Origin of the sequence: Streptomyces sp. NPDC048473, from assembly GCF_043200155.1 — a bacterium.
GTDB lineage: Bacteria > Actinomycetota > Actinomycetes > Streptomycetales > Streptomycetaceae > Streptomyces.
Genome location: NZ_JBICXE010000011.1, coordinates 1 through 57,406 on the forward strand (window position 1 = coordinate 1; position 57,406 = coordinate 57,406).

Annotated in this window: 46 protein-coding genes and 4 pseudogenes; 35 read left to right on the top strand and 15 right to left on the bottom strand. The window is 69.4% G+C overall.

The features are described 5' to 3' along the window. From ACGFU7_RS19670 to ACGFU7_RS19680, 3 genes and pseudogenes are all read left to right on the top strand, one after another. A pseudogene (locus ACGFU7_RS19670) lies at window positions 1–324 on the top strand (ketol-acid reductoisomerase); the annotation flags it as partial. Between the two features lie 274 nt (window positions 325–598). Next, on the top strand, window positions 599–2,191 hold the full coding sequence (gene serA / locus ACGFU7_RS19675) for a phosphoglycerate dehydrogenase (protein ID WP_393697289.1): 1,593 nt from the start codon (window positions 599–601) through the stop codon (window positions 2,189–2,191). Between the two features lie 77 nt (window positions 2,192–2,268). Beyond that, complete coding sequence (locus ACGFU7_RS19680) at window positions 2,269–2,856, top strand: TetR/AcrR family transcriptional regulator (protein WP_393697290.1); 588 nt, start codon at window positions 2,269–2,271, stop codon at window positions 2,854–2,856. 78 nt (window positions 2,857–2,934) lie between these two features. Here ACGFU7_RS19680 and ACGFU7_RS19685 read toward each other — a convergent pair whose 3' ends face one another. Beyond that, complete coding sequence (locus tag ACGFU7_RS19685; protein ID WP_393697291.1) at window positions 2,935–4,077, bottom strand: PucR family transcriptional regulator; 1,143 nt, start codon at window positions 4,075–4,077, stop codon at window positions 2,935–2,937. A gap of 179 nt (window positions 4,078–4,256) precedes the next feature. On the opposite strand from ACGFU7_RS19685, the gene ACGFU7_RS19690 reads away from it, so the two are divergent. After that, complete coding sequence (locus ACGFU7_RS19690; protein WP_393697292.1) at window positions 4,257–5,183, top strand: proline dehydrogenase family protein; 927 nt, start codon at window positions 4,257–4,259, stop codon at window positions 5,181–5,183. 47 nt (window positions 5,184–5,230) lie between these two features. After that, entirely contained in the window at window positions 5,231–6,862 is a 1,632-nt protein-coding gene (pruA, locus tag ACGFU7_RS19695; protein WP_393697293.1) for an L-glutamate gamma-semialdehyde dehydrogenase, read from the top strand. A 334-nt stretch (window positions 6,863–7,196) separates the two neighbouring features. Here the strand turns inward: pruA and ACGFU7_RS19700 are convergent, their stop codons facing one another. The 4 genes from ACGFU7_RS19700 to ACGFU7_RS19715 all read right to left on the bottom strand — a co-directional run bounded on the left by ACGFU7_RS19700 (window position 7,197) and on the right by ACGFU7_RS19715 (window position 11,903). Continuing rightward, on the bottom strand, window positions 7,197–9,101 hold the full coding sequence (locus tag ACGFU7_RS19700; RefSeq protein WP_393697294.1) for a glycoside hydrolase family 97 catalytic domain-containing protein: 1,905 nt from the start codon (window positions 9,099–9,101) through the stop codon (window positions 7,197–7,199). A 167-nt stretch (window positions 9,102–9,268) separates the two neighbouring features. After that, window positions 9,269–10,477, bottom strand: coding sequence for a lysophospholipid acyltransferase family protein (locus ACGFU7_RS19705; RefSeq protein WP_393697295.1), 1,209 nt, complete (start codon window positions 10,475–10,477; stop codon window positions 9,269–9,271). Continuing rightward, window positions 10,474–11,334 (bottom strand): phosphatidate cytidylyltransferase, encoded by an 861-nt coding sequence (locus ACGFU7_RS19710; RefSeq protein ID WP_393697296.1) that lies wholly within the window; start codon window positions 11,332–11,334, stop codon window positions 10,474–10,476. Before ACGFU7_RS19710 ends, ACGFU7_RS19705 begins: the two co-directional genes overlap by 4 nt. Next, complete coding sequence (locus tag ACGFU7_RS19715; protein ID WP_393697297.1) at window positions 11,331–11,903, bottom strand: CDP-alcohol phosphatidyltransferase family protein; 573 nt, start codon at window positions 11,901–11,903, stop codon at window positions 11,331–11,333. The genes ACGFU7_RS19710 and ACGFU7_RS19715 overlap by 4 nt, the downstream gene beginning before the upstream one ends. Before the next feature lie 100 nt (window positions 11,904–12,003). Here ACGFU7_RS19715 and ACGFU7_RS19720 point away from each other — a divergent pair, with 100 nt between their 5' ends. The 3 genes from ACGFU7_RS19720 (at window position 12,004) to ACGFU7_RS19730 (ending at window position 13,754) form a co-directional block, all read left to right on the top strand. Then, the gene (locus tag ACGFU7_RS19720) at window positions 12,004–12,549 is read left to right on the top strand and encodes a GNAT family N-acetyltransferase (protein ID WP_393697298.1); all 546 of its coding nucleotides are present in this window, start codon (window positions 12,004–12,006) and stop codon (window positions 12,547–12,549) included. A 25-nt stretch (window positions 12,550–12,574) separates the two neighbouring features. After that, entirely contained in the window at window positions 12,575–13,441 is an 867-nt protein-coding gene (locus tag ACGFU7_RS19725) for a LysR family transcriptional regulator (RefSeq protein ID WP_393697299.1), read from the top strand. Window positions 13,442–13,625: 184 nt separating this feature from the next. Further along, window positions 13,626–13,754: a hypothetical protein gene (locus ACGFU7_RS19730; protein WP_383924246.1), complete on the top strand. Its 129-nt coding sequence runs from the start codon at window positions 13,626–13,628 to the stop codon at window positions 13,752–13,754. A gap of 99 nt (window positions 13,755–13,853) precedes the next feature. Here the strand turns inward: ACGFU7_RS19730 and ACGFU7_RS19735 are convergent, their stop codons facing one another. After that, a complete protein-coding gene (locus ACGFU7_RS19735) occupies window positions 13,854–15,428 on the bottom strand; it encodes a purple acid phosphatase family protein (protein WP_393697300.1) in 1,575 nt (524 codons plus the stop codon). A 129-nt stretch (window positions 15,429–15,557) separates the two neighbouring features. Between ACGFU7_RS19735 and ACGFU7_RS19740 the strand changes: the two genes are divergently transcribed. Next, entirely contained in the window at window positions 15,558–16,601 is a 1,044-nt protein-coding gene (locus tag ACGFU7_RS19740; protein WP_393697301.1) for a 3-isopropylmalate dehydrogenase, read from the top strand. Window positions 16,602–16,841: 240 nt separating this feature from the next. Next, a complete protein-coding gene (locus ACGFU7_RS19745) occupies window positions 16,842–17,930 on the top strand; it encodes a branched-chain amino acid aminotransferase (RefSeq protein ID WP_393697302.1) in 1,089 nt (362 codons plus the stop codon). A gap of 258 nt (window positions 17,931–18,188) precedes the next feature. On the opposite strand, the gene ACGFU7_RS19750 is transcribed toward ACGFU7_RS19745, so the two are convergent. Further along, window positions 18,189–19,670 (bottom strand): cytosine permease, encoded by a 1,482-nt coding sequence (locus tag ACGFU7_RS19750; protein ID WP_393697303.1) that lies wholly within the window; start codon window positions 19,668–19,670, stop codon window positions 18,189–18,191. Between the two features lie 127 nt (window positions 19,671–19,797). Between ACGFU7_RS19750 and ureA the strand changes: the two genes are divergently transcribed. The 6 genes from ureA (at window position 19,798) to cimA (ending at window position 27,195) form a co-directional block, all read left to right on the top strand. After that, window positions 19,798–20,493, top strand: coding sequence for an urease subunit gamma (ureA, locus tag ACGFU7_RS19755; RefSeq protein ID WP_393697304.1), 696 nt, complete (start codon window positions 19,798–19,800; stop codon window positions 20,491–20,493). Beyond that, a complete protein-coding gene (locus ACGFU7_RS19760) occupies window positions 20,493–22,175 on the top strand; it encodes an urease subunit alpha (protein ID WP_393697305.1) in 1,683 nt (560 codons plus the stop codon). Before ureA ends, ACGFU7_RS19760 begins: the two co-directional genes overlap by 1 nt. A gap of 27 nt (window positions 22,176–22,202) precedes the next feature. Beyond that, window positions 22,203–23,228 carry an agmatine/peptidylarginine deiminase gene (locus ACGFU7_RS19765; protein WP_393697306.1) on the top strand — a complete coding sequence of 342 codons (1,026 nt, stop codon included), beginning with the start codon at window positions 22,203–22,205 and terminating at the stop codon, window positions 23,226–23,228. Window positions 23,229–23,285: 57 nt separating this feature from the next. Next, complete coding sequence (locus ACGFU7_RS19770) at window positions 23,286–23,891, top strand: TetR/AcrR family transcriptional regulator (RefSeq protein WP_393697307.1); 606 nt, start codon at window positions 23,286–23,288, stop codon at window positions 23,889–23,891. 81 nt (window positions 23,892–23,972) lie between these two features. Further along, window positions 23,973–25,307 carry an MFS transporter gene (locus tag ACGFU7_RS19775; protein WP_393697308.1) on the top strand — a complete coding sequence of 445 codons (1,335 nt, stop codon included), beginning with the start codon at window positions 23,973–23,975 and terminating at the stop codon, window positions 25,305–25,307. A 280-nt stretch (window positions 25,308–25,587) separates the two neighbouring features. Continuing rightward, the gene (gene cimA, locus ACGFU7_RS19780; RefSeq protein ID WP_393697309.1) at window positions 25,588–27,195 is read left to right on the top strand and encodes a citramalate synthase; all 1,608 of its coding nucleotides are present in this window, start codon (window positions 25,588–25,590) and stop codon (window positions 27,193–27,195) included. A gap of 68 nt (window positions 27,196–27,263) precedes the next feature. Here the strand turns inward: cimA and ACGFU7_RS19785 are convergent, their stop codons facing one another. Beyond that, entirely contained in the window at window positions 27,264–29,132 is a 1,869-nt protein-coding gene (locus ACGFU7_RS19785) for a ricin-type beta-trefoil lectin domain protein (protein ID WP_393697310.1), read from the bottom strand. Window positions 29,133–29,411: 279 nt separating this feature from the next. Here ACGFU7_RS19785 and ACGFU7_RS19790 point away from each other — a divergent pair, with 279 nt between their 5' ends. From ACGFU7_RS19790 to ACGFU7_RS19845, 12 genes and pseudogenes are all read left to right on the top strand, one after another. Next, window positions 29,412–30,386, top strand: coding sequence for a LacI family DNA-binding transcriptional regulator (locus ACGFU7_RS19790; RefSeq protein WP_393697311.1), 975 nt, complete (start codon window positions 29,412–29,414; stop codon window positions 30,384–30,386). 142 nt (window positions 30,387–30,528) lie between these two features. Further along, window positions 30,529–32,202 (top strand): ABC transporter substrate-binding protein, encoded by a 1,674-nt coding sequence (locus tag ACGFU7_RS19795; RefSeq protein WP_393697312.1) that lies wholly within the window; start codon window positions 30,529–30,531, stop codon window positions 32,200–32,202. A 20-nt stretch (window positions 32,203–32,222) separates the two neighbouring features. Further along, window positions 32,223–33,269 carry an ABC transporter ATP-binding protein gene (locus ACGFU7_RS19800; protein ID WP_393697313.1) on the top strand — a complete coding sequence of 349 codons (1,047 nt, stop codon included), beginning with the start codon at window positions 32,223–32,225 and terminating at the stop codon, window positions 33,267–33,269. Then, window positions 33,266–34,246: an ABC transporter permease gene (locus tag ACGFU7_RS19805; protein WP_329160610.1), complete on the top strand. Its 981-nt coding sequence runs from the start codon at window positions 33,266–33,268 to the stop codon at window positions 34,244–34,246. The genes ACGFU7_RS19800 and ACGFU7_RS19805 overlap by 4 nt, the downstream gene beginning before the upstream one ends. 3 nt (window positions 34,247–34,249) lie before the next feature. Next, on the top strand, window positions 34,250–35,224 hold the full coding sequence (locus tag ACGFU7_RS19810; RefSeq protein WP_393697314.1) for an ABC transporter permease: 975 nt from the start codon (window positions 34,250–34,252) through the stop codon (window positions 35,222–35,224). Then, the gene (locus tag ACGFU7_RS19815) at window positions 35,221–36,237 is read left to right on the top strand and encodes an ABC transporter ATP-binding protein (RefSeq protein ID WP_393697315.1); all 1,017 of its coding nucleotides are present in this window, start codon (window positions 35,221–35,223) and stop codon (window positions 36,235–36,237) included. The genes ACGFU7_RS19810 and ACGFU7_RS19815 overlap by 4 nt, the downstream gene beginning before the upstream one ends. A gap of 28 nt (window positions 36,238–36,265) precedes the next feature. Continuing rightward, a complete protein-coding gene (locus ACGFU7_RS19820) occupies window positions 36,266–37,684 on the top strand; it encodes a GH1 family beta-glucosidase (RefSeq protein WP_393697316.1) in 1,419 nt (472 codons plus the stop codon). Window positions 37,685–37,721: 37 nt separating this feature from the next. Further along, window positions 37,722–40,811, top strand: a complete 3,090-nt coding sequence (locus ACGFU7_RS19825) for a glycoside hydrolase family 3 N-terminal domain-containing protein (protein WP_393697317.1) — start codon at window positions 37,722–37,724, stop codon at window positions 40,809–40,811. 84 nt (window positions 40,812–40,895) lie between these two features. Further along, on the top strand, window positions 40,896–42,269 hold the full coding sequence (locus ACGFU7_RS19830) for a hypothetical protein (RefSeq protein ID WP_393697318.1): 1,374 nt from the start codon (window positions 40,896–40,898) through the stop codon (window positions 42,267–42,269). Between the two features lie 164 nt (window positions 42,270–42,433). Continuing rightward, the gene (locus ACGFU7_RS19835) at window positions 42,434–45,118 is read left to right on the top strand and encodes a SpoIIE family protein phosphatase (protein ID WP_393697319.1); all 2,685 of its coding nucleotides are present in this window, start codon (window positions 42,434–42,436) and stop codon (window positions 45,116–45,118) included. Between the two features lie 138 nt (window positions 45,119–45,256). Continuing rightward, entirely contained in the window at window positions 45,257–45,703 is a 447-nt protein-coding gene (locus tag ACGFU7_RS19840) for a hypothetical protein (protein WP_393697320.1), read from the top strand. Window positions 45,704–45,985: 282 nt separating this feature from the next. Further along, window positions 45,986–46,942: pseudogene (locus ACGFU7_RS19845) on the top strand (NAD(P)/FAD-dependent oxidoreductase); the annotation flags it as partial. Window positions 46,943–47,165: 223 nt separating this feature from the next. Here the strand turns inward: ACGFU7_RS19845 and ACGFU7_RS19850 are convergent. Continuing rightward, window positions 47,166–47,795, bottom strand: coding sequence for a YceI family protein (locus tag ACGFU7_RS19850; protein WP_393697321.1), 630 nt, complete (start codon window positions 47,793–47,795; stop codon window positions 47,166–47,168). A 227-nt stretch (window positions 47,796–48,022) separates the two neighbouring features. Between ACGFU7_RS19850 and ACGFU7_RS19855 the strand changes: the two genes are divergently transcribed. After that, a complete protein-coding gene (locus tag ACGFU7_RS19855) occupies window positions 48,023–48,547 on the top strand; it encodes a hypothetical protein (protein WP_266357621.1) in 525 nt (174 codons plus the stop codon). Between the two features lie 91 nt (window positions 48,548–48,638). Here the strand turns inward: ACGFU7_RS19855 and ACGFU7_RS19860 are convergent, their stop codons facing one another. From ACGFU7_RS19860 to ACGFU7_RS19870, 3 genes are all read right to left on the bottom strand, one after another. Next, window positions 48,639–49,049, bottom strand: a complete 411-nt coding sequence (locus ACGFU7_RS19860; RefSeq protein ID WP_393697322.1) for a VOC family protein — start codon at window positions 49,047–49,049, stop codon at window positions 48,639–48,641. A gap of 82 nt (window positions 49,050–49,131) precedes the next feature. Continuing rightward, window positions 49,132–49,524, bottom strand: coding sequence for a helix-turn-helix domain-containing protein (locus ACGFU7_RS19865; protein ID WP_393697323.1), 393 nt, complete (start codon window positions 49,522–49,524; stop codon window positions 49,132–49,134). Between the two features lie 225 nt (window positions 49,525–49,749). After that, on the bottom strand, window positions 49,750–50,262 hold the full coding sequence (locus tag ACGFU7_RS19870) for a hypothetical protein (protein WP_393697324.1): 513 nt from the start codon (window positions 50,260–50,262) through the stop codon (window positions 49,750–49,752). A gap of 289 nt (window positions 50,263–50,551) precedes the next feature. On the opposite strand from ACGFU7_RS19870, the gene ACGFU7_RS19875 reads away from it, so the two are divergent. Both ACGFU7_RS19875 and ACGFU7_RS19880 read left to right on the top strand, forming a co-directional pair. Continuing rightward, window positions 50,552–51,652 (top strand): DUF4185 domain-containing protein, encoded by a 1,101-nt coding sequence (locus ACGFU7_RS19875; protein WP_393697451.1) that lies wholly within the window; start codon window positions 50,552–50,554, stop codon window positions 51,650–51,652. A 378-nt stretch (window positions 51,653–52,030) separates the two neighbouring features. After that, window positions 52,031–52,357, top strand: coding sequence for a nuclear transport factor 2 family protein (locus ACGFU7_RS19880; protein ID WP_393697325.1), 327 nt, complete (start codon window positions 52,031–52,033; stop codon window positions 52,355–52,357). 86 nt (window positions 52,358–52,443) lie between these two features. Here ACGFU7_RS19880 and ACGFU7_RS19885 read toward each other — a convergent pair whose 3' ends face one another. After that, window positions 52,444–52,611 carry a hypothetical protein gene (locus tag ACGFU7_RS19885; protein WP_393697326.1) on the bottom strand — a complete coding sequence of 56 codons (168 nt, stop codon included), beginning with the start codon at window positions 52,609–52,611 and terminating at the stop codon, window positions 52,444–52,446. Here ACGFU7_RS19885 and ACGFU7_RS19890 point away from each other — a divergent pair. Together ACGFU7_RS19890 and ACGFU7_RS19895 are read left to right on the top strand one after the other, a co-directional pair. Then, window positions 52,601–52,750 (top strand): annotated as a pseudogene (locus tag ACGFU7_RS19890) (transposase); the annotation flags it as partial. The gene ACGFU7_RS19885 and the pseudogene ACGFU7_RS19890 sit on opposite strands and share 11 nt — an antisense overlap. 69 nt (window positions 52,751–52,819) lie before the next feature. Then, a complete protein-coding gene (locus ACGFU7_RS19895; RefSeq protein WP_393697327.1) occupies window positions 52,820–53,404 on the top strand; it encodes a hypothetical protein in 585 nt (194 codons plus the stop codon). 46 nt (window positions 53,405–53,450) lie between these two features. Here ACGFU7_RS19895 and ACGFU7_RS19900 read toward each other — a convergent pair whose 3' ends face one another. Then, entirely contained in the window at window positions 53,451–53,645 is a 195-nt protein-coding gene (locus tag ACGFU7_RS19900) for a 4-fold beta flower protein (protein ID WP_393697328.1), read from the bottom strand. A 296-nt stretch (window positions 53,646–53,941) separates the two neighbouring features. Between ACGFU7_RS19900 and ACGFU7_RS19905 the strand changes: the two genes are divergently transcribed. Then, entirely contained in the window at window positions 53,942–55,306 is a 1,365-nt protein-coding gene (locus tag ACGFU7_RS19905) for a hypothetical protein (protein WP_393697329.1), read from the top strand. Window positions 55,307–55,524: 218 nt separating this feature from the next. Continuing rightward, on the top strand, window positions 55,525–56,370 hold the full coding sequence (locus ACGFU7_RS19910) for an LLM class flavin-dependent oxidoreductase (RefSeq protein WP_393697330.1): 846 nt from the start codon (window positions 55,525–55,527) through the stop codon (window positions 56,368–56,370). 336 nt (window positions 56,371–56,706) lie between these two features. On the opposite strand, the pseudogene ACGFU7_RS19915 reads toward ACGFU7_RS19910, so the two are convergent. Further along, window positions 56,707–57,090: pseudogene (locus tag ACGFU7_RS19915) on the bottom strand (transposase); the annotation flags it as partial. Window positions 57,091–57,406: the final 316 nt, after the last annotated feature.

A 57,406-nucleotide genomic window follows, 5' to 3' on the forward strand; every position in this document is an offset into this window, starting at 1 on the left:
GAGTGCCTGCACGAGCTGAAGCTCATCGTGGACCTCATGTACGAGGGCGGCCTGGAGAAGATGCGCTGGTCCATCTCGGAGACCGCCGAGTGGGGTGACTACATCACCGGCCCGCGGATCATCACGGACGCCACCAAGGCCGAGATGAAGAAGGTCCTCGCGGAGATCCAGGACGGCACCTTCGCCAAGAACTGGATGGCCGAGTACCACAGCGGTCTGCCCAAGTACAACGAGTACAAGAAGGCGGACAGCGACCACCTCCTGGAGACCACCGGCCGTGAGCTGCGCAAGCTCATGAGCTGGGTCAACGACGAGGACGCGTAACTCATTCGCCCCGGGGGCGGGTCTCCTGACCCGCCCCCGCGGCGTTCCCCCTGCTTCACCGCTGGAAGAGGCGGCGTCGTACGTGTGTACAAGTCGTCCACCCCCGTGTGGGTGATCCTTCCATCGGGGCGCAGTATGCGTCCTGGCGCATGACTACACTTCTCCACACATACACGCGTCAGGCCCACAGTGTCGTGCGTCTTCCACGCGGCAAGCCCCTCCACCGCCTGCGGCCGTCGGGACGGCCGTCCGCACTGGACTTGTGAGGACTCACGTGAGCTCGAAACCTGTCGTACTCATCGCTGAAGAGCTGTCGCCTGCCACGGTTGACGCCCTGGGTCCGGATTTCGAAATCCGGCACTGCAACGGCGCGGACCGCGCCGAGCTCCTCCCCGCGATCACCGATGTCGACGCCATCCTGGTGCGCTCCGCCACCAAGGTCGACGCCGAAGCCATCGCCGCCGCGAAGAAGCTGAAGGTCGTCGCCCGCGCGGGCGTCGGTCTGGACAATGTCGACGTCTCCGCCGCCACCAAGGCCGGCGTGATGGTCGTCAACGCACCGACCTCCAACATCGTGACCGCCGCCGAGCTGGCCTGCGGTCTGCTGGTCGCCACCGCGCGCAACATCCCGCAGGCCAACACCGCCCTCAAGAACGGCGAGTGGAAGCGCTCCAAGTACACCGGCGTCGAGCTGAGCGAGAAGACCCTCGGCGTCGTCGGCCTCGGCCGCATCGGCGTCCTGGTCGCGCAGCGCATGTCGGCCTTCGGCATGAAGATCGTCGCGTACGACCCCTACGTGCAGCCCGCGCGCGCCGCCCAGATGGGCGTCAAGCTCCTCACGCTGGACGAACTGCTCGAAGTCGCCGACTTCATCACCGTGCACCTGCCCAAGACCCCCGAGACGCTGGGTCTGATCGGCGACGAGGCGCTGCACAAGGTGAAGCCCTCGGTGCGCATCGTCAACGCCGCGCGCGGTGGCATCGTCGACGAGGAGGCGCTCGCCTCCGCCCTCAAGGAGGGCCGGGTCGCCGGCGCCGGTCTCGACGTGTACACGAAGGAGCCCTGCACGGACTCCCCGCTCTTCGAGTTCGACCAGGTCGTCTGCACCCCGCACCTCGGCGCCTCCACCGACGAGGCCCAGGAGAAGGCGGGCATCGCGGTCGCCAAGTCCGTGCGCCTCGCCCTCGCCGGTGAGCTCGTGCCGGACGCGGTCAACGTCCAGGGCGGCGTCATCGCCGAGGACGTACGTCCGGGCCTGCCGCTCGCCGAGAAGCTCGGCCGTATCTTCACCGCGCTCGCGGGCGAGGTCGCGGCCCGCCTCGACGTCGAGGTGTACGGCGAGATCACCCAGCACGACGTCAAGGTGCTCGAACTCTCCGCGCTCAAGGGCGTCTTCGAGGACGTCGTCGACGAGACGGTGTCCTACGTCAACGCCCCGCTCTTCGCGCAGGAGCGCGGTGTCGAGGTCCGCCTCACCACCAGCTCCGAGTCGCCGGACCACCGCAACGTGGTCACCGTCCGCGGCACGCTCGCGAACGGTGAGGAGGTCGCGGTCTCCGGCACGCTGGCCGGACCCAAGCACCTTCAGAAGATCGTCGCCGTCGGCGAGTACGACGTGGACCTGGCGCTGGCCGACCACATGGTGGTGCTGCGTTACGAGGACCGCCCCGGTGTCGTCGGTACCGTCGGCCAGATCCTCGGCGAGGCCGGTCTGAACATCGCGGGCATGCAGGTCTCGCGGACGGACGCGGGCGGCGAGGCGCTGGTCGTGCTCACCGTCGACGACGACGTCCCGGCGTCGGTGCTCGCCGAGATCTCGACGGAGATCGGTGCCGCATCGGCCCGTACGGTGAACCTGACCGACTGACGGCTTCGAAGCCCCGCGTACCCGGCATCTAGACGTGCGTCTTACACAAACGTCTGCGTGCCGGGTACGCTGCTTTCATGGGACACCGTGAGGATCTGCTCGAAGGCGCCAAGCGCTGCCTGCTGGAGAAGGGATATGCCAGGACGACGGCACGCGACATCGTGGCCGCCTCCGGTACGAACCTCGCCTCCATCGGCTACCACTACGGCTCCAAGGAGGCCCTGCTCAACATCGCCTTCCTCAGGGTGACGGAGGAGTGGGGCGATTTGCTCACTGAGCAGCCGGACAGGGCCGGGGATGACGACGGTGCGCCCCGGTCGCCGCTCGACCAGTTTCGCGACACCTGGGAGCGGGTGATCGACAGCTACGGGCGGACCCGGTCCGTCTGGCAGCTCCAGATGGAGGTCGTCTCCCGGATCGACCAGGACCCGGAGCTGCAGAAGACCCTGGCGGGCCTGCAGCGCGAGGGGCGTGACGGGCTCGCCGAGAACATGCTCGGCATTGACCCGGAGGCGGACCCGGAGAAGGCGCGAGTGGCCGGGCTGTTCTGTCAGGCGCTGCTCGCGGGTGTGATGGTGCAGTGGCTGATGGACAGTGAATCGGCGCCGTCCGCACAGGATCTGATGGAGGGTCTGAAGACGGTGCTCGATGGGCGGGTGCGGTAGGAGGAGGCATGGAGTGCCTGGAGCCGGCGTCCCGGCGCGACGGTTCCGTCCTCGAACGCCGGACGGGCCGATGGGGGCTCAGAGCCGTGCGCCCTTGAGCGCCATGTGCAGCAGCAGCCGGTCCTCGCCGTCGTTCAGATCGAGGCCGGTGAGCTGCTGGACCCGGGAGAGCCGGTAGTAGAGCGTCTGGCGGTGGATGCCGAGTGCGGCGGCCGTCCGGGATGCCTGGCCCGCGGAGTCGAGGAACACCTCGGCGGTGTGGGCCAGATCCTTGTGCAGCGGGGTGAGCAGGGTACGGACCGCGGGGTCCGCGGCCGCCCCCGCGGGGAGCGCGGTCAACAGCCGGTACGGGCCGATCGCCGACCAGTTCGCGACCGGGCCGAAGCGGGACTCGGCCGCTGCCGCGCGGGCCGCGGCCGACGCCTCGCGCCAGGCCTCGGCCAGGTCCGCCAGGCCGCGGCGGGGCACAGCGAACCCGGCGGTGGCGTCCCGGGGCGCGGTGGAACGCAGCCGGTCCGCGGCGGTGAGCGCCGGGTCCAGGACATCGGTGGAGCGCAGCCGGACCAGAGCGGCCAGCGAGGGGGGCCCGGTGGCCCCCGGGGCCGGGACCGAGGTCAGTGCCGATGCCGACGACACCGTACGGACCGACGGCGGATCGTCGGTCCACGGGGTCACGCACACCACCGTGTGCAGGCCCTCCGCGTCCCGGCCCAGTGCCTCGTGCAGCGCGGCCACCGCCATGTCGCGCTGCCAGCCCCGCCCGGCGGTGAGGACCGCACCGAACTCCCGGGACAGATCCGTGCCCGCCCGCGCCTCGTCGTAGAGCAGCCCCCCGATCCGGGCCGCCACCTCCATCGCCGCCTTCAGCTGCTCGTCGGTCGGCCCGGGGTCCGCGTCGAGCAGCCATACGTAACCGAGCGCGACACCCCGATGGCGTACCGGCAGACAGATGCGGCCCCGGAACACCCCGGCCTCCGGGGCGGCCGGAATGCGGACCGGGCCGGTGGCGCGGGTGATGCCGAAGCCCTCGAACCAGGCGCGGACCGCGGGCGTGGAGCGCCTGGTCAGGATCGAACGGGTGCGGACCGGGTCCATCGCCGTGTCGTCGTCGCTGTCGTGGGCGCCGAAGGCGACCAGGCCGAAGTCCCGGTTCTCCAGCGTCGCGGGGGCTCCGAGCAGCCCGGAGATCTCGTCGACCAGCTCCTGGTAATCGCCCTTCACACGGCCATTCTCGCACCCCTTCAGACATATGTCTGAGATCCCGGGAATGGATGCGTGACAGCTGTCGATGGCACACCATCGGAGGGATCCTTAGATTTCACGGTGGTTCTCCGTGCTGTACCGCTCTGTTCCTTATCTGCCGGTACGGCCTTCGTTCGTACTTTCCGTGGAGGTGCCCCGTGCTGGGTCCCGTGATTCTCGCCGCGTCCCGCAGCGACAAGATGCGCCGTTTCATCTCGGCCGCACCTGGCACCAAGCAGGTCGTCGACCGGTTCATCGCCGGTGAGACCGTCGAGCAGGTCGTCCCGATCATCGAGGACGCCGCCGACAAGGGCCTCGAAGTCACCCTCGACGTGGTGGGCGAGGACATCACCACCCCCGAGCAGGCCGCCGCCGCCCGCGACGCCTACCTTGAGCTGACCGAGCGCCTCAAGGACCTGGGCCTGGGCACCAAGGCCGAGATGTCCATCAAGCTCTCCATGTTCGGCCAGGCGCTGGACGGGGGCCATGAGCTGGCGCTCGCCAACGTCCGCCCGGTCGTCGAGGCCGCCGCCGCGATCGGCACCACGGTCACGCTGGACGCCGAGGACCACACCACCCTCGACTCGATGTTCGCCATCCACGAGGAGCTGCGGAAGGACTTCCCGCAGACCGGCTGTGTGATCCAGGCGTACCTGTTCCGCACCGAGGGGGACGCCCGCCGCCTGGCCGACGCCGGCAGCCGCGTCCGCATCGTGAAGGGCGCCTACAAGGAGCCCGCCTCCGTCGCGTACCAGGACAAGGCCGAGATCGACAAGGCGTACGTCCGCATCCTGAAGACCCTGATGGAGGGCGAGGGCTACCCGATGATCGGGTCGCACGACCCGCGTCTGATCGCCATCGCCCAGGAGCTGGCCCGGAAGGCCGGGCGCAAGCTGGACGAGTACGAGTTCCAGATGCTGTACGGCATCCGCAGCGACGAGCACATCCGGCTCGCGGCCGAGGGCCACCGGATGCGCGTGTACACCGCGTACGGCACCGACTGGTACGGCTACTTCATGCGCCGTCTCGCGGAGAAGCCGGCGAACCTGCTGTTCTTCGGCCGCTCCATCCTCACCAAGGGCTGACCTGCCCGGCTGACCCCCACCCCCTGACACAAGGAGACAAGGCACTCATGGACGCTGTTACTCAGGTCCCCGCGCCGGTCAACGAGCCGGTCCACTCCTACGCCCCGGGTTCCCCCGAGCGCGCCCGCCTGGAGGCGAAGCTCAAGGAGCTCAGCCAGAACCCGATCGACCTTCCGATGACCATCGGTGGCGAGAAGCGGATGGGCGGCGGCGAGCGCTTCGACGTCGTACAGCCGCACAACCACAAGGCCGTCATCGGTACGTTCGCCGGCGCCACGCAGCAGGACGCCCAGGACGCGATCGACGCCGCGCTGGCCGCCGCCCCGGCCTGGCGCGCGATGTCCTTCGACGACCGCGCCGCGATCATCCTGCGCGCCGCCGAGCTGCTCTCCGGCCCCTGGCGCGAGACGCTGGCCGCGTCCACGATGCTCGGCCAGTCGAAGACCGCCCAGCAGGCCGAGATCGACACCCCCTGTGAGCTCGTCGACTTCTGGCGCTTCAACGTGCACTACGCGCGCCAGATCCTGGCCGAGCAGCCCCCGGCCAACTCGCCGGGCGTGTGGAACCGCATGGACCACCGCCCGCTGGAGGGCTTCGTCTACGCGATCACGCCGTTCAACTTCACGGCCATCGCGGGCAACCTGCCCACCGCCCCCGCCCTCATGGGCAACGTCGTGGTGTGGAAGCCGTCCCCGACGCAGACCCACGCCGCCGTGCTGCTGATGCAGCTCCTGGAAGAGGCGGGTCTGCCCAAGGGCGTCATCAACCTGGTGACCGGTGACGGCATCGCCGTCTCCGAGGTGGCCCTGAACCACCGCGACCTGGCCGGTATCCACTTCACCGGTTCGACCCCCACCTTCCAGCACCTGTGGAAGACGGTCGGCAACAACATCGCCAACTACCGCACCTACCCGCGGCTCGTCGGCGAGACCGGCGGCAAGGACTTCGTCGTCGCCCACCCGTCGGCCGACCACGCCGTCCTGAAGACCGCGCTGACCCGCGGCTCCTTCGAGTACCAGGGCCAGAAGTGCTCGGCGTCCTCCCGTGCGTACGTCCCGGCCTCCATCTGGAACTCCGGTTTCAAGGAGAAGTTCGCGGCCGAGGTCGACTCCATCACCATGGGTGACGTCACCGACCTGTCGAACTTCATCGGCGCCGTCATCGACGAGCGCTCGTTCGCCAAGAACAAGGCCGCGATCGACCGCGCCAAGTCCGACCCGACCTGCACGATCGTCGCGGGCGGTACGTACGACGACTCGGTGGGCTACTTCGTCCGCCCGACGGTCATCGAGTGCAGCGACCCGGCCAACGAGGTCTTCACGACCGAGTACTTCGGCCCGATCCTCGCCGTGCACGTCTACGAGGACGACAAGTACGACGCCATGCTGGAGCAGATGGAGTCGGCCTCCGACTACGCGCTGACCGGTGCGGTCATCTCCCACGACCGCGCGGCGGCCGCGCACACGATGGAGAAGCTGCGGTACGCCGCGGGCAACTTCTACATCAACGACAAGTCGACCGGTGCCGTCGTCGGCCAGCAGCCCTTCGGTGGCGGCCGTGCCTCGGGTACGAACGACAAGGCGGGCGCCCCGCAGAACCTGCAGCGCTGGACCCTGACCCGGGCCATCAAGGAGACGCTGGTTCCGCCGACCGACTACACCTACCCCCACCAGGGCTGACGCCCCCCGGGGCGCCGCATCCCCGGCGCCCCGCCATGATTTCCGCCTCCCGCCCGGTTCCCCTGCCGGCCGGGAGGCGGATTCCATTCCGGGGCCGCCTCTCAGCACAGGAACCGCCTCACCACCGCGTCGCCCGCTCCTGTGGCCGGCCCGTAGAAGTCCAGCACCTGCCGGTAGTGGTGGGTGAAGACATCGCAGACCTCGGGCTCCGGCCGGCCCCAGTGCGCGCCGACGCCCCCGGCGGCCGCGCGCCACAGCTCGTCGAACGGATGGGTGCGGAGGAACTCCGCCGCGTGAGGCCGTTCGTAAGACGGTCCGGTCCGCGCGGCAGGCTTCAGCGGTCGCAGGACGTGCGGCCCGGGGACCAGCGGCAGGCCACCGCGGCGAAGCCGCCGTCGGAAACCACATCCACCGACAGGGAGTCGCCGCCCTGCACGGTGCGGGCCGTGCGCACCAGCCCCGTCGGCCCGTCCGTCACCGTCTCGACCAGCCACCGTCCGGCCCCGATCCGCAGCGGCACCTCGGCGGTGTGCGCCGTGCCCGCGTACGTACCGCCGATGAACCAGCGGCTGCCGTTGCGGCGGGCCAGGACCGCGCTGCTCCCGGGCTCACCGGCCAGCAGCCGGGTGTCGTCCCAGGCGTCCGGCAGCTGCTCCAGGAAGTGCCGGGCCACCGGGCGGGCTTCGTAGGACTCGGGGGTGCCGGCCAGGTTCTGGACCCCGGACTCGTACAGCACCGACAGGCCCAGCTCACCCGCGTCGGACGCGGCGTTGGGCCGGTTCGGGCGTTGGAAGGCGCCGGGGGTGAAGTCCATGGAGCCGATCACGTTCCGGGTGAACGGGAGCGTGGTCAGATGCTGGGCGGTGTTCGTCTTCTTCTCCTCGCCGTTGACGCCCTCCAGCGACATCACGTGCGGCCAGGTGCGCTGGATGCCCTTGGGGATCGTGGAGCCGTGGAAGTTGACCAGGAGGTGGTGGGCCGCCGTCTCGGGGAGGATCTTGTCGTACCACTGGAACGTCTCCTGCGCCTCCGAGTCCATGAAGTCGATCTTCACCCCCTTGACGCCCCACTTCTCCAGCGTGGGCAGCCACTGGGCGCGCTCCTCGGCGGTGTCCAGGTCGCGGTGATGGATCCAGACCTGGATTCCGACGCCGCGCTCCCTGCCGTAGCGCACCAGTTCCGGAATCCAGCTGTGGGACTGCCAGCCGGGGTCGGTGACGTCCCACTGGTCCGGGTCGAAGTACCAGCCCGCGTCGACGACGGTGTACGGCCAGTGGCGGGCGGCCGCGTAGTCCACGTACCCCTTCTGCATCTCCAGGCTCTGGCCTGCCGGACGCCCGCCCGCCAGCCAGGTCCACAGGGCCCGGCCCGGCTTGATCCAGGAGGTGTCGCGGACCTTGGAGGCCGGGGCGAGATCGTCCGTGAAGGTGGACTCGGTGACGGTTGCCAGATCGCCGGTGACCACGGCGCGCCACGGCGTGGTGAGCGCGCCCTTCACCTGGATCTGCTCGTCCCAGAGCTTGACGCGGTAGGTGGGGGAGCCCGCGTCATGGACCAGACGGGCCCCGGAGTAGCTGCCGGTGAGGTCGGACTCGGCGATCAGGGCGTAGCCGCCTCCGGTACGGAACAGCCCCTGCATCATGTACTCACCGGCCGGGGCGCCCGCGGCCAAGTACGCGTTGAAGAGGTTCTCGTTGTCCTTGCGGTAGTTGCCGAGCCAGGCGGACGCACCCTCGGGCAGGGTGAACGCGGAAGCCTCGCGCAGGACGTTGCCCGTGTCACCGGGCAGGATGTAGCGGTAGGCGACACCGTCGGCGGAGGCCCGGACGAGCAGATCGAGCCGGGCGCCCGCGGCGGTACGGAACCGGAAGCGCGATTCACGCATGTGGACGGTGCGGCTCCGGGTCTTGCCCGCGCTCGTGCGGTAGTGCTCGTCGACCGAACGGTCGCTGCGGCCGAGGAACCCCAGCCCCGAGGTGAGGTCGGCCTGCTCTGTCACGATCCCCACGGGTGACGGGGCGATGACCGTACCGCCTTCGCGGGACACCGTCAGGCTCAGTGATCCGGTCACCCGGTCGAGCCGCAGCTCCGCGCGGGGCCCGTCGGGCTTGTCCCGTACCGTCCAGGCGCTCTCCTCGGCGCGCGCGCCGGCCGCCGTCAGCAGCGTCGACGCGAGCGCGCCGCACAGGACCACCGACAGCGTTCCGATGCGGGTTTTCCATGGCTTGTGCAGTGACACGATTTCTCCCAGTCCGCAGGCTCATCGTTCACAGACCTGACCATTGGTCCGATGACTGGGAGAATGGAGGTGGACTGAGAGGGCGTCAAGGTCTCTGACGGCAAATACATCGGGTCAGTAAAAGGGAGGAGGGGGAAGCCGTCCCGGATCTCCTGCTGTGTCCCCGTTCAGCTCCAGCCGTGCACGATCAGCGAGAGCCCGACCGTGAAGCCGCCGCCCAGCAGGACCAGACAGCGGCCGTAGTGACGGCGGTGACGGCGCATCAGCAGTCCGAAGGCGGCGAAGCCGAGCCCCACCGTGAGCGTCCGGGAGCCGCGCGCCGTCGCCGATGCGGTGAGCCAGTCGAGCGTGGGGACCCCGGCGCGGCCCGCCTCGGCGCCGTACACCTTGAAGGGGATGCCGTTCCACGGCTGGTGACGCACCGCGGACGCGCCCTGAAGGACCAGTTCGCTGCGGACCTCGGCGCGCATCCGGTCCGTGGTCAGCGGTGCGGGCAACTGCACTCCTGCCGAGGCCAGTTGGAGGGCGAGCAGACCGCCGGCCAGACTGCCGGCCAGGGCGCCCAGCGACATCTTCAGCGCCGCCCGCGGCACCGCCACACAGACCGTGCCCAGCAGCAGCTCCGGCATCAACGGCCAGCTCAGCGCCTCCGCCAGCGCCCAGACGAACGCCAGCGGCACGCCCCAGTGCGAGGTGACGACCGACGCCACCCGGCGCCGCGTCGCGGAGTCCCTCAGCGGCTCGGCGACCGTACGCGCGTGCAGCGCCACCACCGCGTCGCGGGCCTCCTGGGGCGTGACCGCCGACGGCAGCGGGTCACCGATCGACACGCGCACCAGCGCCGAGCGCAGCCGGCCGTGCTTGGGCAGCAGCCGGTCCGTGCCCGCGATCCCCACCGGCACGACCGGGACGCCCGCCTGCTCGGCGAGGACCAGCGCGCCCCGGTGGAAGGAGCCCAGCTCGCCGTCCCTGCCCCGGGTGCCCTCCGGGAACAGGACGACGGCGCGGCCGGACCGCAGCTCGTCCGCCATGGACAGCAGGTCGTCCATGCCACCGCCGCTGCGCCGCACCGGGAACCCGGCCGCGAGCCTGCGGCAGATCCGGCGCCGCCACGGCGAGGCGAACCAGTAGTCGGCCGCCGCGCCGATCGCCGGGGTGTGCCGGGCGTCGAGCGCGGCGAGGAGCGCAGCCGTGTCCGCGTGCGAGGAGTGGTTGGCGACGACGACACAGCCGCCACGCGGCAGCCGGCCGCGCCGCTCCACCCCACCGGTGAGGCTGAGGACGCCCCACCACAGTCCGCGCCGGAGCGCGGCGGTGAACCGGGAGCGCACGGGCAGCGCGACCCGGTCACGGATACGCGGGAGTGTGGAGGTCATGTCGTCACCATCGCCAGGAGAAGGGCCACCAGCAGGGAGTCGATCCGGTCGAGGAGGCCGCCGAAGCCGGGCAGCCAACTGCCCGCGTCCTTCACCCCCGACTCGCGCTTGACCATCGATTCGAGCAGGTCGCCGAGGACACAGCCGCCGAGCACCGCAGCCCACAGAGGGAGGGTGAACTCGCCGAGTACGAGCAGGAGCACGGCCGTTGCCGCCGCCGCGCCGAGCACGCCCGCCCAGGTCTTGTTGGGGGAGAGCGGCGACAGCGGCCGGGCGAGCGGGCCGCGGCGGCCAAGTGCCGTACCGCCGCACCAGGCGCCGACATCGCCGAGTGCCACCGCGAGCCCCACCGCGACACCCGTATTGCCGAGCGTCACCAGACCGGTCAGCGCGACCGGGATCCACAGCAGCCCGAAGGCGGTACGGGCGGTGCGGGTGAACCCCGCCCGGTCGTCCCCGGTCAGCACCGGGGGAAGCGCGGCCGCGACCAGCAGCAGCGCCGCCGCCCGTACGTCGAGGACCTGCGGCGCGAGCCACGCCAGCGCCGGGAGTGCGACCGCCGCCACCGCCAGCACCGCGTGATCGCCGCGCTTCAGGCCCGCCATCCGTGCGAACTCGCTCACCGCGATCACCCCGAGCCCCGCGGCCAGCGCGAACGTCCCGCCGCCGCCCAGGAAGTACGCCCCCAGGAAGACCGGTGCGACCAGCGCCCAGGTCCGCCACCGCTTGCGCAGCTCGGCCCGCATCCGGACCTTCGACGGCAGTACGGCGACGGCGACACCGCCCGCCCCCAGCACCCCCGCGACCAGCGGCACGGCCCGTGCCGCCGCCTCCTCGGCGATCAGTACGGCGCTCATGCCAGCTCCCGCCACAGCCCGGCCAGCCGGAGCGCGGCGGTGAGCAGCGAACCGGCGGCGATCACGATCAGGACGGGTACGGCCCAGCCGCTCGCCGCGGCGACCACGACCAGCAGACAGCGCTCGGTCTTGCCGACCGGGCCGCCGTTGCGCCGGGGCGCGCCCGCCGCCGCTCCGGCCAGCGACACCCAGGACGGCAGCGTCGCCGCGAGCCCGGCCGTCGTCACCAGCCACAGCGGCGCGAGCGCCAGGAAGCCGGCCAGCACGACCAGATCCGCGACCCGGTCGCCGAGTTCGTTGAGTACCGCGCCGCGCCTGGTCGTCCGGCCCGTGTCGCGGGCCAGCGCGCCGTCCAGGTTGGCGAAGGCGAGCCGGGCCGAGAGCAGCACGGCGACCGGCAGGACGGCGAGACCGGTGGGCAGCCAGGCCAGTGCGGCGGCGGCACCGGCCGCCGAGACCACGCCGGCCACGGTGAGGGTGTCGGGCGACACCTCACGGCGGACCAGCGAGGCGCGGACACCGGAGAGCCGGTCCGCGTACCAGGGCTTCAGTGCGTAGAGGCCGTTCATGGGCCCAACTGTCCTTCTGCACACCAAACTTCGACACGTGGAAGGTACTCAAATGAATACTGAGTACCTGGTGGCGGAGGTGCCTGGGAGGCTGGGTGACATGACTGAGCCGTCGTTGCACATCGCGCACACCTACGAGCTGGCCCCGGCCGCCGGCGACGAGATCCGTGCCTTCCTCGACACCGCCTTCGAGGGAGACTTCAGCGACGAGGACTGGGAGCACACGCTGGGCGGCATCCACGCGTACATACACGACAGCGGCGGGCTCCTCGCGCACGGGAGCGTCGTCCAGCGCCGGGTGATCCACGCGCACCGTTCGTACCGCACCGGCTATGTCGAGGCGGTGGCCGTCCGCGCCGACCGGCGCCGCGAGGGGCTCGGCGGCCGGGTGATGGGAGCGCTGGAGCGGGTCATCGACGGGGCGTACGCGTTCGGGGCACTGTCCGCCTCCGACGCCGGAGCCGCGCTCTATGCGGGGCGCGGGTGGGAGGTGTGGCAGGGGCGGATCGGTGCGGTGGGGCTGAGCGGGGTGGAGCAGCTGCCGGACGAGGAGGGCAGTACGTTCGTCCGGGCAGCGGCCGGACGTCCGCTGCCCTCCCCGTCCCGGAAGCTGATCTTCGACTGGCGCGAGGGCGACGTGTTGTGAGGCGGCGTGCGGCCGGGGTCGTCCCATGACGCAGTCCGCTGTGTCCCACTCCGTGCGTACCAGCGAGCGCAAGATCGGGACGGTTCTCTTCGACCGTGGCCGGCAGGGTGCCAGGCCCACTCCGGCGGGCGAGAGCGCCGTCGCGCATGCCCGTCGCATTCTGCGGCTCCTTGAGCTGATGGGCGCCGAGGCGCGTGGCGCGGCGGCCGGGCCCGCCGGGGCCGGCAACGTGGCCGGGCCGCTGCGGATCGCCGCCTTCCGCAGTGCCGCGCTGCATCTGCTGCCGCCCGCACTGGACCGGCTCAGGGCCCGCCACCCGGGGATCGAACCGGTGGTGCGGATGGTGCGCGAGGTGGGCCGGGGCACGGCGGGCGAGGTCCTGGACGGGCGCGCCGATCTGGGGATCGCGACGATCGGGACGAGTTCCCCCGTACCGAAGGAGCTGGTCGGGGGAGTGCCGATGGAGGAGGAGTACGCGCTGGTGCACCCCGCCGGTCATCCGGCGCCGCGGACGCTCCCGCTGGTGGACTGGGCGGAGAGCTGCACCTCGTACACCCGCGACTGGTGGGCCGCGCAGGACTGGATCCCGCGGGCGACGGTCGAGGCCGGGGCCGAGGACGACGGAGCGGTGCTCTCGATGGTGTCCCGTGGTCTCGGCATGGCGATCATGCCGGAGCTGTCACTCGAAGGAGCACCGGACACGGTCCGGATCACGGCTCTCGGGCCGGAGCGGCCGACGCGTTCGGTCGGCTATGTCACCACCCCTGAGCAGGCAAAATCCCTCGCTGTCCGGGCCCTGATCCGGGAACTGAGGGCGGGCGGCCGTAAACCTCCGTCTCAGATAGTAGGAAGTCCGAGTAATTGTGGAGACAGACCGGCCGAGCTGTCCTAACTTTGTAGGAGCCGAACGTCTCGCTAGATCCAGCGACTGGCGGTCGTGAGTGCGCGCTCCTGTGCAGGCAACCCCTGCGGCGCCTGCTCCCCGCCCCTTCCGGCGCCTCGAAATCCCGATCTCGAAATCACGTTCACGATTTTTCGATCTCGAAATCCTCGCGATCTCAAGGAGTCGATCCACCATGACCGAGACGACTGTCCGCCGTGTCCGTCACACCCACCGCCCGACCGAGTCGGAGCGCCAGAATGCCGCCGCCGCTCTGCAGCGGGCCCTCGACCGCAGGGACAACGGCGGCTCCACGGGCCACTGAGAACGGCCACTGAGAACGGCCACTGAGAACGGCGTCCGAGAACGGCCACTGAGGCCGGTCGCCGGGGCCGGTCGGCAGGACCGGCCCGGCAAGCGTCGCTCAGCCGCGGCTGATCTCGAAGTGGTCGATGCGCTCGCCCGACTCGGCGAGTGCGGTGACCTTCATCCGGGCGTGCCGCCCGGGCTGTACCTCCACCGCCAGGAACGAGAAGCCGGTGTAGCGCACCCGCGACCACTCCACGGTCTCGGTCGTCTTCCCGCCGCCCTTGACCACGTGGTACGTGTCCACGCTGTCCTGGTCCTGTACGTGTCCCTCGTAGGTGTCCGGCGCCGGGAAGTCGTACAGCGCCTTGCCCGCGCCGCCTGCCGTGACGTACACGATGCCGTCCCGCGTCGGGTCGGTGCGCTCGCCGATCGGCACCTTGCGCTGGACCGCGTTCTTCAGGATCGCGTCCGTGCGCTCGTAGACGTGGTTGTGGCCGTTGATGACCAGGTCCACCTGGTGCTTCTCGAAGAGCGGCACCCACGCGTCGCGCACCCCGCCGTCCGAGGCGTGCGCGTTGGTCGTCGAGAAGGCGCAGTGGTGGAAGAAGACCACCAGGAAGTCGATGTCGTGACGGGCCCGCAGCTCACCGAGGCGCCGGTCCAGCCAGCGCGTCTGCCTGCCGTCGCTGATCCCGAAGTTGGCCGGGATCTCGTACGAGACGTCATTGGCGTCGAGGGCGACGACCCCCACATTGCCGTGCACGAACGAGTACGCACCGGGCTGGTTCACCGGGTCCGGACCGTTGTCGGGCAGCGTCCAGCGGGCGTTCTGGCCGCCGTAGCCGTCCGGCGAGTACCAGGCCTCCATGTCGTGGTTGCCGGTGGTCACCATCCACGGCACGGTCTTCGACACGGTCTCCGTCTGCGCCAGGAACTGGTCCCAGGTGCGGGCGTCGTAGGTGTCGGTGCTCTGCCCGGAGCCGGAGGGGTCGGCGTAGCAGATGTCGCCCGCGTGCAGGTGGAACGCCGGGTTCTGGCCCAGGATCAACTGGTCGTTGCCCAGCGCGTGGTAACTGACGCCCTGGTCGCCGAAGGCGGTGAAGGTGAAGGTCTCGGCGCGCGAGGGGGCGGTGGTGAAGGTGCCGAGCGTGCCCAGGTTGCGGGTGTCGGCGGGGTCGAAGCCGTCGTGGCCGACGCCGTAGTAGTACGTCGTGCCGGGCTGCAGCCGCTCCAGGCTCGCGTGTACGTAGAACTGCTCGGCGGCCGCGATCTTGCCCCCGTTCAGCTCGGGGGTGGTGAGGTGGCGTACCTCGGCGTCGATCCTGCGGCTCAGCGCCCACGGCTTGTGGCCGATCCGGATGTACGGCCGCTTCACGGCGAACGGGACCTGCCAGGAGACCGCCATCTGCGTCCTCGGGTCCGCCCCGTACGCCAGGTGCCGGCCGAACGGCGCAACCAGCGAACCGTCCACCTGGGTGGACGTGTGGCGCGAGGTGAGAACGGTCGGCGCGGCGTAGGCGGGCGAGGAGGCGAGAGAGGTGCCGAGACCGGCACCGGCGACGGCCGCGGTCGCCACGCTCGTACGGAGCACGCCACGCCGGGTCAGCCGGGTGCGCAGGTAATCGTGCTGCTCGGCCATGCTCATACGGCCGGCGAGCTTCTCGGGAATTCCGAAACGGGGGATGTCCATGGACGAGAACATCCACCCGCTGCCTGACGCCGTTCCGTCGAACGGGTGAACGGTACACGTACAGCTCCCCATGTGTCCGTATGGTGGACGTTACGTGTCATGGGGTGGGACGCACAGTAGGCTGCGGTCATGTCTCGCAGCATCAATCTCGCAGTGATCCCTGGTGACGGTATCGGCCAGGAGGTCGTGGCTCAGGGCCTCAAGGTCCTCAATGCTGTTCTCCCGCAGGATGTGAAGCTGGAGACCAAGGAATTCGACTTCGGCGCCAAGCGCTACCACGCGACCGGTGAGACCCTCACCGACGCGGATGTCGAGGCGCTCAAGCAGCACGACGCGATTCTGCTCGGCGCGATCGGTGACCCCTCGGTTCCGTCCGGCGTCCTGGAACGCGGCTTCCTGCTGAAGCTCCGTTTCCTCTTCGACCACCATGTGAACCTGCGGCCGTCGAAGCTCCTCCCGGGTGTCGCGACCCCGCTCAAGGGGCAGCCGGAGATCGACTTCGTCGTGGTCCGCGAGGGCACCGAGGGCCCGTACACCGGCAATGGCGGCTCGATCCGCACCGGCACCCCGCACGAGGTCGCCACCGAGGTCTCGGTCAACACCGCCTTCGGCGTCGAGCGTGTGGTCCGTGACGCCTTCGCCCGCGCCCAGGCCCGCCCGCGCAAGAAGCTGACGCTGGTCCACAAGAACAACGTGCTGGCCTATGCCGGGCACCTGTGGACCAACATCTTCAACAAGGTCGCGGCCGAGTTCCCGGACGTCACCACCGACTACCTGCACGTGGACGCGGCGACGATCTTCCTCGTCACGCAGCCCGAGCGCTTCGACGTGATCGTCACCGACAACCTCTTCGGCGACATCATCACCGACCTTGCCGCGGCCGTCTCCGGCGGCATCGGCGTCGCGGCCTCGGGCAACATCAATCCGAGCGGCGAGTTCCCCTCGATGTTCGAGCCGGTCCACGGCTCTGCCCCCGACATTGCGGGCCAGGGCAAGGCCGACCCGACCGCCGCGATTCTCTCCGTCGCCCTTCTGCTGCGTCACCTCGGCTACGAGGCCCAGGCCGTGCGCATCGAGGACGCCGTCTCCGCCGACCTCGCGGAGCGCGACGGGGCGACGTCTCGTACCACCGACGAGATCGGCGACGCGCTCGCGGTACGCGTAGCGAGCTGACCCGACGACTCCGTTTTCGAAGCCGCCGGGTCGCAACCGCACCCGGCGGCTTCTCCTGTGCAGTCCCGGGTGCCACCATCGACCACTGGACCGCTTTCACGTCATTTCGTGCACGGCCACCCGGGAGCGATAATCGAACGGGGCCGTGGCTTGTGCTGAAGCTCGGACGTCCTAGCACCTGTCTGACAGGAGCGGCGTGAGCGCGGTCCAACACATACAACCGGTGAAGGACACGCACTCATGACGACGCCCACGATCGAGCTCAAGCCCTCCTCGAACCCGCTGTCCGACGCGGAGCGCGAGGCGATCCTGGTCAAGCCCGGATTCGGCCGCCACTTCACCGATCACATGGTGACGATCAGGTGGACCGAAGGCCGCGGCTGGCACGATGCCCAGCTCGTCCCGTACGCCCCGCTGTCGATCGACCCCGCCAACATGACCCTGCACTACGGGCAGGAGATCTTCGAGGGCCTCAAGGCCTACCGCCAGCCCGACGGCTCGGTCGCCACGTTCCGCCCCGAGGCCAACGCCGAGCGCTTCCAGGCCTCCGCGCGCCGGCTCGCCATGCCGGAGCTGCCCGTCGAGACGTTCATCGCGGCCTGTGACGCGCTCGTCCAGCAGGACGAGGCATGGGTTCCGGCGCACGGCGGCGAGGAATCGCTCTACCTGCGCCCGTTCATGATCGCGGCCGAGGTCGGGCTCGGCGTGAAGCCCGCCAACGAGTACCTGTTCCTCGTGATCGCCTCGCCCGCCGGCGCGTACTTCCCCGGTGGCGTGAAGCCGGTCTCCATCTGGCTCTCCGAGGACCGGGTGCGCGCCGTCCCGGGTGGCATGGGTGACGCCAAGACCGGCGGCAACTACGCGGCGTCCCTCCTCGCCCAGGCCGAGGCTTCGGCGAAGGGCTGCGACCAGGTCGCCTACCTCGACGCGGTCGAGCACAAGTGGGTCGAGGAGCTCGGCGGGATGAACCTGTACTTCGTGTACGGGAACAAGATCATCACTCCGGCGCTGACCGGCTCCCTGCTCGCCGGCATCACCCGTGACTCGCTGCTCAAGGTCGCCCGCGACCTGGGCTACGAGTCCGAGGAGGGCCGCGTCTCCATCGACCAGTGGCGGGACGACACCGCGAACGGCACCCTCACCGAGGTCTTCGCCTGCGGCACCGCTGCCGTCATCACCCCCGTCGGCACCGTCAAGTCCGCGGGCGGCGAGTGGACCCAGAGCCAGGGCACGACCGGCGAGGTCACGCTGAAGCTGCGCGAGCGCCTGCTGGACATCCAGCGCGGCATCGCCGAGGACACCCACGACTGGATGCACCCGCTCGGCTAGTCAGCCCCCTGTTGTACGCGCGAAGGCCGCGCCCGGCTCCCTGCCGGGCGCGGCCTTCGTCGTCGTGTGCCCAGCGGCCGCGGCCACGTCTGTTCTTGGTTCCGAAAATCCAACGTGTTGAGGTGCGCGCACACAATCGGCCCGGTTCCCCGCCCCGGGCCTTTCGCCTCGGGGGGCGATCGGTACGTCAGAAGTCCTCAATGCCACGGGAGCCGACCTCTCCTGCGGTTCCACGCTCGCCGGGCCCGGTGCGTTTCGCTACACCATGGACGTGACCGCCACGGGACCGCCGTCGGAGCCGTCCGCGGTGTCGGTGCCGGTGCCTTCGGGCTCGGCGCCCGGGGCGGAGCCGGCAGTGGACTTGTCGCCGCGCCACGTCAGGGCGGTGTACGTCACCCCGCCCGCCAGGCCCGAGAGGATGAAGCTGCAGTCCACCCCGCCCGTGAGGGCGAGCAGCGGGCCTTCGTAGACCGTGGTGGAGACCGCCGCGAGGCCGACCGCCGCGCCCACGGCCCAGGACACCGTGGCGCTGATGTTCCAGCCCGCCCGGTACCAGTAGATGCCGCCCTTGGCGCGTCGGTTGAAGACCTGCAGGGCGTCCGGGTCGTACTGGCCGCCGCAGCGTACGTACCCGATCAGCGAGATCACTGCCCAGGGGGTGCCGATGGCCGTCAGCAGCAGCACGAAGGACGTCATGGCGGACTGCACGGACCAGGCGAAGGAGCCGGCGAACACGAACACGGTCGCGACGGCGGCGGCGACCACGGTGGCCTTGGTGCGGGTGGCCTTCGGCAGGATCGCGTCCAGGTCGAGACCCATCGAGTACAGCATCAGGCCGGAGTTGCCGACGGACCCGGCCGAGGCCGCCAGAAGCAGCGGCACCAGATACCAGAAGGGCGCGGCGTCGACGAGCGGTTCCGCGTACTCCAGGCCGGCGCGGGCGGCGAGCGCGGTGTACGTACCGAACAGCTGCGGCACCAGCAGGCCGAGGAGAAGGCCGAGACAGGTGGCCCAGAACACCTTGCGGGAGCTGTGGCGGCGCGGCGAGATGTAGCGCGTGTAGTCACCGAGCAGCGTGATGAAGGCGACCGGGCCGCTCAGTCCGGCGGCGACGGCCGCGAGCAGCCAGGTGTGCCAGAAGGAGCCGAGCAGGTAGGGGGTGTCCGGGGGCGCGGCCGTGGTGAAGTCGCCGGAGTAGGCGACGACGCCGAGCAGCAGGAGGACGACCATGCCGATGGACAGCACCTTGCTGAGCCCCAGCAGCAGCCGGTAGCCGTAGACCGCGCCGACGACCGTGGCGCCCGCGAGCACGGTGTACATCAAGGCCCGGGAGGCTCCGCCGTCGGGCAGCCCGAACAGCCGGGACAGCGTGCCGGCCATCACGTCGCCGCCGATCCACAGCGTGAGCGCGGTGTACCCGAGGGAGAGCAGCAGGCCGACGACCGAGCCGACGAGCCGGCCGCGTACGCCGAACTGGGCGCCGCTGGACGTGGAGAGGTTGGTCGCCGTGCGCAGGGAGATCAGCGCGAGCGGGGCCGTGACCAGGACGCCGGCCAGCGTCCCGATGACGATCGAGGTCGCTGAGGGCCACAGCCCCAGTCCGAAGGACGGCGGCAGCCAGCCGAAGACGATGACGCCCAGGCAGAGATTGGAGCCGAGAAGGATCGACACGAGGTCGCGCGGCCCACTGGTGCGCTCGTCGTCCGGGATGGTGTCGACTCCGCGTTGTTCTATCGGCATGAGGCCGCCCCTGACGCTCGACTGTTTGAGTGCCGTTCAATGTGACGTAAGAAGGGGTGACCGTCAATACTTTCCAGTCATGGGAAGCCATGGTTAGAGTGGTGTTCTAATCTGGAGGTATGGTGACGTGCGACTGACCCCGACCGAGCGTGACCGGCTGCTGCTCTTCGGAGCTGCCGAACTGGCGCGGGCGCGCCGGGCGCGTGGGCTGAAGCTCAACGTGCCCGAAGCGACGGCGCTGATAGCGGACACCGTGTGCGAAGCGGCGCGCGACGGGCGGCGGCTCGCGGAGGCCATCGAGGCCGCGCGCAGTGTGCTGGGACCGGACGACGTCCTGCCCGGCGTGGCGGACGTGGTCACCGAGGTCCATGTGGAGGCCGTCTTCGACGACGGATCCCGGCTGGCCGTCGTGTCCGAGCCCATCGGCCACGGCGCCGGACTCCGGCTGGGGGACGGCGCGCCCGGCGCCGTACTGCCCGCACCGGCGCACGCCGAGCCCGAGCCCGCGCTGCGGCTGACCGTGCGCAACACCGCGACCGTCCCGGTCAGCGTCACCTCGCACTTCCACTTCTTCGAGGCCAACCCGCGGCTCGACTTCGACCGGGCCGCGGCGTACGGGATGCGGCTGTGCGTTCCCGCCGGATCGTCGGTCCGATTCGACCCGGGCGGCGAGGCCGAGGTCGGCCTGCTGCCGATCGGCGGTGCTCGCATCGCGATCGGTTTCGCGGGCCTGGTCGACGGCCCGCTGGACGCGCCCGGCGCGAAGGAAGAGGCTCTGCGACGTGCGGCGGCCTGCGGCTATCTCGGGGCGGAGGACGCCTGATGGACCCGTACGAATACGCATCGGTCCACGGACCGCGCGCCGGGGACCGGGTCGTCCTCGGCGACTCCGGCCTGGTGGTACGCGTCGAGTCGGACGCACAGCAGCACGGCGACGAGTTCCTGGCCGGATTCGGCAAGACCGCGCGCGACGGACTGCACCTCAAGGCCGCGGCCGTACGCGACACCTGTGACGTCGTCATCAGCAATGTGCTGGTCATCGACGCGGTCCAGGGCATCCGGAAGGTCTCCATCGGCATCCGCGAAGGCCGGATCTGCTCGATCGGACGGGCCGGGAACCCGGACACGCTCGACGGCGTCGACGTCGTCGTCGGTACGGGCACCTCGATCGTGTCCGGCGAAGGCATGATCGCGACGGCCGGCGCCGTCGACACCCATGTCCATCTGCTCTCGCCGCGCATCATGGAGGCCTCGCTCGCCTCCGGCGTCACCACCGTCATCGGCCAGGAGTTCGGCCCGGTGTGGGGCGTCGGCGTCAACTCGCCGTGGGCGCTGCGCCATGCCTTCAACGCCTTCGACGCCTGGCCGGTCAACATCGGCTTCCTGGCGCGTGGTTCCTCCTCCGACGACGCGCCCCTGGTGGAGGCGCTCGCCGAGGGCGGGGCGTCCGGCTTCAAGGTGCACGAGGACATGGGCGCGCACACCCGCGCACTCGACACCGCCCTGCGGGTCGCCGAGGAGCACGACGTACAGGTCGCCCTGCACAGCGACGGGCTGAACGAATGCCTGTCCGTCGAGGACACCCTGCGCGTCCTGGACGGCCGGACGATCCACGCCTTCCACATCGAGGGCTGCGGCGGCGGACACGTACCGAACGTGCTCAAGATGGCGGGCGTCCCGAACGTCATCGGCTCCTCCACCAACCCGACCCTGCCGTTCGGCAGGGACGCGGTGGCCGAGCACTACGGGATGATCGTCTCCGTACACGACCTCAAGACCGACCTGCCCGGTGACGCCGCCATGGCTCGGGACCGGATCAGGGCCGGGACGATGGGCGCGGAGGACGTGCTGCACGACCTCGGCGCGATCGGCATCACCTCGTCGGACGCACAGGGGATGGGGCGCGCGGGCGAGACCGTACGCCGCACCTTCGCGATGGCCGGGAAGATGAAGGCCGAGCTGGGCCCGATGGAGGGCGACGGCCCGCACGACGACAACGCCCGGGTGCTGCGCTACATGGCGAAGCTGACGATCAACCCGGCCATCGCGCACGGTCTCGCGCACGAGATCGGCTCGATCGAGGTGGGCAAGCTCGCCGACATCGTGCTGTGGAAGCCGCAGTTCTTCGGGGCCAAGCCGCAGCTCGTACTGAAGTCGGGCTTCCCGGCGTGGGGAGTGACGGGCGACCCCAACGCCGCGACCGACACCTGTGAACCGCTGGTCCTGGGGCCGCTGTTCGGGGGGCACGGCGCGACCCCCGCGGACATCTCGGTGGCCTTCGTGGCGAAGGCGGCGACCGAGCTGGGCTCCGACCTGATGCCGACGCGACGCCGCAGGGTGGCCGTACGCGGCACTCGCGGGATCGGGCCGGTGGACCTCCGCCTCAACTCCCGTATCGGCGATGTGGCAGTGGACGGGCGCAGCGGCCTGGTCACGCTGGACGGTGCCCCGGTGCGCTCCGAGCCCGCCGACTCGATCTCTCTCAACCGCCTCTACTTCCTGTAAAAGCACAGCCTTTAGGAGTCCGACGACATGACGTTCCGTATGCCGCCCGAGTGGGCCCCGCACGAGCGCACCTGGATGGCCTGGCCGGGCCCCAACGTCACCTTCTCCGGCGACGACCTCGCCGAGTCCCGCCAGGCATGGGCGGCGGTGGCCCGGGCCGTACGCCGCTTCGAGCCGGTCACCATGGTCGTCGGGCCCGGACAGGCGGAGGACGCCCGCGGCCTCCTCGGCCCGGACATCGAGCTGGTCGAGCGCGAGCTGGACGACGCCTGGATGCGCGACATCGGCCCGACCTTCGTCACCGACGGCACTCAACTGGCCGCCGTGGACTGGGTGTTCAACGGCTGGGGCGCACAGGACTGGGCCACCTGGGAACACGACGCGAAGATCGCCCGCCATGTCGCGGACCTCGCCGGGGTCTGTGTGCACAGCTCCCCCCTCGTCAACGAGGGCGGCGGCATCCACGTCGACGGCGAAGGCACCGTCCTGCTCACCGAGACCGTGCAGCTCGGCCCCGAGCGCAACCCGGACTGGACCAAGGAGCTGGTCGAGGCCGAGATCCACGCCAAACTCGGCACCACGAAGGCGATCTGGTTGCGGCGCGGCCTGACGGGCGACTACCCGCCGCACGGCTTCGGCACCCTCGGCCATGTCGATATCGTCGCCGCCTTCGCCGGACCCGGTGTGGTCGTCGTCCACACCCAGCCGGATCCGTCCCACCCGGACCACGAGCTCTGCAGGGAGAACGTGGAGATGCTGAGGGCCCAGACCGACGCGCAGGGCCGCACCCTGGAGGTCATCGAGGTCCCGGCCCCGACCGTGGTGCAGGACGAGGACGGTCAGTGGGTCGACTACTCGTACATCAACCACTACGTCTGCAACGGCGGCGTGGTGCTGTGCGCCTTCGACGATCCCCGCGACGAGAACGCAGCGGGCATCTTCCGCCGCCTCTACCCCGGCCGTACGGTCACGCCGGTCGACGCCCGCACGATCTTCGCGGGCGGGGGCGGCATCCACTGCATCACTCAGCAGCAGCCTGCTGTAGGTGACTGAGCGGCGGATCCGGTAGAACGTACGGGTGAACGAGATGCTCTACGCGGCGGCCGCAGCATGACCCCGCCCCCCGCCCGGCGGCGCAATACGGCGCCGCCCCGTGAGTCCCTGCTCGCTGCCGCCATGGCCACCATCGCCGAGCGCGGGCTCGACGGGCTGACCATGGCGGGGCTCGGGCGCGAGGTCGGGATGAGCAGCGGGCACCTTCTGTACTACTTCCGGACCAAGGACGAGCTCCTGCTGCAGACCCTGGAGTGGAGCGAGGGGCGCCTCGGCGCCGAACGCAGTGCCCTGCTCTCCCAGCAGGCGCCCGCCGCCGAGCGGCTCGACCACTATGTGGATCTGTACGTCCCCGAAGGGCCGCGCGACCCCCACTGGACGCTCTGGCTGGAGGTCTGGAACCGCTCGCAGAACGCCGACGCCGACGCGCGCGGGCGGCAGGCCGCCATCGAGGGGGCCTGGCACCGGGACCTGGTGGCGCTGCTCGCCGAGGGCATCTCGCGCGGGGAATTCCGCGCCGTGGACCCGGACCGGTTCGCCGCCCGTTTGCGCGCCCTGCTCGACGGCTTCAGCGTCCATGTCGCCGTCGGTATACCGGGTACCGGCCGTGAGCAAGTCCTTTCCCACGTAAGGGAGTTCCTTCAGAGCTCGCTGCTTCCCTGAACGCAACGCACGCAAGTACTCCCGATCGTTGCCCGCTACACCCTTGTTACATTTTCGTTTCCTGGGGCACGGTGACGGACCATGGGACGAGAGCAGTGGAAGAAAATCTGGGTCGGCTCCGCCGGCAACATGGTCGAGTGGTTCGACTGGTTCGTGTACGCGACCTTCGCCGTCTACTTCGCGGATTCGTTCTTCCCCGAAGGCAATGAGACCGCCAACCTCATGAACACCATGGGCATCTTCGCCGTCGGCTTCTTCATGAGGCCGGTCGGTGGCTGGATGCTCGGCCGGATCGGTGACCGCAAAGGACGCAAGGCCGCGCTCACCCTCACCGTCACCCTCATGTCGGCCTCCGCGGTCCTCATCGCCATCGCGCCGACGTACGACGTCGCGGGATACGGCGGTGTCGCCGTCCTCCTGGCGGCCCGGCTGCTCCAGGGCCTCAGCGTCGGGGGCGAGTACGCCGCCAGCGCCACCTATCTGACCGAGGCGTCCGCACCCCACCGGCGCGGCTTCGCCTCCAGCTTCCAGTACGTGTCCATGACCGCGGGACAGCTCATCGGCCTCGGCCTCCAGATCATCCTGCAGCGCAACATGTCCGACGCGGCCCTGCACAGCTGGGGCTGGCGCATCCCGTTCATCGTCGGTGCCCTCGGTGCCGCGATCGTCTTCTATCTGCGCCGCTCGATGCTGGAGACCGAGGTGTACGCGGAGTCCGGCGCCGCCGAGCAGGAGGACCGCGGCACGCTGAAGGCGCTGTGGAAGCACAGGCGCGAGGCGTTCCTGGTGATGGCGCTGACCATGGGCGGGACCGTCGCGTACTACACGTACACGACCTATCTCACCAAGTTCCTCTCCAAGAGCGCCGGTATGGAGAAGTCCACCGCCTCGCTCGTCAGCTTCTGCGCCCTGTTCGTCTTCATGTGCATCCAGCCGCTGGCCGGAATGCTCTCCGACCGGATCGGCCGCCGCCCGATGCTGATCACCTTCGCCGTCGGCTCCACCTTCCTGACCGTGCCGATCATGACGATGCTCAAGCACGCGGGCACGTTCTGGCCCGCGTTCGGCCTGGCGCTCCTCGCCCTGGTCGTCGTCACCGGGTACACCTCGATCAACGCCTGTGTGAAGGCCGAGCTCTTCCCGACCGGCATCCGCGCCCTGGGCGTGGCCCTCCCGTACGCCATCGCCAACGCGCTCTTCGGCGGCACCGCCGAATACGTGGCGCTCTGGTTCAAGAAGGCGGGTGTCGAGTCCGGCTTCTACTGGTACGTGGCCGGCTGCGCCGCGGTCTCCCTGGTCGTCTACCTGACCATGCGCGAGACCCGCGACATCGACCTGGGACGGATCGGCGCCCGCGAGTCCGAGCAGGAGCGGCCGGAGCGGTCCGGAGCGACGAGCGTCACGCCCGCATCCTGAGACGGGACACGGCACGGAGGCGGCCCTGTGCAAGACTGCCTTCGTGCCCTCGTTCGTCATGATTATTGGCAACAGGCGCGCCGGTCCGCAGTGACCGTCCCGTACCACCACGTGCGGCACGGCCACCGTGCCCCAGACCCGCGCGCAGACCTCTCGCACCCGCGAGGGGTTTTTTCGTTTTCCGGCCCTCACCTCGGCCGGGGCGAGGCGCGCGCGGGATGATGGGGGCAAGTGGAGCCAGATCGTCCGGATCCACTCATCCGACAGGAGTCAGACCAGCATGACCACCAAGGCCAAGGCCACCGACGACAGTTTCCATGTCTTCGACACCACACTGCGCGACGGGGCCCAGCGTGAAGGCATCAACCTGACGGTCGCGGACAAGCTGACCATTGCGCGGCACCTGGACAACTTCGGCGTGGGCTTCATCGAGGGCGGCTGGCCCGGCGCCAACCCCCGCGACACCGAGTTCTTCGCCCGTGCCCAGCAGGAGATCGAGTTCAAGAACGCCGAGCTGGTCGCCTTCGGCGCGACCCGCAGGGCCGGTGGTAAGGCCGCCGAGGACCCCCAGGTCAAGGCGCTGCTGGCATCCGGTGCCCCCGTGATCACGCTGGTCGCCAAGTCCCACGACCGCCATGTGGAACTCGCCCTGCGCACCACCCTCGAAGAGAACCTGGAGATGGTCCGCGACACCGTCTCCTTCCTCCGCGAGCAGGGCCGCCGGGTCTTCGTGGACTGCGAGCACTTCTTCGACGGCTACCGCGCCAACCCCGAGTACGCCAAGGCTGTCGTCCGCGTCGCCTCCGAGGCCGGCGCCGATGTCGTCATCCTCTGCGACACCAACGGCGGCATGCTTCCCGCCCAGGTCCAGGCCGTCGTCGCCACCGTTCTCGCCGACACCGGCGCCCGGCTCGGCATCCACGCCCAGGACGACACCGGCTGCGCCGTCGCCAACACCCTCGCCGCCGTCGACGCGGGCGCCACCCACGTCCAGTGCACCGCCAACGGCTACGGCGAGCGGGTCGGCAACGCCAACCTCTTCCCCGTCGTCGCCGCCCTGGAACTCAAGTACGGCAAGACCGTCCTGCCCGAGGGCGCACTCGCCGACATGACCCGTGTCTCGCACGCGATCGCCGAGGTCGTCAATCTGACGCCCTCCACCCATCAGCCCTATGTGGGTGTTTCGGCCTTCGCCCACAAGGCCGGGCTCCACGCCTCCGCGATCAAGGTCGACCCCGACCTGTACCAGCACATCGACCCCGCGCTGGTCGGCAACACCATGCGGATGCTGGTCTCCGACATGGCGGGCCGCGCCTCCATCGAGCTCAAGGGCAAGGAGCTCGGCATCGACCTCGGCGACGACCGCGAACTCGTCGGCCGGGTCGTCGAGCGCGTCAAGGAGCGTGAGCTCAGGGGCTACACGTACGAGGCCGCCGACGCCTCCTTCGAACTGCTGCTGCGCGCCGAGGCCGAGGGCCGGGTACGCCGCTACTTCCGCACCGAGTCCTGGCGCGCCATCGTCGAGGACCGCCCCGACGGCACGCACGCCAACGAGGCGACCGTGAAGCTCTGGGCCAAGGGCGAGCGCATCGTCGCCACCGCCGAGGGCAACGGCCCGGTCAACGCACTCGACCGGGCGCTGCGCGTCGCGCTGGAGCGGATCTACCCGCAGCTCGCCAAGCTGGAACTGGTCGACTACAAGGTCCGCATCCTCGAAGGCCGCACCGGTACCGAGTCCACCACCCGAGTCCTCATCACCACGGGCGACGGCACCGGCGACTGGGCGACGGTCGGCGTCGCGGAGAACGTCATCGCGGCGTCCTGGCAGGCGCTGGAGGACGCCTACACGTACGGGTTGCTGCGGGCCGGGGTCGAGCCGACGGAGTAGTCGCCCCGGTCCGGGGCGGGCCCACGAAGCAGTCTCCGCGGGCCCGCCCTCCGGACAGATCCGCCCTGTTACTGGAGATGCCACTTCTGGTTGGCCGCTCCCGTGCACGTCCAGATCTGGGCGCGGGCCCCGTTCGCCGCCGACTGGTCGGTGATGTCCAGACACTTGTCGGCGGCCGTGTTGACGACGTCACCCGTCGAGGCGTTGTACGTCCAGCGCTGCGCCGCCGAACCGTTGCAGGTGTACAGCTGGACCTTCGCTCCATCGGCCGTCGACGCGGACGTCACGTCCAGGCAGGAGCCCAGCGCCTGGACGGAACCGTCCGTGCCGACCGTCCAGCGCTGCGCCGCCGAGCCGTTGCAGTCATAGAGCTGGACGGCCGCCCCGTCGGCGCCGCTGCCGCCCGCGACGTCCAGGCACTTGCCCGCAAGGCCCGAGAAGACACCTGAGGTACCACCGGAACCGGACTGTGTTCCCGACCAGGTGAAGGTCGCCGAGGTGCGGCCCGGAAGCGAGTAAGTGAACTTCTGGCCACCCCAGTTGACCGTGATCTGCTGCGCCGACGTGGAGCCGTTGTACGCGATCAGCGCCTTGGATCCGTCCGGGTTGCGCCAGGCCACATTGGGCACGGTGGAGCTGGCCGTCGAGGAGATCCGGGCGGCGCCGGGACGTACGAACTTCGTCAGATGGCCCATCGTGTAGTACTCGATGTTGTAGTCGACCTGGCCGCTCCTGCTGTCCCCGTTGTGCACGGTTATCAGGCCGTCGCAGGTGCCGCAGCCGCCGTTGTGCGGGCCGCGGTTCTGGTCCACGGCGAGGGACCACTTGGTCACCGACTTCGCCCAGTTGCGGGTGTAGTCGATGATGTTGAGCATGTCCTCGCGCTGCTGGTCGGCGATCCAGGTGCCGCCGGAGTGCTCGGTCTGGAAGGCGTCCATCGACGGGTACTGGTTGTGCACCGCGGTCTGCTTGGCGACGTCACCGCCGTAGCCGTGCCACGCGACCCCGCCGAAGTTGGGGTGGTTGCGCACGGCCGGGTCGTCCACGGTGGCCGCCGCGTACGCGTCGTAGGTGTCCCAGTTCCAGTCGTGGGCCAGGACCTTGGTCGCGAGCCCCGCCGACTGGAGCTTCGGCAGCAGCTCGCTCTTGGTGAAGTACGCGAGCCCCGAGCCGTTCCAGCTCATCGACGGATAGCCGGAACAGCAGGTCGGCTCGTTCTGCGCGGTGACGTAGTCGACCGGGACGCCCTGGTCGCGGTAGGCCTGGAGGTACTTCACGAAGTAGTCGGCGTAGGTGCCGTAGTTCTCCGCCTTCAGCCAGCCGCCGTTCAGCTGGCCGCTGTCCTTCATCCAGGCCGGGGCCGTCCACGGCGAAGCCATTGTCGTCAGCGCCGGGTTGAGCTGCTTGGCCTGTTCGGTGAGCGGGAGCACGTCCTCCAGATCGTGTGCGATCGAGAAGCCGGCGAGCGTGGGGTCGCTCTGGCCGGCCGGTACGTCGTCGTAGGTGTAGCCGTACCTCGCCAGGTCCGAGCCGCCCATCGGATTGCGTACGAAAGAGAGCCCGATGCCGTCGGTGGGGGAGAACAACTTCCTCATCGTGGCGTCGCGGGTCGCCTGGGTGAGCGCCCCGCTGCTCTTCATCAGGTACGCGGCCGTGTCCGTGAACGAGGCGCCGCCGCCCGTGAAGGTCTGGTAGCGGGTGCTCTCGTCGACCGTGATGTTCGTACCGCTGCCGCCGTTCCCGGCGCCGAAGGCGACCGGGGCCTGGGCTTCGAGACCGCGCGTGACATGGCGGCCGCCGGAGTCGTCCGTCGTGGTCAGCGCGATGTTCACGGTCTCGCCGGCGGCCTGGGCCGTACCGGACGAGAGCCCGGTGAGACCGGCCGTGGCGAGCACGGCGGCGAGCAGAGCTCGGGCCGCTCTTCCTGATCTGATCATGGGCTGTTGCCTTCCTCGGCAGGGGCGTGGGGGAGTTGCCGTCGATCGAGGCGTGAGTGAACTGCTCTTACGTGGCCACGTCAAGAGGATGTGCGTTCAGAACCTGAACACACAACGTGGCCTGCCTGCACGAGAGATGGGTACGGACCAATGTCGACGTGAAGTATTGACGGCACTGTTCCAGCGGGGTTAACTCACGCCGCAACGCCGGTACCGGTTCCGGAACCGGTTGCGGTACCGGTTCCAGCTCCCTGTCATGCCTTGTCCTGGAGGCCCCCGATGCGTGTCACCATCGCCGATGTCGCCCGCGAGGCCGGCGTCAGCAAGACGACCGTGTCCCGGGTCATCAACACCAAGGGCGAAGTGGACGGTTCCACGGCCGCCCGTGTTCGTGAAGTGATCGCACAGCTCGGCTACGTGCCCAGCTCGGGCGCCGTCGGACTGGCCCGCGGCAGCAGCCGTACGGTCGGCATGCTGGTGCCCTCGCTGACCTGGCCGTGGATGGGCGAAGTGCTCCAGGGCGTTGTCGACACCGTCGAGGCCGCCGACTACGGGCTGCTGCTCTTCACCTGCAACCGTGGCGCCGAGTCCGTGCAGCGCTTCACCAGCCAGGTGTCGGCGCGCGCCTTCGACGGGCTCGTCGTGGTCGAACCCGAGAACACCCTCGACCACCTCACCGCACTGCACCGCGACGGTCTGCCGATCGTCCTGATCGACGACCGCGGCCACCACCCCGAATTTCCCTCCGTCGTGACCACCAACCGCGAAGGAGGCGCGTCCGCCGCCCGCCATCTGCTGGCCGCCGGACGCACCAGACCCCTGGTCATCACCGGCCCCCAGAACTTCGGCTGCGTACGCGACCGGCTGGACGGATTCCGTACGGTCCTGCCCACCGATCTCGTCGTCCACGGGGACTTCACCGAACGCAGCGGCCGGCTGGCCGTGGAGCAGATCCTGGCGTCCGGCGCCGAGCTCGACTCGGTCTTCGCACACAACGACATCAGCGCGGCGGGCGTGCTGCGGGCGTTGCGTGCGGCCGGGCGGTCCGTGCCGGACGACATCGCCGTGGTCGGCTTCGACGACATCCCGATGGCCGAGCACACCGAACCGCCGCTGACCACCGTGCGCCAGCCCACCCGGCAGATGGGTGAGACGGCCGCACGGATGCTGCTGTCCCACCTCGGCGGCACGGCCGTACCCGATGCACCGGTCGTGCTGCCCACCGAACTGGTCGTGCGCCACTCGGCGCCGTAGCGGTCCGGCCGGCTCCCCGGCCGTGCTGCACCCCGCACCACCTCCCGCACCACCCGCACCGCCCCGTACCGCCTGTACCCGGCGCGCCGAGCGCTGCCCACCTTCCGGATCTCTCAGACCCGCAGTCCCTCATGGAGTCGCCATGTCCGCACGACGTCACGCCACGCTGAGAGCGCTCTCGCTCGCCACCGCCGTGGTCGCGCTCGCCGCCGGTTGCTCGTCCGCCAACTCGGGTGCCAACAAAGGGAGCGGCGCCTCCGGCGTGCTGACCCTGGGCAAGCCCGACGGACCGCAGACCAACAACAGCAACCCGTTCCTGAACACCTCGGCGGGCGCCACGCTCGGCTACCGCTACATGATCTACGAGCCGCTGGCGATGACGAACCAGATCAAGCCCGCGGACAAGGCCGCGCCGTGGCTGGCGACCGACTGGACGTGGGAGAACAACTTCACCAAGGTCACCTTCAGCCTCGACCCCAAGGCGAAGTGGGCCGACGGCAAGCCGCTGACCGCCGATGACGTCGCCTACACGTTCAACCTGCTGAAGACGCACTCGGCGCTCAACTGGAACGGCATCCCCTTCGACGGAGTGGCCGTCGAGGGCAAGAAGGTCGTCCTGACCTTCAAGAACTCCCAGTACGTCAACCAGAACAAGATCATCCAGACCTTCATCGTGCCCAAGCACATCTGGGAAGGCGTCAAGGACCCGGAGACCTGGCCCAACCGGAACCCGATCGGCTCCGGCCCGTACAAGCTCAAGACGTTCACCCCGCAGACCACCACGCTGACCGCCACGCCCACGTACTGGAAGGGCGCGACGAAGGTCAAGGAGCTGCGGTACAGCGCGTACAACGACAACAGCGCGGCGACCACGGCGCTGGCGAGCGGCAAGCTCGAGTGGTCGTTCGTCTTCATGCCGAACTACAAGCAGCTGTTCATCAACAAGGACCCCAAGAACCACAAGCTGTGGTTCCCGTCGGGCCTCGGCATCCACGGACTGTGGTTCAACACCGCCCGCAAGCCGTTCGACAACCCGGCGCTGCGCAAGGCCATGGCGATGGTCGTCGACCGCAAGGCGATCTACACCCAGGCCGAGGCGACGCTCTACCCGGAGATCACCAACCCGACCGGCATCCCGCTGCCCGCCGGTGACTCGTTCCTGGCGCCCGAGTACAAGAGCGCCACGACCGCACCCGATGTGGCCGGCGCCAAGAAGATCCTCGACGACGCCGGGTTCAAGCTCTCCGGCGGCGTGCTCAAGGACCCGAGCGGCAAGCCGGTCAAGCTCACCTTCACCGACCCGGCCGGCTGGAACGACTACATCACCGGACTCTCCATCATCAAGGACAACATCAAGCAGCTCGGTATCGAGGCGAAGGTCAAGACGCAGACCGCCGAGGCCTGGGGCGCGGACGTCGCCAACGGCAACTTCGACGCCACCCTGCACTGGACCAACAGCGGTGCGACCCCGTACGACATGTACCAGAACATCATGGACGGCGCGATCCTCCAGCCCATCGGCAAGGCCTCCCAGACAGGCAACTTCGGCCGTTTCAAGAGCCCCGAGGCGACCCAGGCGCTCAAGGACTTCGCCAACGCCACCGAGGAGGCCACCCGCACCGCGGCCATGAACAAGCTCCAGAAGATCATGGTCGAGCAGGCGCCGATGATTCCGACGGCCGCCGCCCCCATCGGAGCCGAGTACTCCACGAAGAACTGGGTGGGCTGGCCCACCGAGGCCGACCCGTACGCCCCGCCGCAGCACACCCAGCCCTCCGTGCTGCAGATCGTGCTGAAGCTCAAGCCCTCCAAGTAGTACGGGGAAACGGACCGGCCATGACCACCACCATCGATCAGACCGACGACATCGTGCTCGAAGCACGCGGAGTCACCAAGCACTTCCCCGTCCGCCGCACCGGCCGTGATCTCGTCGCACGCCGTCGCCGCACCGTCCACGCCGTCGACGACGTCTCGCTGCAACTGCGGCGCTCCACCGTCACGGCCCTGGTGGGGGAGTCGGGCTCCGGTAAATCCACCGTCGCCCGGCTGCTCGCCCAGCTGTATCCGCTCACCGACGGCGAGATCCAGCTGGAGGGCAAGGCGGTGAAGGCAGGCCGTGGCCGGTCCTTCCGCAGTTACGTCCGACAGGTCCAGCTGATCTTCCAGGACCCGTTCGCCTCGCTCAACCCGGTGCACACCGTGCGCTACCACCTCACCCGGTCACTGAAGATCCACGGGCGGGAGGCGACCGGGACCGAACTCGCCGCGCTGCTGGAGCGGGTGCAGCTCACCCCTGCCGCGCAGTACCTCGACAAGTTCCCGCACGAGCTTTCCGGCGGTCAGCGCCAGCGCGTCGCCATCGCCCGTGCGCTCGGTGCCGACCCGAAGGTCCTCCTGGCCGACGAGCCCGTCTCGATGCTCGACGTCTCCATCCGGCTCGGCGTCCTCAACCTCCTGCGCGACCTCAAGGAACGCCTCCATCTGGCGATCCTCTACATCACCCACGACATCGCGTCCGCCCGGTACTTCGCGGACACCACTCTCGTGATGTACGCGGGCCGGATCGTCGAGGGCGGCGACAGCGAGACCGTCACCCAACGCCCCGCCCACCCCTATACGCAGCTGCTCATCGCCTCGGCGCCCGACCCGGACCGGGTGGTCGCCGAGGAGGAACAGGAGGAGACCGGCAGTGGCGAACCGCCCTCGCTGATCGCCCCGCCGGCCGGCTGCCGGTTCCACCCGCGCTGCCCGAAGGCGATGGAGCGCTGCCGCACCGAACTGCCGCCGCGCTTCGACCTGGCGGACGGCCAGTGGGCGGCCTGCTGGCTGTACGCGGAAGCCGCGGAAGCCGCCGACGACCACCAGAAGGAGGCTGCGAAGTGAAGTATCTGCTGCAACGGCTCGCCTTTTATCTGGTCACCGCGTGGGCCGCGATCACCATCAACTTCCTGATCCCGCGCCTGATGCCCGGGGACCCGGTCCAGGCGCTCCTCTCCCGCTTCCAGGGCCAGCTGGACACCAGCGCGATCGACTCGCTCACGGCGCTCTTCGGTCTCGACAAACACATGTCGCTCTGGGAGCAGTACACCGACTACTGGTCGCATTTGCTCGACGGCGACCTCGGGCTGTCCTTCACCTTCTTTCCGACGCCGGTCAGCGAGGTGATCAGTCAGTCGCTGCCGTGGACGCTGGCGCTCGTCGGCGTCACCACCCTGATCAGCTTCGCGCTCGGCACCGGCATCGGCGTCTTCACCGGCTGGCGGCGCGGCTCCTGGATGGACAGCCTGCTGCCCGTCACCACGTTCATCTCCGCCATTCCGTACTTCTGGCTGGGACTCATCGCCATCGCGCTGTTCGCCGTGAAGTGGCCGCTCTTCCCGGCCTCGGGCGGATACGACAACGCCCTGGTGCCGGCCTTCGACTGGCCGTTCGTCTCCAGCGCGCTCTACCACGCCGCGCTGCCGGGCCTGACGATCGTGCTCAGCGCAATGGCCGGCTGGATCCTGGGCATGCGGAACATGATGGTGACGGTGTCCAGCGAGGACTACGTCATGGTCGCCCAGGCCAAGGGGCTCTCCGAGCGCCGGGTGATGTTCGGATACGCGGCACGCAACGCGATCCTGCCCAACATCTCCGGCTTCGCCCTCTCCCTGGGCTTCATCGTCGGCGGCACGCTGCTGGTGGAGATGGTCTTCTCCTACCCGGGCATCGGCTACCAGCTCTTCCAGGGTGTGGCTGCCAAGGACTACCCCCTGATGCAGGGCATCTTCCTGATCATCACGCTCTCCGTCCTCGCGGCGAATCTCCTCGCCGACGTGATCTACATGGTCCTCGACCCCCGTACCCGAAGGGAGGCCTAGGACATGGCCGTCACCGCTGCAGAGGTCGCCGTACTCGACGCGACCGAGACCCCGGCGCCCAGTAAGCGCAGATTCCGCTTCCTGCGCGGCCGCAAGACCGTCGTCGGGCTAGGGATCCTGCTCTTCTTCGTCGTGATCGCCGTCATCGGGCCGTGGATCGCTCCGTACGACCCGGACACCATGAGCAACGAGCTGCTCCAACCGCCTTCCGGCGCACACTGGTTCGGCACCACACAGACCGGACAGGACGTGCTCTCGCAGATCCTCGTCGGCACCCGCGGCGTCCTGGTCGTCGGTTTCGTCGCCGGCATCTTCGCGACGATCCTGTCCGTACTGATCGGCGTCAGCGCCGGCTTCCTCGGCGGCACCGCAGACGAGCTGCTCTCGGTGCTCTCCAACGTCTTCCTGGTCATTCCGGGGCTGCCGCTGATCATCATCATCGCCAGTCTCGTCTCCGACACGGGCGACCTCCTGATCGCCACCGTCATCGCCCTCACCTCGTGGGCCTGGGGCGCGCGTGTCCTGCGCGCCCAGACGCTGTCGCTGCGCCGCAGGGACTACGTCGAAGCGGCCCGCGCCACCGGCGAGTCGACCTGGCGGATCATCCTCTTCGAAGTCCTGCCGAACCTGACGGCCGTCATCGCGTCCGGTTTCGTCGGCACGGTGATCTTCGCGATCCTGTCCGAGATCACCCTCGCCTTCATCGGCGTCGCCGACATCTCCAACTGGAACTGGGGGACCGTCCTGTTCTGGGCGCAGTCCAACCAGGCGCTGGCACAGGGCGCGTGGTGGTGGTTTGTTCCGGCCGGGCTCTGCATCGCCCTGCTCGGCATGTCGCTCGCCCTGATCAACTTCGGCATCGACGAGTTCGTCAACCCCCGGCTGCGCACGGAGACCGGCGCATCCAGGAAGGTCCGGATGCGGGTCGGCTTCACCCCCGTGGCACGCGGTACGCACGACAAGGAGACCCGCTCATGAGCAGCGAGCCCGTCCTCACCATCCGCGGTCTGAACGTGGACTACGGGACCGGCGACGCCGCCGTGCACGCGCTGCGCGACATCGACCTCACCCTCCACCGGGGCGAAGTCCTGGGCCTGGCAGGCGAGTCCGGGTCCGGCAAGTCGACGCTGGCATACGCCGTCACCCGGCTGCTCTCGCCGCCCGGGGTGATCACCGGCGGCGAGGTCCACTACCACCGGCGCGACGGCGAGGCGCTCGACCTGCTGGCCCTGTCGGCCCCCGAGCTCCGCGCCTTCCGCTGGCAGGAACTGTCGATCGTCTTCCAGGGAGCGATGAACTCGCTCAACCCGGTGCACACGGTCCACAGCCAGCTCACCGACGTGCTCCAGGCGCACCGACCGGAGATGAACCGGGCCGAACGCACCGCACGTGCGAAGGAGCTGCTGTCGCTGGTCGGCATCTCCGCGGACCGCCTCTCCGCCTACCCGCACCAGCTCTCCGGCGGCATGCGCCAGCGGGTGATGATCGCGATGGCCCTTGCGCTGGAGCCCGAGATCGTCATCATGGACGAGCCCACGACGGCCCTGGACGTCGTCATGCAGCGCCAGATCCTGCGCCAGCTGGTCAAGCTCCGCGAGGAACTGGGCTTCTCGGTCGTCTTCATCACGCACGACATCTCGCTGCTGATCGAGTTCTCGGACCGGATCGCGATCATGTACGGCGGCCGGATCGTCGAGGAGGCCGGTGCCTCCGACATCTACCAGGACCCCCGCCACCCCTACAGCGAAGGCCTGCTGCACTCCTTCCCCGCTCTGCACGGCCCCCGCCGCGAACTCACCGGCATCCCCGGCTCGCCCCCGCATCTGTCGGCGATGCCGGCCGGCTGCGCCTTCCACCCCCGCTGCGGCAAGGCACTCGAGCCGTGCGCCACCCACGTGCCGGTGCTCGACCGGCCGGAAGGGGACGGCTCCCGCACGGTGGCCTGCTGGCTGCATCAGCCGGCCCCGGCCACCGTCGCCCCCCGCCCGTAGCGACCCCACAGCACACCACAGGAGAACCATGAACCTCGTCATCCCCCAGGGATACGCTCGCGAGATCGCCGCCGAGCCCGTTACCGGTCTGCCCGCCGACTTCCGCTGGGGCGTTGCCACCGCCGCCTACCAGATCGAGGGAGCGGCCGCCGAGGACGGCAGAACCCCGTCGATCTGGGACACGTACTGCAGGGTGCCGGGCATGGTCGTCCGCGGCGAGAACGGCGATGTGGCCTGCGACCACTACCACCGGATGCCCGAGGACGTGCAGCTGATCACCGACCTGGGCGTCGACACGTACCGCTTCTCGCTCGCCTGGCCGCGCATCCAGCCCGGCGGGCGCGGCCCGGCCAACGCCAAGGGCCTCGACTTCTACAAGCGGCTGATCGATGAGCTGGAGTCCAAGGGCATCACCCCCTGGATCACTCTCTACCACTGGGATCTGCCGCAGGAGCTGGAGGACGCGGGCGGCTGGCCGGCCCGCGACACCGCCTACCGCTTCGCCGAGTACGCCGCCCTCGCGTACGACGCGCTCGGTGACCGGGTGAAGCACTGGACGACGCTGAACGAGCCCTGGTGCTCGGCCATGCTCGGTTACGCGTACGGCAACCAGGCTCCCGGCCGGAAGAACTTCGGCGACGCGATCAAGGCCGTCCACCATCTGCTCTTCGGCCATGGCCTCGCCTCGCAGCACATCCGCGAGGCGGCCGCCGCCCGCGGCAACGAGCTCGAACTCGGCATCACGCTCAACCTCGGCACCGCCACCCCCGAGACCGACAGCCACGAGGACGCCGAGGCCTGCCGCCGCGCCGACGGGCTCGGCCGCCGCCTCTACCTGGACCCGCTCGTCAAGGGTGCCTACCCCGAGGACGTCATCGCCGACCTCGCCCTGCAGAACGTCGAACTCCCGGTCCAGGAAGGTGACTTGAAGGTCATCTCCACTCCGATCGACATCCTCGGCGTCAACTTCTACCGCGGCACGCTCTTCTCCGGCGTCACGGAGGAGGGCTCCCCGGTGGGCGCCGACGGTCTGCCCGTCACCCGTGGCGTGGAGCGCGACCTGCCACGCACCGCCATGGACTGGGAGATCACCCCCACCGCCCTCACGGACCTGCTGGTGCGCCTGGACAAGGAGTACGGCGTCCCGACGGTCATCACCGAGAACGGTGCCGCGTTCGACGACTCCGTCTCCGAGGACGGACAGATCCACGACGCCGACCGCACCACCTATCTCGCCGACCACATCGCCGCCGTGGCCGCGGCCCGCGCCCAAGGGGCGGATGTCCGGGGCTACTTCGCCTGGTCGCTGATGGACAACTTCGAGTGGTCCTACGGCTACGACAAGCGGTTCGGCATCGTCCGCGTCGACTACGACACGCAGGAGCGGACGCTCAAGGACAGCGCCAAGTGGTACCGCGACACGATCCGCCACACCCGCGGTGCCTAGCCGCAAGCCATAGCCGCAGCAGTACGAAGGAGCCGCAATGCCACCCCGCGCACGTCATCGAGCAAGACCCGCAACAGCCGCACTCGCCGCCGTCACCGTCCTCGCCGGACTTCTCGCCGGAGCCGTCCCCAGCGCCGCTGCCGATGCCGCGGCCGACGACCCGGCGCCCGTGGCCATCGACCGGTTCGAGGGCGAGGTCCCGTTCGCCAATCAGCCCGCCGAAGGCATCTTCACCTGGGGCGGCGACTCCGACGACCCGCCCACCCTGGCCCTGAAGGACCGCGCGGACGCCCCCGAGGGCGCCAAGGCCCTCGAAGGCACGTACAACATCAGCGGTTACGGCGGCCTCAGCCATGACTTCGCCGCCGACCAGCCGGCCCACGACTGGTCGGCCCACAAGGGCATCCGCTTCTGGTGGTACGGCCAGAACACCGCACCCCTGCCGCCCGGTTCGGGCAAGAGGATCAACTTCGAGATCAAGGACGGCGGCGCCAACGGCGAGGCGTCCGAGCTGTGGACGACGTCCTTCACCGACGACTGGGAGGGCTGGCACCAGGTCGAGATCCCGTTCACCGACTTCACGTACCGCACCGACTACCAGCCCGTCGGCGGCATCGACCAGGTCCTCGGCCTCGACCAGATGTGGGGCTACGCCCTCACGCTGCCGACCGGCGCCCCCGGCTCGTTCGCCATGGACGGCATGGAGCTGTACGGGAAGGCCGACGCCGCCCTGAAGGCGAGCGTCGTCACGGACGCGGCCGTCCACACGGTCAAGGAGGGCGGCACCGCCGACATCGATGTCTCCGTGGCCACCACGGGCTCCGTACCGATCGAGGAACCTGTCACCGTCGCGTACGAGACCAAGGGCGGCAGCGCCGAGTCCGGCAAGGACTACGCGCCGGTCACCGGTACGTACACCTTCCCGGCGGGCACCGCGTCCGGGACCTCGCACCGGATCTCCGTCGCCACGAAGAAGGACGGCGCCGCCGAGTCCGCCGAGACGATCCCGCTCGAACTCACCGTCACCGGCGCCAAGGCACCCAAGGAGAACCCGCAGGTCGTCATCGACGCCCACGGGCTGCCGTACCTCGACCCGAAGCTCCCGGTGAAGAAGCGCGTCGCCGACCTCCTCTCCCGGATGTCGCCCGCCGAGAAGGCCGGCCAGATGACCCAGGCCGAACGCAACGCGCTCAAGTCGCAGGGTGACATCGCCACGTACGACCTCGGTTCGCTGCTCTCCGGCGGCGGCTCCGTCCCCACGCCCAACACCCCCGAGGCCTGGGCGAAGATGGTCGACGGCTACCAACTCCGGGCGCAGGGAACGCGGTTCCAGATCCCGCTGATCTACGGTGTGGACGCGGTGCACGGGCACAACAACGTCATCGGCTCGACGATCATGCCGCACAACATCGGCATCGGCGCCGGCCGCGACCCGAAGCTCGCCGAGAAGACCGGCGCGGTCACCGCGAGCGAGGTCCGCGCCACCGGCATCCCGTGGGACTTCGCGCCCTGCCTCTGTGTGACCCGCGACGAGCGCTGGGGCCGCTCCTACGAGTCGTACGGCGAGGACCCGGCGCTCGTCGAGTCCATGGAAACGGTCATCCAGGGCATGCAGGGCGCCGCGTCCGGCAAGGACCTGGACCGTAACGACAAGGTGCTGGCCACCGCCAAGCACTATGTCGGCGACGGGGGAACGGAGTTCGGCTCCTCCACCACCGGTTCGTACACCATCGACCAGGGCGTCACCAAGGTCACCCGTCAGGAGCTCGAAGCCGTCCACCTCGCTCCGTTCGGCGAGGCCGTCAAGCGCGGTATCGGCACCGTCATGCCGTCGTACTCCTCGCTCGACATCCTCGGCGACGACAAGGGCCCGGTGAAGATGCACGCCGACGCCGAGATGATCAACGGCGTGCTCAAGGACCGGATGGGCTTCGAGGGCTTCGTCATCAGCGACTGGCAGGCCATCGACCAGATTCCCGGCGACTACGCGAGCGACGTCCGTACGTCGGTCAACGCCGGACTGGACATGATCATGGTGCCGACCGCGTACCAGGACTTCACGAAGACGCTCCAGGACGAGGTCACCGCCGGCCGGATCGGCCAGGCCCGGATCGACGACGCGGTCTCCCGCATCCTGACCCAGAAGTTCCGTCTCGGCCTCTTCGAGAAGCCGTACGCGGACACGGCCGACATCGACCAGGTCGGCTCGGCCGAACACCGCGCCGTGGCCCGCGAGGCCGCCGCCAAGTCTCAGGTGCTGCTGAAGAACGACGGTGCGGTGCTGCCGCTGAAGCCCTCCCAGAAGGTGTACGTCGCCGGATCCAATGCCGATGACCTCGGCAACCAGGCCGGTGGCTGGACCGTCAGCTGGCAGGGTTCGTCGGGCAGGATCACCACGGGTACGACGATCCTGGAGGCCATGAAGAAGGACGCCACGGGCGCCGCCTCGGTCACCTACTCCAAGGACGCCTCGGCATCCACGGACGGCTACGACGTCGGTGTCGTGGTCGTCGGCGAGACCCCGTACGCCGAAGGCATCGGTGACGTCGGCAACGGCAACGACCTGGAGCTGACTGCCGCCGACAAGGCCGCGATCGACAAGGTCTGCGCCGCGATGAAGTGCGCGGTCCTCGTCGTCTCGGGCCGCCCGCAGCTCATCGGTGACCGGCTCGGCGACATCGACGCACTGGTGGCCTCCTGGCTGCCGGGCACCGAGGGCGACGGCGTGGCCGATGTGCTGTACGGGAAGCGCGCCTTCACCGGACAGCTGCCGGTCACCTGGCCGAAGTCCGGGTCGCAGCTGCCGATCAACGTGGGCGACGCGGCATACGACCCGCAGTTCCCGTACGGCTGGGGACTGACCACCCTGCGAAAGCCCCCGGCGGGCGGCGAGCTGACCCTCACCGCACTCGCCGTCGCCGCGCAGATCGCGGAGAAGGCCCACCTCGGGAAGACAGCGGGAGGCAAGGCGATCGTCGACCAGGCCCGGCTGCTGGTCCAGCAGAAGACCGGCGGGAAACTGACCGCCGCGGTGTCCAAGCCGTTCGCGGACGCGGACCATCTGCTGCTCACCGGCGATCTGACCGGTGCGGTGGCGAAGCTGAAGGAGGCGTACCGGGCCTCGTAGTCCCGTCGACAGGCAGCCGACCCAGGTGGGTGGTGGCGCACAAGCCGCCCGGCACAAGCCGCCCACCTGGGTTAGCTTCGGAGTATGCGGAACAGGCTGTTCCCGACCTTGTTGGCCGGCCTGCTGCTGATTCTGTCGGTGGCCGTGCTCGCCATGGCACCGGCTGCGCCCACAGTGGTCGGTGCATCCACCGTCAATGATGTCGCGCAGGCGCTGCGCAAGAGCCCGGTGTATGTCGACCCGGCCGCCGCCGACCAGCTCTCCCAGGGCCAGGCGGCCGCCCTGACGAAGAAGATCAAGGACGCCGACAAGCCCGTGTTCGTGGCGGTACTGCCGCGTACCCCGGCGTTCCCCGAACAGAACCTGCTCACCACCCTGCGCACCGACACCGGCATCACCGGCGTCTACGCGGTCCGCCTCGGCAACGGGTTCAGCGCGGGCGCCGACCCCCGGGTGATGTCCACCCGAGCGGTCCAGAACCTCACCGCCGCCGTGAAGACACCCGGCACGGACACCGACGCCGCGACCCAGCTGAACGCCTTCGTCGACCGGGCCGTCGAACAGGCCCGGGGCCACGCACCCTCCACCTGGGGCGGCTCCTTTGCGGACAGCGGATCGTCGTCCACCGTCGGACTGATCACGGTCGGCGCGATCCTGGTGCTGGGCGGCGGCACAGCCTACACGATCTTCCGGCGCAACCGGAAGCGCAAGGAGGCCGAGGAGCGGGCCGCACTCGACAAGCTCCGGGTCGTCGTGGACGAGGACATCACCGCCTACGGCGAAACCCTTGACCGGCTCGACTTCCACCCCGCCGAGCCGGGCGCCGACGACGGCATGCGCGCGGACTACGAGCGGGCGCTCGACTCCTACGAGAGTGCGAAATCCCGTATGTCCAAGGCCCAGCACCCGTCCGACGTGCGAGGGGTCACCCAGGCTCTGGAGGACGGCCGGTTCTCCCTGGCGGTCCTGGAGGCCCGCCGGGCCGGCGGTGAACCGCCCGTGCGCCGCCCGCCGTGCTTCTTCGACCCGCGCCACGGCCCTTCGGTCGCCGACGTCCGGTGGCTCCCGTCCGGCGGTACGGCCCGCGAGGTCCCGGTCTGCGCGGCGGACGAGATCCGGCTGCGCGAGGGCGAGGAGCCGCTGAGCCGCACCGTCGACACGGGCGACGGCCGCCGCCGCCCCTACTGGGAGGCGGGCCCGGCGTACGGCCCCTGGGCGGGCGGCTACTTCGGCGGCGGTCTGCTCCCCGGCCTGCTGGTCGGCACGTTGCTCGGCTCGGCGCTGTCGAGCCCGGCGTACGCGGCGGAGTACGGCGGCGGCGACTTCGGCTCCGGCGGTGACTGGAGCGGCGGGGACTTCTCCGGCTCCGACTTCGACTCGTCGGGCTTCGACGGCGGAGGTTTCGGTGGCGGCGGCGACCTCGGAGGGGGCGGCGGCTTCGACGGAGGCGGGTTCTGAGCCGCTGACCGGCGATCTCTCGGGCAGGTGTGATTCATGCTAGACCTGAAGTTATGTCTGGTATCGGCCGATTCCGGGCGAGGCTGCGACGCTGCGTCCGGCGACCACATCGGCACGATGGGGGGCGCTCGGGCCAAGCAACCCCCGCGCCGCCCGACCGGCACATGACCCACCGCTCCCCGGGCCGCGAACTGCTGTCCCTGTTCAGCCTGCGCACCGTGGCCGGCCAGGTCTTCTGCTTCGTCCTCGGGCTCGTACTCATGCTCATCGCCGGAGCCGCGATCGCGCTGGTGCTGCAGGGCCGCAGTGACAGCCTGCAAGAGGCCCGGCTGCGCACACTGAGCGTGGCCGAGACATTCGCCCACTCGCCCGGGATCGTGTCGGCGCTGGACAGCAAGAACCCCACCGCCATCCTGCAGCCACGCACGGAGCAGGTCCGCCGACAGACACATGTCGACAGCGTCGTCGTGGCCAGCCCCCAGGGCATCCGCTACACCCACCCCGACCCCGCGCTGATCGGCAAGCACCTCATCGGCCCGTACAAGGAGGCGCTGGCCGGCAAGGCCTTCACCCGGAGCTTCTCCGGCAGCCAAGGGCCCTCGATCAACTCGGTGGTGCCCGTCAACCGGCTCGACGGTTCGGTCGCCGGCCTGGTGTCCGTCGGGCTCACCGACAAGTCGGTGAACAGCGTGGCCGACCGGTCCGTCCCGTTCAGCGTCGCCGCCGCGGTGGCCGCCCTGGCGATCACCACGGGCGGGGCGGTGCTCGTGAGCAGACGGCTGCGCCGTCAGACACACGGGCTCGGCCCCGCAGAGATGACCCGGATGTACGAGCACCACGACGCGGTGCTGCACGTGGTCCACGAGGGCATCCTCATCGTCGGGGCCGGTCACCGGCTGACGATGGCCAATGACGAGGCCCGCAGACTGCTCGCCCTTCCGCCGGACGCCGAGGGCCGCGCAGTGACGGACCTCGGGCTGGACCCCGACACCGCCGGACTGCTCGCCTCCGGCCGGACCGTCACGGACGAGGTGCTGCGCGTCGGCAACCGGCTGCTGGCCGTCAACCTCCGGCTGACGGACGCGGGCGGGGGGCCGCCCGGCACCGTGGCGACCCTGCGGGACACCACCGAGCTCCGCAAGATCACGGGCAGGGCGCAACTCGTCCACGAACGACTGCTGCTCCTCTACGAGGCCGGTGCCCGGATCGGCACCACCCTCGATGTGACCCGGACGGCCCAGGAGCTGGCGGATGTGGCGACCCCCGGATTCGCCGACGTCACGACCGTCGACCTCGCTGATCCGGCGCTCCCCGGGGAGGAACCGACCACGCTGGACAGTGCCCCGCTGGACATGCACCGCACCGCCATCGCCGCCATGGACCCGGACCAGCCCCTGTATCCGATCGGCCGGCTGGTCGGATTCGTTCCTTCCAGGACCCGGGCCATGCGCGTGAACAGTGACGAGGTCGGGCTGGGGCCCGAGGTGATCACGCAGCTGGGATGGCGGTACTGGGATCCCGAGCGGGCCGGAAAGATCCTGGACTACGGATTCCACTCGGTGCTGTCCGTACCGCTGCACGCACGTGGCGTCATCCTGGGCCTGGCCAACTTCTGGCGCGTGGGCAATCCTGACCCGTTCGACGACGACGACCAGTCCTTCGCCGAGGAGCTGGTGGCCCGGGCGGCCGTCAGCGTGGACAACGCCCGCCGGTACACACGTGAGCACGAACTGGCCGTGACGCTGCAACGCAGCCTGTTGCCCCGCGACCTGCCCGAGCTGAACGCCCTCGACGTAGCCCATCGCTATCTGCCGGCGCGGGCCGAGGTGGGCGGCGACTGGTTCGACGTGATCCCGCTGTCCGGCGCCCGGGTCGCGCTGGTCGTCGGTGATGTGGTCGGACACGGGCTGCACGCAGCCGCCACCATGGGGCGGCTGCGCACCAGCATCCACAACTTCTCCGCGCTGGACTTCGCGCCCGACGAACTCCTCGGACATCTCGACGCACTGGTCGGCCGGATAGACCAGGACGAGGCGGCGGACGGCGGCGCCGGGATCGCCGGAGCCGGCTGCCTGTACGCGATCTACGACGCGGTCTCCGGGAACTGCGCGGTGGCCCGGGCCGGGCACCCCGGTCCCGTGCTGGTCCTCCCGGACGGCACCGTCGAAGTCCCCGAGGTCCCGGTCGGCCTGCCCCTCGGCGTCGGCGGCATGCCCTTCGAGGCGGCCGAGTTCCACGTACCCGAAGGGAGCCGTCTGGTCCTCTACACGGACGGTCTCATCGAGCGCCGCGACCGGGACATCGACGCCGGCCTGGAGCTGCTGCGCGCCACCCTCGCCGGTCGCGGCGACCGGACACCGGAGGAGACCTGTGACGACGTGCTCGACGCGATGCTGTCCGGGCCGCCGACCGACGACGTCGCCCTTCTCGTGGCCCGTACCCGCACGCTCGATTCCGACCAGGTCGCGCAATGGGCCGTGGCCACCGATCCGGCGGCCGTCGCCGGAGTCCGCAAGAACGTCACCCAGTGGCTCACCGAGCGCGGCCTGGACGAGGAGGCGTTCACCACCGAACTGATCCTGAGCGAGCTGGTCACCAACGCGGTGCGCTACGGCACCGGACCGATCGAAGTCCGCCTGCTGTACGACCGCAACCTGATCTGCGAGGTGTCCGACACCAGCAACACCTCACCGCATCTGCGCTACGCGGCGACGACGGACGAGGGCGGCAGGGGCCTGTTCCTCGTCGCCCAGTTCGCCGAACGCTGGGGCACCCGCTACACCGAGACGGGCAAGGTGATCTGGTCGGAGCAGACGGTCGGCGAATCGGAGACGGAGGACGACGACTGAAGCACGTTGCAGAAGGCCGTGAGCGTTGTCGCCCGAAATGCCGACGGAGAGCCGCCGTGACACGCTGAAGCGGGGGGTCTCGCCGGTCCCGGCATCGCTGGGCCGGACCGACGACTCTGCCACCCCGAGGAGATCGAAATGGCCAGTGACACCACTGGAACCAAAGCGGGCAACCCGAACCCGAGCCACACGCACGCGCCCACATCCGGCACCACCGTCCTGGCAGCGGTCCTGATGATCATCGGCGGAGTGATGGCGATCTTCGAGGGGATCGCGGCCATCACGAAGGGCCATCTGTTCGTCGTGACGCGCCACTATGTGTTCGAATTCAGCCTGGCGGGCTGGGGTTGGGTCCACCTCATCCTGGGCATCGCTCTCGTCCTCGCCGGCTGTGCCGTGTTCAGCGGAGCCCTGTGGGCGCGCTTCTTCGGTGTCGCTGTCGCCGGTCTGGGCGCGATCGCCAACTTCCTGTGGCTGCCGTACTACCCCTTGTGGGCCTTGGTGCTGATCGCCGTCAACATCCTCGCCGTCTGGGCGCTGTGCATGGGCATGCACCGAGAGGCGGACGCGGGCCTGACGGCCTGACCCACGTGTGCCCGGCGCAGGCTGAACGCAGGGCTGCTGGTCAGACGTGGCCGGTTGACGTAGCCCCACCTCCAGGGCCCGGTCGACCCCGGTGACGAGCGGGTGTTGCAGGCCGCCCAGGACTCGGGACTGTCGGTTCAACGCGGCCGCGCAATCGCTCAGGCCGATCAGGTCAAGGTTTTGCCGCTTCGGCAAGGATGCTTGCCGGTCTCATGCTCTGTCGCGGACGCTCTCCGGTGAACGGAGGTGCTTCTCATGGACGAGATGAGCGACACGAACGACATGAACGACGTGGATCAGCGGTACGACGTGGTGGTGATCGCCGGTGGAGCCGCCGGGCTGAGCGGAGCCGTATCGCTGGCCAGGGCGCGTCGATCGGTGCTGGTGGTCGACGCGGGCCGGCCGCGCAACGCCCCCGCGTCGCACGTGCACAGCTACCTGGGACGCGAGGGCACACCGCCCTCGGAGCTGCTGACCGTCGGCCGTGACGAGGTGACCGGTTACGGGGGCGAGATCGTCGAGGGCACGGTGGTGGCCGCCGAGCGGCTGCCCGGCGGCGAGGGGTTCCGTGTCGTGCGGGAGGGCGGGGCTGCTGTCGTGGCGCGCCGGCTCCTGGTGGCCACCGGCCTCGTCGACGAACTGCCCCCGGTGCGGGGGGTGGCCGAGCGGTGGGGGCGCGAGGTTCTGCACTGCCCGTACTGCCACGGCTGGGAGGTCAAAACCCGCCCGATCGGCATCCTCGCCACCAGCCCCCTGGCCGTGCACCAGGCACTGCTGTGGCGCCAGTGGAGCGCGGACATCACCTTCTTCGTCCACGCCGGGCCCGAGCCGACCGAGGAGGAGTACGAGCAACTGGCCGCGCGTGGCATCGCCGTGGTCGACGGGAAAGTAACCGGCCTCGAGGTGACGGACGACCGGCTCACCGGGGTGCGGCTGGCGGGCGGCCGGGTGATCCCGCGCGAGGCCGTCGTGGTCCAGCCCCGCTTCACCGCCCGCGCGGGCGTCCTTACGACCCTGGGCCTGACGGCGGTCGAGCAGGAGATGGGCGGTCAGGTGATCGGCACGTACATCGCCGCCGATCCGACCGGTGCGACGGAAGTCCCCGGTGTCTGGGTGGCCGGCAATGTCGCGGACCCGAAGGAGCAGGTCATCGGCGCCGCCAACGCCGGGGTGCGGGCCGCCGCGGCGATCAATGCGGACCTGATCGCCGAAGAGACCCGCCGGGCGGTCGCCGCACGGTCTTCTCGGCGGCGGCGGAGCGCGAAGTCTGCGAGCGGATGCTCGGGGAGCGACGACACGGGCTGTGACGGGCCGGTCCGCAAGGGCCGCGCGAAGGGAACGGTCCGGTCGGACCATGGCAGTGCGCGGTCCCGCCCGACGACGAGCGCCCGCCTTCCGACCCCAGGCGGGGGAGGGGGGAAGGCGGGCGCGCTCGGGTTCAGGCGTGAGGCAGCGGGAGGCGTCAGGCCTGCGGTGCGGCGGCCTTGATCGCGGAGATGTCGAAGCTGAGCTTGACCTTGTCGCTGACCATCACGCCGCCGGTCTCCAGCGCCGCGTTCCAGGTCAGGCCCCAGTCGGAGCGCAGGATGTCCGCGCTGCCCTCGAAGCCGATGCGCTCGTTGCCGTAGACATCGGTGGCGGAGCCGTTGAACTCCAGGTCGATGGCGAGGGGACGCGTGGCGTCCTTGATGGTGAGGTCGCCGGTGATGCGGTACTTGTCGCCGCCGAGCTGCTCGGCGTGCGTGGAGCGGAACGTCATGAGGGGGAACTTCTCGGCGTCGAAGAAGTCGCCGCTGACCAGGTGGCCGTCGCGGTCGGCGATGCCGGTGTCGACGCTGGCGATCTTGACGTCGATCGAGGCGGTGGAGTTCGCGGGGTTGTGACCGTCGAGCTTCAGGCTGCCCTCGTGTTCACCGAAGGAGCCGCGCACGTTGGTGACCATGGCGTGACGCACGGTGAAGCCGATGCTGCTGTGCGCCGGGTCGATCGTGTAGTCACCGGTGAGGGCGGCCAGGGCCGGATCCACGGCGGGGGTGGCGGCGACGGCGGTGGTGGACGGGGCGTTGTTGTTCTTGCGGTTGAACAGAGCCATGGCTCCTCCTCGGGGGACGTGATCGAGTGGCGGTCGAAGTGATTGTTTAACCTTCAACGAGATTGACTGTAGCGGCATCTAGTTCAAAGTTCAACATCAAGGGCGTGGATTGTTGCGAAGGGTGACTCGCCTGCCGTCATCCGCCCCTCTTGTCCTCTGGCGGACGCGCGTAGAACTCGGGCACTATCTCCCTGCCCCGTTTTTGTCATGAGCAGGAGGAGTCCCTCATGGTGTCCCGTATGACACTGCGCCCCGTCCTGACCGCCCTCGCCCTCGTCCTCGGCGTCCTCTTCGCCCCCGGCGTCGGCGTTCTCGGCAGCGGCGCCACCCAGGCCCACGCCGTCACGAAGCTCACCCACGCCCAGGCCACCGCCCGGTTCAGCTCCTCCGGGATCACCTGGTCGTCGTCCGGCGGCTGCTCCAACCGCAACGTCGCCACCTGCACCTCGTTCGACCAGCTCAACCTGGCCACCGCCCAGGGCGCCCAGACCCTCAAGAGCGCCACGGGCTGCGCGCTGAACATCACCGGCGGCACCGAGACCGGGCACGCCAGCGGTACGTACTCGCACTGGAACGGGTACAAGCTCGACTTCGCCAAGTCCACCTGTCTCACGAACTACGTCCACGGCGTCTTCGCCTACATAGGGCTGCGCGGCGACGGTGCACCCCAGTACCAGTCGGGTTCCGGCAACGTCTACGCGGACGAGGGCAACCACTGGGATGTGACGTACTACAACTGCGGCGGCTGCTGACCGCACGCCGTATTCGCTGTACTCGCTCGCACGGGTGCCCCCGTTCCCCGGAACGAGGGCACCCGTGCAAGCGTTTCCCGTCGAACAGTCCTCAGGCCCTCGGCTGGGTGAAGCGGATGCGGTTGCCGAAGGGGTCGCGGAGGCCGCAGTCGGTTCCGTACGGGCGATCGGTGGGTTCCTCGGTGAACTCGACGCCCTGGGCGAGCAGCGTCTCGTACGTCTTGCGGCAGTCGTCCGTGGTGAAGATGAGCCAGCCGCCCATCGCGCCCTTGGTCACCAGTTCGCGGACCTGCTGCGCCGTCTCCTCGGACATCGCCGGAGCGCCCGGCTTCTCCAGCAGGATCTGGCGTTCGGGGTGGCCGGGGACACTGACGGTCAGCCAGCGCATGAAGCCCATGTCGACGTCGGCGTTGACCTCCAGGCCGAGCTTGCCGACGTAGAAGTCGAGGGCCTCGTCCTGGTCGAGGACGTATATCTGCGATTGCGTGATGGCGTTGAACATGTGCATCACGCTACGGGGCGGGCCGGACGGAAACTTATCCAAAACTGCTCAGTCGACGGACGGGTACGGGCAGTGCGGACGGTCAGGCGCTCGGCCGCGTCCACGCCATCGTGAAGCACGTCGGTACGCCCATGGCCACCGCTTCCTTGCGGTACGTCCTCGGTGACCGGCCGACGATGTCGCGGAACGTGCGACTGAAGGTTCCCGGGCTGCCGAAGCCGACTTCGAAGCAGATGTCTGTCACACTGCGCTCGGTCTCCCGCAGCAGGAACATCGCACGCTCGACACGACGGCGCTGCAGGTAGCGGTGCGGCGTCTCGCCGAACGTGGCCCGGAAGGTGCGCGTGAAGTGCGCCTGGGACACATGGGCCATCCGGGCCAGGGCCGGGACGTCCAGCGGCTGCGCGTAGGCGCGGTCCATTGCATCCCGCGCCCGGAGCATGCGGCGGTTGGTCTCTTCTGCGGCGCGGCTCACGGCGCCATCACACCACGGTTCTTCGGCGGCACCGGATCGAGCCGTTGATGCCGGCCGATCCGGCCCGTGGACGACGGTGGGCCGACCACTGCCGGACCCTGGAGGCCATCGCCCGGAGGTGTGCCGCACCTGCTCGCTGTGAAGAGACCTCCCCGACCGGCTCGGCTCCTTCCGGACCGCCCACAGGCCGGCCACCTTCGCCCGGGTTCGTGTCCCGTGGGCCGGTCACAGCCTGAACAGCACTCCACGCCATGTCCACCCCGCGCCGAGGACCGCATTCTGCAGGGGATTCCTCATCTCCCGCGAGTCGAAGCGGAACGTCTCGACCTTGTGCCGACGGCCGTCGGGCCCCCGCTCGTACGTCCACTGCTTGGTAACCGTGGTCGCCGGCCCACGGCCGTACTCGCGCGACGCGGCCGGCCTGGGCGGGTCCCCGACCCACGTCACCTCCCACTGCTCGTCGAGGGCCCGCACCTCGCGCTTCGAAGGGACCAGGCGCATCCGGGTCTTGATGGTCCGCTCCACCTGCCTACGGGAGAAGGACGATCCCACGGCAGGCTCCAGGATCCGCCACTCCGCCATCAGGTCGGCCTTCTCCGCAGGGAGGGCGTTGCGCACGCGGTACGGCACGTCCGGGCCGTTGATCGCGAGCAGCGCGGCCCGGACCACCATGGTGGGAAGCGGTGCGACACCGCTGTCGGGGTGCTTGGTGCCGGTCAGCTTGTCGAAGAAGCCCATCAGGTCAACCTATGGATGTCCGGCTGCTCGGCACAAGATTTCCCGCGTCGGTGTGAAACCCCCTGGGGACCGTTGCGGTTCGCGGCTCATGACAGCGTTCCTGCCGACACCGCAACAGCCCGGCGGCCAGGGCACGCTGCGGCGGGAGCCGGCCGAGGTCTTCCAGCACAGCACTGAGGTCATCTGTCGCGGTTCGGGAGTGGGCCGTATCCTCCGGATGGTGATGAACGGCATGAATTCACCGCCGTTTTGTCCTGTCCACCATGCATCCTTCCCCATAGGAGCTTCCATGCACGGATCCAGCCATTTAGACCCCGCCTCGTCTCTGACGCGCCGGGCACTTCTGCGCTCAAGTGCGGGCGCCGCACTCGGTGTTGCGGGAATGGCCCTGGGTGCCACATCCGCAGGCGCCGCAGAGCAGCGCGCGTCGTTGGTCATCGGCGGGAAGGTGCGTAACCTCACCGGGCCGGCGGAGACCGGGCGGTTTGCCGCGCCCTGGACCGATCTGGGCATTCCCGTCCGGTGTCCCGACGGCTCCATGCTCTTCGTCGGCGGCGATACCTTCGACGGCGGCGGCGTGGGCGGCCCCGACTGGCGGGCGCCGGTGGGGCTGCGCGCCGGCAATTCCTCGCTGAACTCCCTCGTCATCGACGGCAGCGTGGGCGGTGACCACGCGGTGGGCCTCGTCCCCGAGGGTCACGACGGGGGCACCACGGCCATTCCCTCCGATGTGTTCACCATCGGCGGCACGATGTACATGCACCTCATGCGCGGGGTGCTTTACCAGACGCACCACTCCGACTTCTGGCGCTCCGACGACAACGGGGAGACCTGGCAATACCTCTGTGAGTGGCCCGGGGACCAGTACAACGGGCAGTTCCAGCAGAAGACCTACGCCGTGGCGGACGACGGATACTGCTATGTCCTGTCGACCGTCTTCAACCGCGAAGTGACATCCGATCTGCTGCTCCACCGGGTTCGCCAGGACGCCCTGGGTGATGCGGGCGCGTATGAGCCCTGGGGATACGCCAATGGGGCCTGGGGCTGGGGGAACTATCCGACCAGCGTCAGCGGGCCGCGTCGGTGGGGCGAGATCTGTTTTCGGGCCATGGACGGAAAGTACGCGCTCACCTGGCTCAATATGGCCCCGCTCGACATTCGCGCGCAGATCTTCCCGCTGCCGACCTCCGATCTGTTCGCCACACCGGAACAGACGATGATCGTGCCCACTGTGCCCGGCGCGGAGATCGGGAACGCGGTGGCGAGTCCGTACGGCGGATTCATCATCCCCGGATCGACGTTCGCCGACTTCCACATCGCCGTCAGCCAGTGGTACGACGACCAGAACTACCGGGTGATGCAGTACTGGATCAACGGGCTGAGCGCCTAAGGGCTGCCCCGCAATCTCTGGTGGATCTGCGCGCGTCGTCAGATGCGGTGCATCGCAAGTTGAAGACGGGCTGCTGTTCCCGCGCCAGTCCCGTTGCGGCGCATCAGGCTCAAATTCTCGAACTACTGATCCGCCATCCTGAACGCCGCATTTGCGTGCGGTCAGGTCGAGTGGGCGGGTGGCGACGAGGTGCAGACCGCACGTGCAGTCCAGTGCGTGCTCGGGGGAACCGTCGAAGCTGACGGTGGGCGGCCGGCCGGCCCGGGGTGGCTGCAGGCAGATGCCGAACGGGAGGTCGTGCGAGGTGGGAATGTGCCGATCGGCAGGTAGTCCCGGTCTTCCCTGGACGAACGAGGGAACGCTCTGCATGATCAACTGGTGACCACCCCAGAGACCATCGTCGAACGCCAGCTCGCCGCCTACAACAGCCATGACCTCGAAGCCTTCGCGGCGACGTACGCCCCCGACGTCTGCATCAACCGCCGCAGCGGCGACCGCCTGCTCGGGCGCGACGCCTTGCGGGAGGCGTACGCCGACATGTTCGCCAAGCGCCGCTGCCGGGCCGAGATCGTCGGCCGACTCACCGAGGGCGACTGGGTGGTGGACCACGAGATCGCCCACGGCATCACGGACGACCCCCTCCGCGTGCTGGTCGCCTACCGGGTCCGCGACGGCCTGATCGACCACGTCGACTTCCTCGGCTGACTGCCGAACCCCCCTGACCGAACGAACCGTCAGAGGGTGTTCCGTACCGGCTCAGTGGTCTGCTCCGGAAGTCCTCCGGGGGTTGATCAGGTTGGCGGCGAGGCGGAGGATTCCTCTTGTCGGCCGGCGAGGGTGTGCTGGTCGAGCCGGGCCGGCAGATCGTCCAGGTGCAGTACTGCTTGGACCAGACGGTAGTAGACGACGTCGGCGACTCTCGGGAAGCACAGGCCGGCGATCCATGCCTCCCACCGCAAGGTCCGCGCCCGCGTCGAGCACGCCTTCGCCCGGATGAAGGGCTGGACGATCCTCCGCGACTGCCGTCCGAAAGGCGACGGCGCCCACCACGCCATGCTCGGCATCGCCCGCCTGCACAACCTCACCCTCGTCGGATGACGGAGAAACCAGCAGGCCGGCCAGCCATCCCGTGGATCATTTACTGGACAGTCTTTAGCATCGCTGGTCATGGCTACAGTGATCGTGACCGTTGGGCTGGCGTTCATCGGCTACCTGGCGACCTATCTGAACGGGCTGCGTCTGGCGCAGAGACAGGCCCGCCTCACGCGCGTCAACCAGCAGCTGAGTGACTTCTACGGGCCGCTGTTCGCGCTGATGGAAGCCAATGGCCGCACCTATGACACCTGGTCAGCGAAGTACGCCCGTCCCGACGGTCGCGACCCCTTTCGCCACGACACTCCTCCCACCGAGCAGGAACTTGCGGAGTGGCGTACCTGGGCCACAACCGTCTTCATCCCCAACATCCAGGCCATGCGAGACGTCGTGGTCACCAAGGCCGACCTCCTCATCGAGGAGGAGATGCCCCAGACCCTCCTCCAGCTTTGCGCTCACGTCTCGGGCTACGAGATCACTGCTGCGCGCTGGGCCCGAGGCAACTATGAAGAGCACTTGTCGGTCATATCCTTCCCGGGCCGGGCGCTCAGAGAGTACATCCGCGACAGGTTCACACAGCTCAAGAGGGAGCAGGCCCGATTGCTCGGCCACAGCCGAGCTGCCGGCGGGAACCGATGGACGAGCCTCATCGGCCGATGAGGTGAAGCCCGCCGGCACAGTCGGCTCATTGCGGGACAGCCTTTGGTTAGCCCTGGACAAAGCTCTCCCACCTCTGCGAGGACCACGAAAGCGACGGTACGGGAGGCACAGGCGGGACCGGAGGGACGCTGGGTACCGGCGGCACCGGCGGTACGGCAGGGACCGGCGGAACCGGCCCTCCCACGGCACCAGGCACCCAGCTCGCCACCGTTGCAAGCGTCCCTGGCGCCTGGGCGATCACTCCAGATCACTCGTATGTCCGTCCGGGCGCGACGGCGGGCACTGATCCGCTGATGCTGGGACCTGACAGAGCCGCGGTGTGCTTCCCGCCGAGGGACCGGACCGCCCAGCCGGGCATCGGGCCCTCCTTTTCGGCGGAGTTCGTTTACTGGGACGTTGCGTGGACAGCGGCGCCGCACTCCCGGTCCAGCACCGGGGGGCAACCCTCAGGGTGAGGAGACTGTTCCCTTGGTGACACGACACCTGCGGCCGGGCCGCATACTCCCCAGGCGCATACCTATACGGACGCTGACGGCATTGCTGGCGTGCGGCGCGGCGCTGATGGCCACCACGCTGGTGGCGGCGCTCCCTGCCGCAGGTCCCACACCGCCCGACCCGAACCACTACCCCTTCGGCCGGCCCACCGGCATCGGCGATTTCCAGGTCCCTCCGCCACCCGAGGCGCCAACACTGGTGCCCACCATCGGTACCAAGACCACCCAGCGGCTCTATGGCTCCGACCCCTTCCAGGAGGCGGTGTCCGTCACCCAGCACATCTGGCCGGCCGCGCTCCCGGAAAACGCCTCGGGGGAGAACGACAACGTCCCGGACCGGCCCTGGGCCGTCACCCTGATCACCACCGACGATCCGCTGACGGGCATCACCGCCGTCCCTCTCATCCACTTCCCCGACGACGCGCCCATCCTCTACGTCACCAAGACCGGCATCCCCCAGGTCACTCTGAACGAGCTCAAGCGCCTGGGCGACACGGGCATCAGCCGCCACCACAACATCGACGCCTTCCTGGTGGGCGCGGCGGCCAACCCGGCTGTCCAGGCGCAGCTCAAGGCCATCGGCATGACCTTCCAGAGCATCACCGCGCCCACCATCCCAGGGCTCGCCGACGCCGTCGACCGTGTCTACGGCAGCATCCAGAACCCGGACACCGGCGTACCGCAGATGGGTAACAGTGGCAGCCAAGGGGGCGCCGGAATGATGGACGTGATGATCGCGTCCATGAACTCCTGGGAGTACGCCCTGCCAGCCACCCACTGGTCCTCCCACATGCCCACCGCAATCCTGTGGGTCACCCGGGACGGCATCCCGCCGGAGACCGTCACCGCGCTCAAACGCCGCATGGGCCGGGCCACCATCTACCTGTGGGGCGGACCGGACCAGATATCCCCCGCCGTCGCCAAGCAGCTCAATGCCTACGGTGCCGTGCAGCGCATCACCAACGACGACCCCGTCGACTTCAACGCGACCCCGAAGAACACACCGGAGACCACCGCCATCGCGTTCGCCAAGATGTGGGACCCCGCAGGCATGGTGGGCTGGAACATCACCGGACCGGGCCACGGCTTCACCCTCGTCAGGCGGGACGACTGGCAGGGCGCGGTCGCCTCGGCGCCCCTGTCCCACCTCGGCTTCCACTCCCCGCTGCTGCTCACCGACAGCGCCGACAAACTCCCCGAGGCCGTCGAGGCCTACTACAAGCAGGTGGCGCCCACATACCTGACCACCCCGGCCGAAGGCCCCTACAACATGACGTACATCATCGGCGACTGGAAGCGGCTCTCCTGGCCGCTGCAGGCACACGTCGACTACATCTCCGAAATGAGCAACCGACGCGTCTGGAACCAGTCCACCGGAGGACGCTACAGCGACTCCGGACAGCCCTGATCAACGGTCCACGCCCGGCTGCCACAGCTCAAGCCTGCCGCGGCGCACGCCGATGGCTCTGCGCCACGCAACCGCGGCAAGCAGCCTGATCACGCCCCGGCTCAATCCGTCTCCTAGTGCCTGATCAGCAGTCGTGACCGTCCGGACGGACCCGCTCGAGACGGGACACGCCCCGTGCTCGCCCCCACGCACGCTCGTCCCGAGAGGAACGCGCCACCATGGACATCGGAATCGGGCTACAGGCCCTGAACCCCGACCCGGACCTGTCGATCGTGGACTGGGCAAGACGCGCCGAGGAGCGCGGCTTCTCCACGCTCGGCACCACCGACCGCCTCGTCTACGACACCTACGAGCCGCTGACCGCACTTGCCGTCGCGGCCGGAGCGACTTCGCGCATCCGTCTGACCACCACCATCCTGCTGGCCCCGCTGCGCGCCAACCATGCGCTGTTCGCCAAGTCCGCCGCCACGCTCGACCGCCTGTCCGATGGCCGGCTCGTGCTGGGCCTGGCACCCGGCGCCAGGGAGGACGACTACAGCGCAAGCGGGGTCGATTTCCGGCAGCGCGGCAAGCTGTTCGACGCACTGCTCGAACGGGCCACCCGGCAGTGGCAGGACCACGGCGGTATCGGACCACGTCCGGCCACGGCCGGCGGCCCCCCGATGCTGTTCGGTGGGTTCACCAAACCCGCACTGCGGCGGATGATCACTTACGGTCGCGGCTGGATCGGTGGCGCCCAAGGCGTGGCGAACTTCCAGGCCGTCCTCCCGCGGGTGCAACAGGCGTGGCAGGACGCGGGCAAGGAGGGGGCGCCCCGCCTGGTGGCGACCGCGCACTTCTCGCTGGGCCCGGACGCAGAACAACGTCTGCACCACCGCCTTGCGAGCTACTACACCTCTGGCACCTACACCCACGAAAGCGTAGAAGCCGGTCTCGCCACACCCGAAGGAGTGGCCCGCGAGGCCGCTGCCTACGCCGAGGCGGGCTGCGACGAACTCATCCTCTTCCCCCACGGCGGCGGACTGGAACAGGTAGACCTGCTCGCCGACGCGGTCGGACTGTGACCGCTCGCCGGGACCGTAGTACAGCAACCTCCGCAACCGCGGCCAACCGTCGACGAAGGCGACCCCGGGGCCGATGAACTCGGACTGAGGTTGCGTGCACAACGCGCTGGAGACATTCTCCTCACGCGCCCCGTCTTCGACGTGCAGCAGTCGGTGGCGGAGTTCCTTCGGCTCGGTGGTGGCCGGCTCCCCCTCCAGGAGGAGGGCTCGGGTCCGGGCGACGAGGTCGATCGCTGCGAGGCTGAGTTCGAGCCAGGCGGCGTTGATGGTGAAGTGGCGGGAGGGGAAGCGGCCGAAGGCGGTCTTGCCGCACCGGATGTGGTCCGCGGCGGTGTTGGCTCCGGTGTTGCCGGGCCGCAGCCGCCCGGACATGCCCTCGCCGGTGTTGGCCAGGAAACACACCAGAGGGTGGAAGCCGAGGCCGCCTTTGTAGGTGGGTGCGGCTCGGTCCTTCTCGGAGTGGCAGGTCACCAGCGTGGCGTCGAGGTCCAGGACCAGTCCGGGCACCTCCCGTCCGCCGGCGTTCGCCGCCGGTGCGCCGGAGCGGGTCATGAACTGCTGCAACTGCTGATGGTCCACACCGAGCCGTTCGGCCATCGGTTGCATCGGTTGCATCGGTTGCATCGGCTGCACCGACTTCCGACGCCCGTCCAGCAACAGGCCCCGCAGATACAGCCCGCCCTTCACCCGCTGGTCAGCACGCACCAGCGGCGCGAACACCTCCCCAGCGAAATCCTCCAACCGGCCCCGGAGCTCCGCGAGTTCATCCGCCCTTGTGCCAGCAGGAAACCACCAGAACGACCACCTGCCCAGAGACGCAACAAAGCCCTATCAGGCAGTTTCGTTCGGATCATCGGGCGGACCAGAGAAAGACCCCGCGCGTGGGGTCGGGTCAAAAGAGGCGCCGGTGATCGTGATGAGCGGGGGCGACGTCTCGGCAGCGGTCCTGAATTTCGTCGTGGGTGGTCCCTGTCGCCGCGTGAGAGGGGAGACGCGCGTCACATTCGACCCTGTCACATCTTGCCGAACCGTTCCG

Coding starts and splice junctions, on each gene's coding strand:
- ACGFU7_RS19680 (WP_393697290.1), top strand. CDS start 2,269: ATGGGACACCGTGAGGATCTGCTCGAAGGCGCCAAGCGCTGCCTGCTG.
- pruA (WP_393697293.1), top strand. CDS start 5,231: ATGGACGCTGTTACTCAGGTCCCCGCGCCGGTCAACGAGCCGGTCCAC.
- ACGFU7_RS19705 (WP_393697295.1), bottom strand. CDS start 10,477: ATGACCTCCACACTCCCGCGTATCCGTGACCGGGTCGCGCTGCCCGTG.
- ACGFU7_RS19710 (WP_393697296.1), bottom strand. CDS start 11,334: ATGAGCGCCGTACTGATCGCCGAGGAGGCGGCGGCACGGGCCGTGCCG.
- ACGFU7_RS19715 (WP_393697297.1), bottom strand. CDS start 11,903: ATGAACGGCCTCTACGCACTGAAGCCCTGGTACGCGGACCGGCTCTCC.
- ACGFU7_RS19720 (WP_393697298.1), top strand. CDS start 12,004: ATGACTGAGCCGTCGTTGCACATCGCGCACACCTACGAGCTGGCCCCG.
- ACGFU7_RS19725 (WP_393697299.1), top strand. CDS start 12,575: ATGACGCAGTCCGCTGTGTCCCACTCCGTGCGTACCAGCGAGCGCAAG.
- ACGFU7_RS19730 (WP_383924246.1), top strand. CDS start 13,626: ATGACCGAGACGACTGTCCGCCGTGTCCGTCACACCCACCGCCCGACC.
- ACGFU7_RS19735 (WP_393697300.1), bottom strand. CDS start 15,428: ATGGACATCCCCCGTTTCGGAATTCCCGAGAAGCTCGCCGGCCGTATG.
- ACGFU7_RS19740 (WP_393697301.1), top strand. CDS start 15,558: ATGTCTCGCAGCATCAATCTCGCAGTGATCCCTGGTGACGGTATCGGC.
- ACGFU7_RS19745 (WP_393697302.1), top strand. CDS start 16,842: ATGACGACGCCCACGATCGAGCTCAAGCCCTCCTCGAACCCGCTGTCC.
- ACGFU7_RS19750 (WP_393697303.1), bottom strand. CDS start 19,670: ATGCCGATAGAACAACGCGGAGTCGACACCATCCCGGACGACGAGCGC.
- ACGFU7_RS19760 (WP_393697305.1), top strand. CDS start 20,493: ATGGACCCGTACGAATACGCATCGGTCCACGGACCGCGCGCCGGGGAC.
- ACGFU7_RS19765 (WP_393697306.1), top strand. CDS start 22,203: ATGACGTTCCGTATGCCGCCCGAGTGGGCCCCGCACGAGCGCACCTGG.
- ACGFU7_RS19770 (WP_393697307.1), top strand. CDS start 23,286: ATGACCCCGCCCCCCGCCCGGCGGCGCAATACGGCGCCGCCCCGTGAG.
- ACGFU7_RS19775 (WP_393697308.1), top strand. CDS start 23,973: ATGGGACGAGAGCAGTGGAAGAAAATCTGGGTCGGCTCCGCCGGCAAC.
- cimA (WP_393697309.1), top strand. CDS start 25,588: ATGACCACCAAGGCCAAGGCCACCGACGACAGTTTCCATGTCTTCGAC.
- ACGFU7_RS19785 (WP_393697310.1), bottom strand. CDS start 29,132: ATGATCAGATCAGGAAGAGCGGCCCGAGCTCTGCTCGCCGCCGTGCTC.
- ACGFU7_RS19790 (WP_393697311.1), top strand. CDS start 29,412: ATGCGTGTCACCATCGCCGATGTCGCCCGCGAGGCCGGCGTCAGCAAG.
- ACGFU7_RS19795 (WP_393697312.1), top strand. CDS start 30,529: ATGTCCGCACGACGTCACGCCACGCTGAGAGCGCTCTCGCTCGCCACC.
- ACGFU7_RS19800 (WP_393697313.1), top strand. CDS start 32,223: ATGACCACCACCATCGATCAGACCGACGACATCGTGCTCGAAGCACGC.
- ACGFU7_RS19810 (WP_393697314.1), top strand. CDS start 34,250: ATGGCCGTCACCGCTGCAGAGGTCGCCGTACTCGACGCGACCGAGACC.
- ACGFU7_RS19815 (WP_393697315.1), top strand. CDS start 35,221: ATGAGCAGCGAGCCCGTCCTCACCATCCGCGGTCTGAACGTGGACTAC.
- ACGFU7_RS19820 (WP_393697316.1), top strand. CDS start 36,266: ATGAACCTCGTCATCCCCCAGGGATACGCTCGCGAGATCGCCGCCGAG.
- ACGFU7_RS19825 (WP_393697317.1), top strand. CDS start 37,722: ATGCCACCCCGCGCACGTCATCGAGCAAGACCCGCAACAGCCGCACTC.
- ACGFU7_RS19830 (WP_393697318.1), top strand. CDS start 40,896: ATGCGGAACAGGCTGTTCCCGACCTTGTTGGCCGGCCTGCTGCTGATT.
- ACGFU7_RS19835 (WP_393697319.1), top strand. CDS start 42,434: ATGACCCACCGCTCCCCGGGCCGCGAACTGCTGTCCCTGTTCAGCCTG.
- ACGFU7_RS19840 (WP_393697320.1), top strand. CDS start 45,257: ATGGCCAGTGACACCACTGGAACCAAAGCGGGCAACCCGAACCCGAGC.
- ACGFU7_RS19850 (WP_393697321.1), bottom strand. CDS start 47,795: ATGGCTCTGTTCAACCGCAAGAACAACAACGCCCCGTCCACCACCGCC.
- ACGFU7_RS19855 (WP_266357621.1), top strand. CDS start 48,023: ATGGTGTCCCGTATGACACTGCGCCCCGTCCTGACCGCCCTCGCCCTC.
- ACGFU7_RS19860 (WP_393697322.1), bottom strand. CDS start 49,049: ATGTTCAACGCCATCACGCAATCGCAGATATACGTCCTCGACCAGGAC.
- ACGFU7_RS19870 (WP_393697324.1), bottom strand. CDS start 50,262: ATGGGCTTCTTCGACAAGCTGACCGGCACCAAGCACCCCGACAGCGGT.
- ACGFU7_RS19875 (WP_393697451.1), top strand. CDS start 50,552: ATGCACGGATCCAGCCATTTAGACCCCGCCTCGTCTCTGACGCGCCGG.
- ACGFU7_RS19895 (WP_393697327.1), top strand. CDS start 52,820: ATGGCTACAGTGATCGTGACCGTTGGGCTGGCGTTCATCGGCTACCTG.
- ACGFU7_RS19910 (WP_393697330.1), top strand. CDS start 55,525: ATGGACATCGGAATCGGGCTACAGGCCCTGAACCCCGACCCGGACCTG.